This is a genomic window from Pseudomonas sp., from assembly GCF_030683065.1.
Taxonomy (GTDB): Bacteria; Pseudomonadota; Gammaproteobacteria; order Pseudomonadales; family Pseudomonadaceae; genus Aquipseudomonas.
On record NZ_JAUXMX010000034.1, the window covers coordinates 1 to 56,229 of the forward strand.

At 59.7% G+C, this 56,229-nt stretch carries 53 protein-coding genes, 1 other RNA gene and 1 pseudogene (1 of these 55 only partly in view); 22 read left to right on the plus strand and 33 right to left on the minus strand.

Going from position 1 to position 56,229, the window contains the following annotated elements; genetic code table 11:
* Positions 1-221: 221 nt before the first annotated feature.
* Positions 222-1,415, minus strand: a complete 1,194-nt coding sequence (locus Q8K09_RS11295; protein ID WP_305255071.1) for a diguanylate cyclase — start codon at positions 1,413-1,415, stop codon at positions 222-224.
* 360 nt (positions 1,416-1,775) lie between these two features.
* On the opposite strand from Q8K09_RS11295, the gene Q8K09_RS11300 reads away from it, so the two are divergent.
* From Q8K09_RS11300 to Q8K09_RS11310, 3 genes are read left to right on the plus strand one after another with little or no spacing between them, the layout of a single operon-like run.
* Positions 1,776-2,135 carry a response regulator gene (locus tag Q8K09_RS11300; protein ID WP_305255072.1) on the plus strand — a complete coding sequence of 120 codons (360 nt, stop codon included), beginning with the start codon at positions 1,776-1,778 and terminating at the stop codon, positions 2,133-2,135.
* Positions 2,135-2,731, plus strand: coding sequence for a chemotaxis protein CheC (locus Q8K09_RS11305; protein WP_305255073.1), 597 nt, complete (start codon positions 2,135-2,137; stop codon positions 2,729-2,731). Before Q8K09_RS11300 ends, Q8K09_RS11305 begins: the two co-directional genes overlap by 1 nt.
* Positions 2,732-2,738: 7 nt before the next feature.
* Complete coding sequence (locus Q8K09_RS11310; RefSeq protein ID WP_305255074.1) at positions 2,739-4,037, plus strand: ATP-binding protein; 1,299 nt, start codon at positions 2,739-2,741, stop codon at positions 4,035-4,037.
* Between the two features lie 336 nt (positions 4,038-4,373).
* On the opposite strand, the gene Q8K09_RS11315 is transcribed toward Q8K09_RS11310, so the two are convergent.
* The 3 genes from Q8K09_RS11315 to Q8K09_RS11325 form a co-directional block, all read right to left on the minus strand.
* A complete protein-coding gene (locus Q8K09_RS11315; RefSeq protein ID WP_305255075.1) occupies positions 4,374-5,228 on the minus strand; it encodes a PhzF family phenazine biosynthesis protein in 855 nt (284 codons plus the stop codon).
* 132 nt (positions 5,229-5,360) lie between these two features.
* Entirely contained in the window at positions 5,361-5,576 is a 216-nt protein-coding gene (locus tag Q8K09_RS11320) for a hypothetical protein (RefSeq protein WP_305255076.1), read from the minus strand.
* Between the two features lie 200 nt (positions 5,577-5,776).
* A complete protein-coding gene (locus Q8K09_RS11325; protein WP_305255077.1) occupies positions 5,777-6,385 on the minus strand; it encodes a short chain dehydrogenase in 609 nt (202 codons plus the stop codon).
* A gap of 92 nt (positions 6,386-6,477) precedes the next feature.
* Here Q8K09_RS11325 and Q8K09_RS11330 point away from each other — a divergent pair, with 92 nt between their 5' ends.
* Complete coding sequence (locus Q8K09_RS11330; RefSeq protein WP_305255078.1) at positions 6,478-7,368, plus strand: LysR family transcriptional regulator; 891 nt, start codon at positions 6,478-6,480, stop codon at positions 7,366-7,368.
* A 209-nt stretch (positions 7,369-7,577) separates the two neighbouring features.
* Here Q8K09_RS11330 and Q8K09_RS11335 read toward each other — a convergent pair whose 3' ends face one another.
* Both Q8K09_RS11335 and Q8K09_RS11340 read right to left on the minus strand, forming a co-directional pair.
* The gene (locus Q8K09_RS11335; RefSeq protein ID WP_305255079.1) at positions 7,578-8,075 is read right to left on the minus strand and encodes a hypothetical protein; all 498 of its coding nucleotides are present in this window, start codon (positions 8,073-8,075) and stop codon (positions 7,578-7,580) included.
* A gap of 200 nt (positions 8,076-8,275) precedes the next feature.
* On the minus strand, positions 8,276-8,938 hold the full coding sequence (locus Q8K09_RS11340) for a glutathione S-transferase family protein (RefSeq protein WP_305255080.1): 663 nt from the start codon (positions 8,936-8,938) through the stop codon (positions 8,276-8,278).
* Positions 8,939-9,536: 598 nt separating this feature from the next.
* On the opposite strand from Q8K09_RS11340, the gene Q8K09_RS11345 reads away from it, so the two are divergent.
* Positions 9,537-10,439: a DMT family transporter gene (locus Q8K09_RS11345; protein ID WP_305255081.1), complete on the plus strand. Its 903-nt coding sequence runs from the start codon at positions 9,537-9,539 to the stop codon at positions 10,437-10,439.
* Between the two features lie 83 nt (positions 10,440-10,522).
* Here Q8K09_RS11345 and Q8K09_RS11350 read toward each other — a convergent pair whose 3' ends face one another.
* From Q8K09_RS11350 to yaaA, 16 genes are all read right to left on the minus strand, one after another.
* Positions 10,523-10,927 (minus strand): hypothetical protein, encoded by a 405-nt coding sequence (locus Q8K09_RS11350; protein ID WP_305255082.1) that lies wholly within the window; start codon positions 10,925-10,927, stop codon positions 10,523-10,525.
* The gene (locus tag Q8K09_RS11355; RefSeq protein WP_305255083.1) at positions 10,928-11,758 is read right to left on the minus strand and encodes an SDR family oxidoreductase; all 831 of its coding nucleotides are present in this window, start codon (positions 11,756-11,758) and stop codon (positions 10,928-10,930) included.
* A 112-nt stretch (positions 11,759-11,870) separates the two neighbouring features.
* The gene (locus Q8K09_RS11360; RefSeq protein ID WP_305255084.1) at positions 11,871-12,335 is read right to left on the minus strand and encodes a multidrug transporter; all 465 of its coding nucleotides are present in this window, start codon (positions 12,333-12,335) and stop codon (positions 11,871-11,873) included.
* Positions 12,336-12,480: 145 nt separating this feature from the next.
* Positions 12,481-13,920, minus strand: a complete 1,440-nt coding sequence (locus Q8K09_RS11365) for a mannose-1-phosphate guanylyltransferase/mannose-6-phosphate isomerase (RefSeq protein WP_305255085.1) — start codon at positions 13,918-13,920, stop codon at positions 12,481-12,483.
* Between the two features lie 316 nt (positions 13,921-14,236).
* Positions 14,237-14,884, minus strand: a complete 648-nt coding sequence (locus Q8K09_RS11370) for an alginate O-acetyltransferase AlgF (RefSeq protein ID WP_305255086.1) — start codon at positions 14,882-14,884, stop codon at positions 14,237-14,239.
* Between the two features lie 76 nt (positions 14,885-14,960).
* Positions 14,961-16,103 carry an alginate O-acetyltransferase gene (locus tag Q8K09_RS11375; RefSeq protein WP_305255087.1) on the minus strand — a complete coding sequence of 381 codons (1,143 nt, stop codon included), beginning with the start codon at positions 16,101-16,103 and terminating at the stop codon, positions 14,961-14,963.
* A gap of 12 nt (positions 16,104-16,115) precedes the next feature.
* On the minus strand, positions 16,116-17,660 hold the full coding sequence (locus tag Q8K09_RS11380; protein WP_305255088.1) for an MBOAT family protein: 1,545 nt from the start codon (positions 17,658-17,660) through the stop codon (positions 16,116-16,118).
* Between the two features lie 188 nt (positions 17,661-17,848).
* Entirely contained in the window at positions 17,849-18,952 is a 1,104-nt protein-coding gene (locus tag Q8K09_RS11385) for a mannuronate-specific alginate lyase (RefSeq protein WP_305255089.1), read from the minus strand.
* A gap of 17 nt (positions 18,953-18,969) precedes the next feature.
* A complete protein-coding gene (locus Q8K09_RS11390) occupies positions 18,970-20,397 on the minus strand; it encodes an alginate O-acetyltransferase (RefSeq protein ID WP_370869512.1) in 1,428 nt (475 codons plus the stop codon).
* An 11-nt stretch (positions 20,398-20,408) separates the two neighbouring features.
* Positions 20,409-22,013, minus strand: coding sequence for a mannuronan 5-epimerase AlgG (gene algG, locus Q8K09_RS11395; RefSeq protein WP_305255090.1), 1,605 nt, complete (start codon positions 22,011-22,013; stop codon positions 20,409-20,411).
* A gap of 125 nt (positions 22,014-22,138) precedes the next feature.
* On the minus strand, positions 22,139-23,659 hold the full coding sequence (locus Q8K09_RS11400; protein WP_370869513.1) for an alginate export family protein: 1,521 nt from the start codon (positions 23,657-23,659) through the stop codon (positions 22,139-22,141).
* Positions 23,656-25,044 carry an alginate biosynthesis TPR repeat lipoprotein AlgK gene (gene algK / locus Q8K09_RS11405; RefSeq protein ID WP_305255091.1) on the minus strand — a complete coding sequence of 463 codons (1,389 nt, stop codon included), beginning with the start codon at positions 25,042-25,044 and terminating at the stop codon, positions 23,656-23,658. Before algK ends, Q8K09_RS11400 begins: the two co-directional genes overlap by 4 nt.
* A 13-nt stretch (positions 25,045-25,057) precedes the next feature.
* Complete coding sequence (locus Q8K09_RS11410; RefSeq protein ID WP_305255092.1) at positions 25,058-26,224, minus strand: alginate biosynthesis protein Alg44; 1,167 nt, start codon at positions 26,222-26,224, stop codon at positions 25,058-25,060.
* A gap of 43 nt (positions 26,225-26,267) precedes the next feature.
* Positions 26,268-27,755, minus strand: a complete 1,488-nt coding sequence (gene alg8, locus Q8K09_RS11415) for a mannuronan synthase (protein ID WP_305255093.1) — start codon at positions 27,753-27,755, stop codon at positions 26,268-26,270.
* A 131-nt stretch (positions 27,756-27,886) separates the two neighbouring features.
* The gene (locus Q8K09_RS11420) at positions 27,887-29,197 is read right to left on the minus strand and encodes a nucleotide sugar dehydrogenase (RefSeq protein ID WP_305255094.1); all 1,311 of its coding nucleotides are present in this window, start codon (positions 29,195-29,197) and stop codon (positions 27,887-27,889) included.
* Between the two features lie 620 nt (positions 29,198-29,817).
* Entirely contained in the window at positions 29,818-30,597 is a 780-nt protein-coding gene (gene yaaA, locus Q8K09_RS11425) for a peroxide stress protein YaaA (protein WP_305255095.1), read from the minus strand.
* A gap of 322 nt (positions 30,598-30,919) precedes the next feature.
* Between yaaA and dmeF the strand changes: the two genes are divergently transcribed.
* From dmeF to moaE, 6 genes are all read left to right on the plus strand, one after another.
* Entirely contained in the window at positions 30,920-31,891 is a 972-nt protein-coding gene (dmeF, locus tag Q8K09_RS11430; RefSeq protein ID WP_305255096.1) for a CDF family Co(II)/Ni(II) efflux transporter DmeF, read from the plus strand.
* A gap of 306 nt (positions 31,892-32,197) precedes the next feature.
* Complete coding sequence (locus Q8K09_RS11435) at positions 32,198-33,589, plus strand: PhoH family protein (protein WP_305255097.1); 1,392 nt, start codon at positions 32,198-32,200, stop codon at positions 33,587-33,589.
* 123 nt (positions 33,590-33,712) lie between these two features.
* Positions 33,713-34,189 (plus strand): cyclic pyranopterin monophosphate synthase MoaC, encoded by a 477-nt coding sequence (gene moaC, locus Q8K09_RS11440; RefSeq protein ID WP_305255098.1) that lies wholly within the window; start codon positions 33,713-33,715, stop codon positions 34,187-34,189.
* Entirely contained in the window at positions 34,186-34,434 is a 249-nt protein-coding gene (locus Q8K09_RS11445) for a MoaD/ThiS family protein (protein WP_305255099.1), read from the plus strand. The genes moaC and Q8K09_RS11445 overlap by 4 nt, the downstream gene beginning before the upstream one ends.
* Before the next feature lie 62 nt (positions 34,435-34,496).
* Positions 34,497-34,571: non-coding RNA, sX9 sRNA (locus tag Q8K09_RS11450), on the plus strand.
* Positions 34,572-34,578: 7 nt separating this feature from the next.
* Positions 34,579-35,034, plus strand: a complete 456-nt coding sequence (gene moaE, locus Q8K09_RS11455) for a molybdopterin synthase catalytic subunit MoaE (RefSeq protein ID WP_305255100.1) — start codon at positions 34,579-34,581, stop codon at positions 35,032-35,034.
* 21 nt (positions 35,035-35,055) lie between these two features.
* On the opposite strand, the gene Q8K09_RS11460 is transcribed toward moaE, so the two are convergent.
* The 4 genes from Q8K09_RS11460 to dapE form a co-directional block, all read right to left on the minus strand.
* Complete coding sequence (locus tag Q8K09_RS11460) at positions 35,056-35,220, minus strand: hypothetical protein (RefSeq protein ID WP_305255101.1); 165 nt, start codon at positions 35,218-35,220, stop codon at positions 35,056-35,058.
* A 201-nt stretch (positions 35,221-35,421) separates the two neighbouring features.
* Complete coding sequence (locus tag Q8K09_RS11465; RefSeq protein WP_305255102.1) at positions 35,422-35,793, minus strand: hypothetical protein; 372 nt, start codon at positions 35,791-35,793, stop codon at positions 35,422-35,424.
* 73 nt (positions 35,794-35,866) lie between these two features.
* Complete coding sequence (locus Q8K09_RS11470; protein ID WP_305255103.1) at positions 35,867-36,676, minus strand: putative RNA methyltransferase; 810 nt, start codon at positions 36,674-36,676, stop codon at positions 35,867-35,869.
* Positions 36,676-37,830: a succinyl-diaminopimelate desuccinylase gene (gene dapE, locus Q8K09_RS11475; protein WP_305255104.1), complete on the minus strand. Its 1,155-nt coding sequence runs from the start codon at positions 37,828-37,830 to the stop codon at positions 36,676-36,678. The genes Q8K09_RS11470 and dapE overlap by 1 nt, the downstream gene beginning before the upstream one ends.
* Before the next feature lie 254 nt (positions 37,831-38,084).
* Between dapE and tcdA the strand changes: the two genes are divergently transcribed.
* Positions 38,085-38,888, plus strand: a complete 804-nt coding sequence (gene tcdA / locus Q8K09_RS11480; RefSeq protein WP_305255105.1) for a tRNA cyclic N6-threonylcarbamoyladenosine(37) synthase TcdA — start codon at positions 38,085-38,087, stop codon at positions 38,886-38,888.
* 129 nt (positions 38,889-39,017) lie between these two features.
* Here the strand turns inward: tcdA and Q8K09_RS11485 are convergent, their stop codons facing one another.
* From Q8K09_RS11485 to map, 7 genes and pseudogenes are all read right to left on the minus strand, one after another.
* Positions 39,018-39,428, minus strand: a complete 411-nt coding sequence (locus tag Q8K09_RS11485) for a SufE family protein (RefSeq protein ID WP_305255106.1) — start codon at positions 39,426-39,428, stop codon at positions 39,018-39,020.
* A gap of 26 nt (positions 39,429-39,454) precedes the next feature.
* Positions 39,455-39,574: pseudogene (locus Q8K09_RS11490) on the minus strand (hypothetical protein); the annotation flags it as partial.
* Positions 39,575-39,713: 139 nt separating this feature from the next.
* The gene (gene dapD / locus Q8K09_RS11495; protein ID WP_305255107.1) at positions 39,714-40,748 is read right to left on the minus strand and encodes a 2,3,4,5-tetrahydropyridine-2,6-dicarboxylate N-succinyltransferase; all 1,035 of its coding nucleotides are present in this window, start codon (positions 40,746-40,748) and stop codon (positions 39,714-39,716) included.
* A 34-nt stretch (positions 40,749-40,782) separates the two neighbouring features.
* A complete protein-coding gene (locus tag Q8K09_RS11500) occupies positions 40,783-41,130 on the minus strand; it encodes an ArsC family reductase (protein ID WP_305255108.1) in 348 nt (115 codons plus the stop codon).
* Positions 41,130-42,326: a succinyldiaminopimelate transaminase gene (gene dapC / locus Q8K09_RS11505; protein WP_305255109.1), complete on the minus strand. Its 1,197-nt coding sequence runs from the start codon at positions 42,324-42,326 to the stop codon at positions 41,130-41,132. The genes Q8K09_RS11500 and dapC overlap by 1 nt, the downstream gene beginning before the upstream one ends.
* Before the next feature lie 57 nt (positions 42,327-42,383).
* Positions 42,384-45,086 carry a [protein-PII] uridylyltransferase gene (locus tag Q8K09_RS11510; protein ID WP_305255110.1) on the minus strand — a complete coding sequence of 901 codons (2,703 nt, stop codon included), beginning with the start codon at positions 45,084-45,086 and terminating at the stop codon, positions 42,384-42,386.
* A gap of 48 nt (positions 45,087-45,134) precedes the next feature.
* Entirely contained in the window at positions 45,135-45,917 is a 783-nt protein-coding gene (map, locus tag Q8K09_RS11515) for a type I methionyl aminopeptidase (RefSeq protein ID WP_305255111.1), read from the minus strand.
* Positions 45,918-46,190: 273 nt separating this feature from the next.
* On the opposite strand from map, the gene rpsB reads away from it, so the two are divergent.
* From rpsB to Q8K09_RS11565, 10 genes are all read left to right on the plus strand, one after another.
* Positions 46,191-46,934 carry a 30S ribosomal protein S2 gene (rpsB, locus tag Q8K09_RS11520; protein ID WP_305255112.1) on the plus strand — a complete coding sequence of 248 codons (744 nt, stop codon included), beginning with the start codon at positions 46,191-46,193 and terminating at the stop codon, positions 46,932-46,934.
* Positions 46,935-47,111: 177 nt separating this feature from the next.
* A complete protein-coding gene (gene tsf, locus Q8K09_RS11525) occupies positions 47,112-47,981 on the plus strand; it encodes a translation elongation factor Ts (protein WP_305255113.1) in 870 nt (289 codons plus the stop codon).
* A gap of 182 nt (positions 47,982-48,163) precedes the next feature.
* Positions 48,164-48,907 (plus strand): UMP kinase, encoded by a 744-nt coding sequence (gene pyrH, locus Q8K09_RS11530; RefSeq protein ID WP_305255114.1) that lies wholly within the window; start codon positions 48,164-48,166, stop codon positions 48,905-48,907.
* Complete coding sequence (gene frr / locus Q8K09_RS11535; protein WP_305255115.1) at positions 48,904-49,461, plus strand: ribosome recycling factor; 558 nt, start codon at positions 48,904-48,906, stop codon at positions 49,459-49,461. Before pyrH ends, frr begins: the two co-directional genes overlap by 4 nt.
* Positions 49,462-49,477: 16 nt before the next feature.
* Complete coding sequence (uppS, locus tag Q8K09_RS11540) at positions 49,478-50,233, plus strand: polyprenyl diphosphate synthase (protein ID WP_305255116.1); 756 nt, start codon at positions 49,478-49,480, stop codon at positions 50,231-50,233.
* Positions 50,233-51,048, plus strand: coding sequence for a phosphatidate cytidylyltransferase (locus Q8K09_RS11545; protein WP_305255117.1), 816 nt, complete (start codon positions 50,233-50,235; stop codon positions 51,046-51,048). Before uppS ends, Q8K09_RS11545 begins: the two co-directional genes overlap by 1 nt.
* Complete coding sequence (ispC, locus tag Q8K09_RS11550) at positions 51,045-52,232, plus strand: 1-deoxy-D-xylulose-5-phosphate reductoisomerase (RefSeq protein ID WP_305255118.1); 1,188 nt, start codon at positions 51,045-51,047, stop codon at positions 52,230-52,232. Before Q8K09_RS11545 ends, ispC begins: the two co-directional genes overlap by 4 nt.
* A gap of 57 nt (positions 52,233-52,289) precedes the next feature.
* Positions 52,290-53,642, plus strand: coding sequence for an RIP metalloprotease RseP (gene rseP, locus Q8K09_RS11555; protein WP_305255119.1), 1,353 nt, complete (start codon positions 52,290-52,292; stop codon positions 53,640-53,642).
* Positions 53,643-53,732: 90 nt separating this feature from the next.
* Entirely contained in the window at positions 53,733-56,096 is a 2,364-nt protein-coding gene (gene bamA / locus Q8K09_RS11560; RefSeq protein ID WP_305255120.1) for an outer membrane protein assembly factor BamA, read from the plus strand.
* A gap of 47 nt (positions 56,097-56,143) precedes the next feature.
* On the plus strand, positions 56,144-56,229 hold the start of the coding sequence (locus Q8K09_RS11565) for an OmpH family outer membrane protein (protein ID WP_305255121.1). It continues 418 nt past the right edge of the window; 86 of the gene's 504 nt are visible here — the first part of the coding sequence; it begins with the start codon at positions 56,144-56,146; the stop codon falls past the right edge of the window.

A 56,229-nucleotide genomic window follows, 5' to 3' on the forward strand; every position in this document is an offset into this window, starting at 1 on the left:
GCCAATAATTCCGTGTGAGCGTGGTTGTTAGCTTTTTCGATTATTGGCGCATGGGCTCAAGGCCGCTCACAACCGCAATGCTGTTCACTGAAGCGGCCAGCTCTGGGCGCCTGTCGTAGCCATGCCCCTACCCGTAGCCCGGATGCAATCCGGGAGCGATTTTCAAGCGCCAGACTTCCCCCGGATTTCATCCGGGCTACAAAAAATGCTGCTCACTTGGCTTAAGTGAACAGCATTGCGCTCACAACCGGCGTCTTCATCACCACCCGATTACGGCCCTGCTCCTTGGCCAGATACAGCGCCACATCGGCCAGGCGCAGGGCATCCTCCAGGCTTTGCTGGGGCTGCGGCGTCAGATAAGCCAAGCCGAGGCTGAGCGTCACCACTGGTGCGGCGTCCGAATAGGCATGGGCCAACCCCAGGCCTTCAATGCCACTGCGCACCTTTTCCAGAATGCCCAGCATTTGCTCCTCGTTCAGGTCGTACCAGATCCCGACAAACTCCTCCCCTCCGTAACGGGCCGCGCAGTCCAGAGGGCGTCGGGCACACTCGCCAATAACCCGCGCCACTTGCCGCAATGCCTCATCACCAGCGGCGTGGCCGTAGTGATCGTTGTAACGCTTGAAGAAATCCACATCCATCATCACCACGCCCAAGGCATGTCGCTCACGCTGGGCCTGACGCCAGCTAAGCTCGGCCCGCGCGGTGAAGGCGCGGCGGTTGAGCAGCCCGGTGAGGAAGTCCTTCTCGGCCAGATCCTGGAGCAGGCCATGGGCGAGGAAATTCTGCCGCGTGGCGTACTCCAGGGAATAACAGCCCACCGAACCGATCACATTGGCCAGGCCCAGGAAGATTGCGTTACTCGCCAGGGCCTCACCCGCAAGACCCAGGCTCACCTCCATCGCGACATACGCCACAAAGGTCAACCAGCCGCAAAGTACCGCCGTGGTGAAGCGTAATCCGGTCAAAAAGTAGAAGAACACCGTGACCAGGATGATGCCCTCGTAGGGCAGGGGGAAGGCGTGATGGCGGGCGAGGCCGATGATGCCCACCACTGCCAGCCCGCAGAACAGCGCCACAACACCACCGATCAGCTGCAGATGGTCACGCAAAGCTGGTCGATAGGTGGCCAGCCAGACCACAAGTAGCATCGGCTGGATTACCCCCAGACGCAGGGTCAATACCTGACCGCGCAACGGGTCCGGCATATTGAGCGCATCCAGCAGCACAAACAGCAGCGCCAGCACCGTGGCCACCAGCAACGCCCAGCGCATACGGCGCAAAAAAACGTTGGCGTGATAGCGCTTGAACGCTTGCTCCAGCTCATCGTCAAAACTGAGCGCGCGAAAGCCCTGCTGATGCTGACGCAGGTAGGGTGAATCCTGACTGACCCACTCCAGGTGCGGTAACTTCACAATGGCGCTCACTTTTATTGTTATTCGTTGAGAAGCTGCTGGGCGCGGCAGACGATCGCCCGTTATCTACATCTACATCTACATCTACATCTACAGCCTAGCCGGACTGGCCGGGGGCCTACATATACGCAGCGGAGCGATGTGCAGGCCGCCGTGATCAAGAAAGGGCCTTGGAGATCAATTCATCTACCTTGGCATATATGGCGGTGAGGCTGTGCGCTGTTCCGGGTGACCGATTACGAGGTGTACTTTCTGCAAAGGCCACACTGGCATTTGGTCAGATGAATTTTTTTGACGCCATTAAACTGATATCACTGAGCTAAGCTCAAGCATAGTCTCCTTACTCGCGGAGGAATGTGTATGAAAGTCCTTATCACTGATGACTCAAGCCTTGCTCGAAAACTGCTACTTAAAGCACTCCCTGAGAGCCTGACCGATGAGGTGAGTCAGGCAGCAAATGGCGAGGAGGCGCTGGCGGCTTATGCGGCGGGCCAGGCAGAATTGATTTTTCTGGATCTGACCATGCCGGTGATGGATGGCTTCCTGACGTTGGAGCATCTGCACAAAATTGAGGCAAACGTCGTTGTCATTGTCGTGAGCGCTGATATTCAGCCTCAGGCCCGTGAGCGTGTCATGGCGCTTGGCGCGGCTGCTTTCATCAAAAAGCCGATCTCCAGTGAAGCAATGCTGGCCACTCTCCATGCAATAGGGGTGCTGTGATGGACATGCTCAGTGAAGACCAGCGCGATGCACTGCAAGAACTCATGAATGTCGCCATGGGGCAGGCGGCCGATCAACTGGCGCGCCTGACCGATACGTTTGTGGTGCTCTCTGTGCCGCGCATTCACAGTGCCGCCAATATCAGTGAGGCGCAGTTACCCGCGATTATGGGGGCTGAGCAGTTGGTGGACATCACACGCCAGTCATTCCTCGGCCAGGTTCGCGGCGAAGCCTTTGTGTGTTTTGGCCCCCACGGGGCTGATCAGCTTGCAGAGCTGATGGGCTACGACGAGGAGAACATTCAACAGCGTGAGGAGTTGATGCTGGATGTCACCAACATTCTCAGTGGCGCCTGCATCAACAGCCTGGCTGAGCAGTTCGAGATTCCGGTCAGCTTCGGTGCCCCGTCAGTGTTCTCACGGCAAGCCCCATTCAAGCAAGCGATGAATAACAAGGCGCTGCAGAGCCATCAAACCTTGATCATGGAGATTCGTTTTGAAGTTAAGGCGTGCCAATTCACCTGCGATCTGCTGCTGTGTATCGCGCAGGAGACGGTTGAGCATGTGATGGCGGTAATTGATCGGCTATTGAGTTAACGCTGAGATGACTTCATATCAGTTGCCCTCTTCAGGCCTGGAAGCGGTACTGGAAAACATCAACTTGGGCGTGGTGGTAGTCGACGCTGAGTGCCGCGTGTTGTTCTGGAATCGCTTTATGGTCATCCATGGCGGGCGGTTGCCTGACGAGGCCGTCGGTCGCTCACTGTTTGAGTTGTTCCCGGATTTACCGGAGCGCTGGTTACGCCAACGGGTACGCGGCGTGCTGACACTGGGAAATTTGGCATTCACCACGTGGCAACAGCGACCACATTTGTTCCCGTTCAGCGGCACGCGTCCGATTACCAGCCAGCTGTCGAGCATGTACCAAAATTGCACATTCTTTCCTTTGCATAATGGCCAAGGGGAGCCACTTGCCGCCTGTATCGCGGTGACTGACGCAACCGATACAGCCGCGCGCCAGCTGGAGCTTGAACGTCTCAATGCCCTGCTGGAGGTCGAGAAAGAACAACAGGCCAAACTGATTCACCGGCTTGAAGAGGCGCAGGCTCAGTTGCTGCAATCGGAGAAAATGGCAGCAATCGGTCAGCTGGCGGCAGGGGTTGCCCATGAGATCAACAATCCGGTGGGCTTCGTCTACTCGAACCTGAACAGCCTGCGTGGCTACATTGACCAGTTGACGGCCTTAGTGGACGGTTTACAAGCTCAGGTGCAGGCTTGCGGGAATGCACAGTTGATCGAGGCCTGTGAGGCACTGGGGCGAACCTCGGACTACGCTTTTTTGCGTGAAGACACACCTGTATTGCTCGCTGAGTCGCGTGATGGGCTGGACCGGGTTAAACGGATTGTCAAAGATCTGCGTGACTTTTCCCACGTTGATAATGGCGAGTGGCAACTCGCCGATTTGCATCAAGGGCTGGACAGTACGCTGAATGTGATCTGGAGCGAGGTCAAATTCAAGGCCAAGGTCATTAAGCAATATGGTGAGTTGCCTCCGGTGCAGTGCATTGGCGCTCAGATCAATCAGGTTTTCCTGAATCTGATTGTCAATGCCGCTCAGGCCATCGTTGAACATGGAACCATCACCTTGCGCACCGGAACATTGGACGACCGTGTGTTTGTTGAAATTCAGGATGACGGCCCCGGCGTTGCTGAAGATTTGGCGCGACGAATCTTTGAACCTTTCTTCACAACCAAGCCCGTTGGCAAAGGGACTGGCCTTGGTTTATCCGTTTCCTACAGCATCATCGAGCGACACAACGGCGTGTTGAGCGTAAGTTCTCCGCCGGAGGGTGGGGCATGCTTTCGCATTGTGATGCCCTGCCGTCAGCCAGCACCAAGCTGAGCACGGTGGCGCTGGTAACGGGCTGAACGCTGCGCGATGCCTTGGTGCCCTCTGCGCTTAGAGGTCAGGAATATATCCGGGGACAGACCACCATTTCTCGGGGCTATATCCGCGCAAATCGTGAGCCGCCCCTTGATGACATGGAGTAAGGCGGTGGAAGAAATGAGCCGACAGCGAACCATGGCTTTTGTATGCCACGTAGCGGCATGCCTGCTATTTACGCTAGCGGCCACTAGCAGCCAGTCGCGTCAGGCAGAAAACGATCCATTGCGGACGCTTAACTGTCTCGATGACGTCGGGGAGATTCAGGATATGACACGAGTTAGCCCACCCGAGTCATGGGGTAAGTGAAATTGAACCTTGCACCCGAATTGCAGATACTCCACCGATCAATATCGTACCGTCAGAACTAAACTCAACTTCAATCCTGCCATCGCGCCCGACTTTATTTCCTTGCGATGCACTATATCGCGATGGTGCTATGCCGCTGCGCTGAAGCATCGCGGCGACGCAGCCATTACCACTGCCGCATACCGGATCTTCTGGGACGGCGTCGCCTGGCACAAATGAGCGCACCTCAACCAATGCAGAATCACCATCTGCATACAGGCCGAAGACAGTAAGTCCCGTGCAGTTTGTAGTTGCTTGCGCGAGGCAATTAATGTTCGGCTTTAGATCTAGAACATCTTGCGCAGAGCGAAGTTGCAAAGTGATCCAGACAGCACCGACATCGATAATTGCAGCATTGCATACGGACTCACGATGGATGCCAATGGCCGCTAGAATGTCCAGTAGCCTGTGCTCACCTAGCGGCGCAAAACTAGGCGCTGGCAATTCAAAGAAGATCCTGTTGCCGAGTAAGTGAAGCGGTACCAGTCCCTGATCACACTCCTGAACAAGCATTCCAGCTGTCTTAGGAGTCTGCCCATAAGCTAGCAATGCTGCGGCGCTCCCGATGGTTGGGTGTCCTGCAAATGGTAATTCACCTCGCGTGGTAAAGATCCTCAGTCGATAATCAGCGTTGCTGATCGTTGGTGCACATACAAAAGTCGTTTCGGATAAATTTGTCCAGTTAGCTATTTCAAGCATCTGCGAACTCGAAATATTATCCGCCTCCAGAATGACGGCAACTGGATTTCCTTTAAATGGAGCCCCTCCAAAAACATCAACCTGGAAAAATGGAAGATTCATTTGGCCACTACTCCCTGCCATGAACACCTTTAGTCATAATTTTGAGCGCCAGGCAACGCCTGGCTAACACTTACGCTGCTCTCTTCAAAGGATATTTAAAAATCTCAGATGAGTGCACCCCCAGAGCTGATACTAGCTTGCGCTAGATCTTTTGCAATTGGCTTTATCATGGCTGACAGCCTCAGACTTCAACTTCTTCTTTTCGACTTCATTTGCGTGAATAATTTTTTGTTTAGCTCTAAATTGTTCATGCCTCTTCATAGAGCGATCATGACCGTCTTCGGCATGTACCTGTGTGTAGCCAGCGACAAGCAAAAGACCGACAATAAAACCATTTATAATCTTCATGATATATATCTCGCTAGTTTAATTGATGATTTACTGGGCGCGCATGAAAACAGCGCAAGCTCATAAAGGCTGAGCCTTTTAATTAAATTAATAACGTAATGTAGATGCCTGTAACTTGAGAGGCATCCGACCTGATTAACTTTCAAATCGGCGCCTTCTTAAATTTCAGTGACTTACTTTCAGTGCAGATTGGCTCTTCTTCAGGCGTCGACGAATATAACCTTTCCGGTGATGAAGCCATCAACCGAGCGCTCAAAGGCTTTGCCTACCAGCGCGCCAGGGACAGGCTGGAAGCCTGGCATCATTTCCCCATATACGTCCCATGCCTCTTCCAGAACTGTAGGGTTGACCACGTTGATGCGAATCTGACGTGGAAGCTCGTGCGCTACGCACTGTACGAAGGTGTCGATGGCGCCGCTGGTGGTGGCGTCAGCAATTGCCATAGGAATAGGTTTGACATTGAGAATGCCCGAAATCAACGTAAACGAACCGCCATCGTTGATGTAGTTCAGGCCCACATTTACCAGATTGATCTGGCCGACCATCTTGCTTTGGATAGTTGTGTCCCATTGCTCATCGGTCATTTCGCTGAAGTTAGCGTATTCGCAGTAGCCAACTGTATTAACGACAGCATCGAACGGCCCAACCTTTTCGAATAGAGCCTTGATCGACGCCTTGCTGGTGATATCCACCGTGTGGTCGCAGCCTGTGCCAGAGCGGCTGGCGGTGATGACGTTGTGTTTCTTGAGGCCGGTCATAGCGGCTTGGCCCATGTGCCCTTGGGCACCAATCAAAATTACGGTTTTCATAGCAATGCCTCGTTAAATCTTAAGGAGGCGATACTCTAGGTGCTCACTGATACAATGAAAATCACCGCAGATTTGTATGAGATACAACCAAAATGATTGAGAAAATCGATATCAGGCACATGCGGGTTTTACTGCATCTCGTGCGCGAGAAAAACGTTTCTCGCGTTGCCGAGCGGCTTGAGATATCACAACAGGCGGTTAGCAACTACCTCAAGCGCATGCGTGAAGTGTTTCCCAATGAGCTGTTCCTGCGCCAGAGCGCAGGCCTACAGCCGACCGACTATGCGTACGACCTCGCAGCTAAATTCGAGAAAATAGTCGAAGAGATCGACGGCATCTTCAATTCATTCCCATTCGATCCAGCAACGAGTGAGTACGCATTCAGGGTGATCGCAAATGAATATGCGCAACTGTCTATCATCCCATCGCTTTCGCTGCTCATGCGCGAACGCGCACCCGGGGTGAAGCTTGAAGTCATTGACTTCAATCCCGATCAGCATGTCAAGACGTTGGCGCAAGGAGAGGCTGACCTAGTGATTGGTTTTTCTGACTACGTTGATCCTGGATTAGTGCGGAATAGACTGAGAAGCGACCACTACTGCTGCGTCGCTCGGCAAGGTTCGCTGCTGCCTCGGCAGATACAGGTGCTTGCAGATGTGTCCTTACATCCTCATGTGGATTTCGCCAGTGGAGTAGGCAATCTGGGGAGTCGAGTTGATGATTTCCTTAGTGCCCGGGATGTCAGCCGCACAGTGATTGCGACTTTGCCCTGCTACACGTCTCTGCAAGCGTTTATGCACGTGAATGATACGGTGGCTTTTGTACCCTCGGCCATTGCTGCCACCGGTGGCTTCCAAGTGATTGACTTAGACATGTCTTCCCTAAATTTCAATGTGGTTGTGGGATGGCATAGAAGAGCTTCGGGCAGTGCATCCAGAGATTGGCTTGTTCAGGTTATTGCAGGATTGCACACGTCGAGTTAGCTCAAAATGAATACGCCCTGATTTTGTAGACGCTCTATGACCGCTTCTGGCCGATAACGGCCAGTCACCAGCGACCGCTTCCGGCCAATAACCTTAGAACAATCAGGGCCGGAGTCGACTTCCACGTAATTCGACCCTGATTGTGCTGCCTGTATGAGAGGCCGTAATTTGTGCCCGGCTAATAAATCCGTGCTCACGTCCAGGCTCGTTTAAGCGCTGGCGCCAGGGGTGTTGCGAGCGTTTTTCTTCTGCAGGATCATCGACGCTTCGTTGTAGGCGTGTTGGAAGGCGGCGCCGCCGATCCACTCCACTGCCGCGTCTTCGTCTTCATCGTGGAAGATCCCGCGATAGGTGATCAGCAGGCCCATCATGAAGTCGGTCGCCGGGTCTTCTGCTTCCTCGGCTACCACCAGTTCCAACACCGGGTATTGCAGGAACACCACGCACATTGCGAGCAGGCTGATGCCTTCGCCGACTTTCATTGCCTGGAACAGGTCGTCGAAGTGCGCCGGGTCGAAGCCGTTCTCTTCGATGTCTTTGAAGTCGAAGGTGCTCAGGTCGATTTCGACATCATCGAATGGCTCGTTGATCAGTGGATTGGCCAGCACCGGATGTACGACAGTGGCTTTGGGCTTGCCCGAACGGTTCTGCTTGGCCTTGGCTTTGGCCCGTTGGGCGCGTTTTTGCTGTTTATCTGGGGAGGCCATGGAGGCGAGTTCCTTGTCCGGTGCAGCCATACACATGGCGCGGGATAATCGGGCACACATTGTATGCAGTCTTGGCCGGGCCTGGCGGCCAAAGGTGGGCGATTTATTTTTTCCTGCTCTAGGGGTGCGCTTTTGGCCCTGGCTGAGCGCCGAGTGCGCGAGCGCATGAGCCCGATGGATCCGGGCTCATGCTGAGCAGGTCAGGCTTTGCCAGCCATCTTAGCGAGCATTTTTTGCTCACTCGGCAAGACACCCTGCACGGATGCGCGTGCCTTGATCCGCGCATAGTGGGCGCTTAGGTTTGGCCAGCGCTGGGCGTCGAGTTGCTCGTCGCCATATTCCATGTTGATCAGTTGGCAGGCCAGCGCCAGATCGGCCAGGGTCAACTGATCACCGACCAGGTATTGAGCTGATCCCAGTATCCCTTCCAGGTAGTCGAAGTGCGGCGGGAGCAGTTCGTTCAAGGCTTTTTGAACGGCTGCCTCGTCGCAGCTCTGGCCCATGCTTGGCTTGAGTTTACGGTTGCGGAAAACAGTGAAGGTGCACAGTTGCGCCAGTTCGTAATCCGCATACTTTTCCAGCCAGTTGACGCTGGCCCGTTGTTCGGTGGTCTGACCCATCAGTTGGGTTGGGTTCGGGTATTTCTCGTCGAGGTAGTGGCAGATCACACTGGAGTCGGCGATGCAGGTTTCACCATCCTTGAGTGCCGGAATACGGCCGAGTGGGCTGATGTCTTTGAACCAGGCTGGCTGGGCAAACGGCAGGATGATTTGCAGTTGATAATCCAGGGATTTCTCAGCCAGAAACAGGCGAACTTTACGCACGAAGGGTGATAGTGGGGCACCGTAAACAGTCAGGCTCATGGACGCTTCTCGTGGCTAGGTGGTGGTGGGCAAGCAGGAAGCTTGCGGGGCAGTCGTAGATGTTGTTCGTGTTCAATTTGCTGTTGCAGCTTCTGGACTCAAGGCTTGCGTCGAGTTCTTTTGGCTTGTCTCGGCTCGAGCGTATTAGTGTGGCTGAGCTGTTTGTCGAGTCGCTTGGGCGCAGTTCTTATGGCGTGCCGGTTCAGCCTTTCAAGGCACGTACTCTACGCCCCGTTAGCGGAAAAGGGCGCGGATTTTTTACAGGGGAGACCCGCCGCATTGGCCGGTTGGAGCCGATCAAGACCGGCCGCATTTCCTGCTCAGACACCCGCACGAACCCCTGGGATTTGGCTATAAACCCGTGAACTGTTGCGAGGAGATAGGCCCAGGTTGGGCGGCGCTGCCCCGCGTCAGCCTAGCTGTTGCATGCAGACATCTGATCGCCAGGGTGGGCGTACCAGGCATAGGCGAAGATGATGCCCAGAAGCGGCAGGGCAAGGCTTCGTCAATCAGCTGGCCCCAGACAAACCCGCAACTTTATGCAAGCGCTGGCGTCAGGCGCGGCGCAGACTTCTGGGCATCTACCGGGAGTCGTCTGATGAATCTGTCGTTGTACCTGTTGACCGTGCTGATCTGGGGCACCACCTGGATCGCCATCAAGCTGCAGATGGGCGAGGTGGCGATTGCCGCCTCGATTGCCTATCGCTTCGCCCTGGCGGCGGCGGTGTTGTTTGCGGTGTTGCTGCTCAGTGGCCGGCTGCAGACGCTCGATAAACGCGGCCAGGTGATCTGCCTGATTCAGGGGCTTTGCCTGTTCTGCATCAACTTCCTGTGTTTTTACACGGCCAGCCAGTGGATACCCAGTGGGCTGGTGGCGGTGATTTTCTCCACGGCGACTTTGTGGAATGCGCTGAATGCGCGGGTGTTTTTCAAGCAGAAGATCGCCGCCAATGTGCTGGCCGGCGGGGCCTTGGGGTTGGCTGGCCTGGGGCTGCTGTTCTGGCCTGAACTGGCCGGCCATGCGGCCAGTCGCGAGACGCTGCTGGGGATCGGTTTGTCGCTGATCGGCACCCTGTGTTTTTCGGCGGGCAACATGCTCTCGAGCATGCAGCAAAAAGCCGGTCTCAAACCGATGACTACCAACGCTTGGGGCATGTTCTACGGCGCCCTGATGCTGGTGGCGATTTGTCTGGTCAACGGCACGCCGTTCGGTTTCGAGTGGAATACGCGTTATGTCGGTTCGCTGCTGTACCTGGCGATTCCCGGTTCGGTGATCGGCTTCACCGCCTACCTGACCCTGGTCGGGCGCATGGGGCCGGAGCGGGCGGCCTACTGCACGGTGCTGTTCCCGGTGGTGGCGCTGAATATCTCGGTGTTTGCCGAGGGCTACCAATGGACCGCGCCGGCGTTGTTCGGCCTGCTGCTGGTGATGCTCGGTAACGTGCTGGTGTTTCGCAAGCCCAAGGCGCTGCAGGTGCCTGAACCCCGCCCGGCGATGTGAGCGTTCGACAGGCAGGCGTCTGTCGCTGGGTGCGCGCAGGTCGGCCCGCTGGCTGTGAGCTGTGCTTCTCGGTGTAGCCCGTACTAGTAAAAGCGTCTGGAAAAGCGCTCGGAGAACAGCAGTTGGGCGAACAGCGGGTAGCACAGGTAATGCACGACAAAGATCAGCAGGCCCATGGGGCTGGGGTCGTCCTTGAGCACCATCATGGTTAGCAGGCCGAGATAGAGTAGCGCCAGGACGCCGCCATAGAGCCAGACCAGGCGCCGTCGCTCACTGGGCAAAGGCGCGCGGCGCTGGCGTGCGGCAAACCAGAGGGTCATTGCGGCGGCGACTGAGCCGGCAATCAGCAGGGTGGTCAGCAGGCCGCCGAGTTTGACGAACGTGCGCAGCAGCAGATTGAGTGCGATCACCGCCGCGACACCACTCAGGGCCAGGCGCGCGATAGCCACCTCAGCAGGGCGCGGGGTCAGGTTTCTTGAGGGCGGCATTCAGAGGCTCCGGTCTAAGCCGAAACGTTTTTTCAGCAGCGCCTCGAGCAAGTTCTTCGGCAACATTGCCGCCATCAACGGCAGGATGCGGCTGCCCTTGCCCAGGCGCAACAGGCGCGGCCGCCTGCTGCGCTGCACGGCAGCCAGCAGATTGCGGGCGAGGTGGATGGCCGGTGTGGGGTTGTCTTGCGAGGCATTGGCGCGGGCACGAATACCCTCGCGGATTGGCCACCAGGGTGAGGCCTCATCAATCAACTGTTCGGCTTGCTGGCTGGCACTGGCGCCGAAGCTGGAGGCAATCGCCCCGGGCTGCACTTCCATCACCTCGATGGCGAAGGGCGCCAGCTCCAGGCGCAATACATCGGTGAGGGCATGCACCGCCGCTTTCGAGGCGCAGTAGGCGCCCGCGAAGGGGGTGACCAGTACGCCGGAAACACTGCCGATATTCACCACCAGGCCTTTGTTCTGGCGCAGCAGCGGGAACAGCGCGCGGGTTACCCCGACCAGCGAGAACACATTGGTTTCGAACTGCTTGCGCATGGCTTCGACGCCGCCATCGAGCAGCGGGCCCATGGCCCCGTAGCCGGCGTTGTTGATCAGCACATCAAGGCCGCCTATTTCAGCTTTCAGGCGTTCGGCCAGTTGGCCCAGCCCCAGGCCATCGTTGACGTCCAGTTGCACGGCGTTGAAGCCCGCATCGCTCAGCGCGGCCAAATCGTCGGCTTTGCGCGCAGTGGCCCATACCTGATAACCGGCCTGTTTGAATTCGCCGGCCAGGGCGCGGCCGATGCCGCTGGAGCATCCGGTAATCAGGACGGTGGGCTGGGTCATGCGGGCATCCTTGTGGGGGAGGGCTGAGCGGCTCTCTGTTGCCGCCCCGCCGCGGGGGTCAATTCAGTAGGCTGACGTGGGTCGCCACCCGGGCCACTTTACGCGATGATTTTCAGCGACTGAAGCTGCCTTGCAGGCGTTCGGCACGGAACTCCAGGGTGCTGGCGCGGTAGCCGCTGCGCAAGGTTGGCAGGGGCAGGCACGTTTGCCAGGTGGCGTCCGGCAGCAGTTCGCCCGGGCCGCTGTAACGTGGGGATTCGTAGAGGCGCTCGGCGAGGTTGACGCTGTCACCGGGGCGATAAGCAGCGATTTGCCAGTGCAGTTCGAGCAGGGCGGCGTCGCTGCCGTTTTTCAATTCCAGGGCCAGGGGGCGATTGGCAGGGCAATTTTGCGGGTCGTAGCTCAGGCGCAGTTGCAAGTGCGCCAGGTGGCGCATCTCGCGGCTTTCCTGCCAGAGCACCCAGCTGGTCACCATGCCCAGGCCGATCAGCGCGGCGAGGGAGATGGGCAGGGCTTTGCTCGGGTAGCGGATCAACAGGACCAGCCAGCTCAGAACCAATATTGCTCCGAATAACATAGTGATGGGCCTCGTTGGACAATATAGGACCCTATCCTACACAAGCCTTGAGGCATGCGTGGTGCTTGAGTATGTCGGGAAAAGTAACGCCGGCCCTTGCTGTGGCAAGGGCCGGCGTCTGTTTGCCGCTAGGGTCGACGTTGACTCAGCGAGTGACGACGCTCAGCGGGGTTGCCTGGCTGCGGCCGTAGACGTCTTCCAGGCGTTCGATGTCGTCCTCACCGAGGTAGCTGCCTGATTGCACCTCGATGATTTCCAGGGGGATCTTGCCGGGGTTGCTCAGGCGATGCACCGAGGTCATGGGGATGTAGGTGGACTGATTTTCGGTAAGCAGGAACACCTTGTCGTCACAGGTTACCTCGGCAGTGCCGGAGACCACGATCCAGTGTTCGGCGCGGTGATGGTGCATCTGCAAGGACAGGGTGGCGCCCGGTTTGACCGAGATGTGTTTGACCTGGAAACGTCCGCCCATGTCCACCGAGTCGTAGGAACCCCACGGTCGGTAGACCTCGCAATGGTTCTGGGTTTCGCTACGGCCTTGATCGTTGAGCTGGTTGACCACGGTCTTCACGTCCTGCACGTGGTCACGGTGGGCGATCATCATGGCGTCCTTGGTTTCCACCACCACGATATCGTCCAGGCCGATCACCGAGACCAGTTTGCCATTGCCGTGTACCAGGCAATTGCGGCTGTTGTGCACCATGACATCGCCTTTGGTGACGTTGCCGTGGCGGTCCTTGTCGTGCACATCCCAGATCGACGACCAGCTACCGACGTCGTTCCAGCCGGCATTGAGTGGCACTACGCAGGCGCGGGTGGTTTTTTCCATCACCGAGTAGTCGATGGAATTGTCCGGGCAGCACTCGAAGGTGGCGGCGTCGATGTTAATGACATCCCCCTCGATTTCGCTGCGTTCCAGCGCCAGCAGGCAGGTGTCATAAATGTCGGAGTCGTGCTTCTTCAGCTCCTCCAGGTAGCGACTGGCGCGGAACAGGAACATGCCGCTGTTCCAGAAGTAGTCACCCGAGGCGACGAATTCGCGGGCGCGCGCTTCATCGGGTTTCTCGACGAAGGACTGCACGCGAATCACGCCTTCAGGCAGCGCGGCGTCGGCCACCGATTTGATGTAGCCATAGCCGGTTTCCGGCCGCACAGCGGGGATGCCAAACAGCACCATTTCGCCACGTTCTGCGGCGGTACTGGCCAGGGTAAGGGCGTCCTCGAAGGCTTGCTGGTCTTCGAGTACATGGTCGGCGGGGAGGATCAGCAGCAGTTCGTCACGGCCCTCGGCGAGCAGTTTCATGGCGGCAATCGCCACCGCTGGCGCGGTGTTGCGGCCGAAGGGTTCGAGCAGGATCGCCTGGGTGGCCAACTGCTGGCTGTGCAGTTGTTCCTGGACGATAAAGCGGTGTTCCTTGTTGCACACCAGCACCGGCGGCTGCATGCCGTCAACGGTCAGGCGCTTGATGGTTTGCTGGAACAGGGTGTCTTCGCCAGTGAGGGCGAGGAACTGCTTGGGGAACTGCTTGCGCGAGAGGGGCCATAGGCGCGAACCGCTGCCACCGGAAAGAATTACTGGAATCATGTTAGTACTCCTAAAGCGTTTATGCGTTCGGTTGGGTCGCCCCGCGCGTTGGCGGGGCTGCCCAGTTGCCCAGGCCGAGTAATCGGCGTTGGGGACCACTCCAGAACGCCTCCTCATGAAGGCGCTGTTCGCATGCCGGTCTAGCAGGCCGTTGAAAAACTACCTGCGTTGCCATCGCTGCGTTAAAAACAGGCTTAAAATGCTCATTTACAGCACGTAAACTCCGCTTTTTCGCCTGTTTTTGCCTTGCGCTGGCTGCCTCGCCTACGTTTTTTCAACGGCTTGCTAGTGCCGATCTTTGCTTTTGTACGGGTGCTCAGTCGGTCTTGGCCGGGCGCTTGACCCAGACCGGCGAGAGCTGGCTGCCCTTGCCGGTGATGTACAGGCTGACCACCTCGCCACGGGCCAGGGTGACGGGCTTGAGGTCGCTGATTTTCTGCTCGCCATCGAACAGCGCCAGGCTGATTTTTACCGGGTTGACCTCGCGCTCGCCGTTGCCATCGGGGGCGACTTTCTCGACCACCGCGGCTTTGCCGTCGGCGGTCTTCAGGCTCAGGGTGCTGTCGGACAGGTTCTGCACCCGCAGCAGGGCTTTCTGCTTGTTCTCGAAGGTGCCTTCTTCCACCAGCTTGGGCGCTACGCCCGGCTGGTTGACCAGGGTGTAGTAGCGGTCGGCATCGAGTTTCACCGGCAGGCTGCTGCTGCCGACCTGGGCGCTGTAGCTGCCGGCTGGCAGATAGCTGAATGCGCTTGCGCCCAGCGGGGCGATGTCGTTGAGGTCGGTGTTGCCGACGCTGACGCTGAGCTCGCTGTTGCCGGCGTTGTAGGCGCGCACGAAAGTCGAGCCCTTGGGCGCGTTGGGCGCGTAGAGGCCACCTTCACCAGCGTGGGCGTGCAGGGCGCCGATGCTCAGGGCGATGGCGCAGGCGTAAGACGTCCAGTTGCATTTGGTTTGTCTGTTCATGGGTAAGTCTCCATGTGATTTAACAAAATGATCTGCCGATCATGTTCGGATGAAGCCTCTCCAGCGCAGGGCCGATTCAATGGCTGTTGCTGCTGGCCAGGCGTTGCTTGCTGCGGTTGCTTTTAAGTTCGGCGAGCCAGTCCGGATCGAAGTCGCCGAGGTCGTTGGCCATCGGCAGGTAGCGTTCGGGGAATTCCCAGATCAGCAACTGCGGCGCGGCGTTCTTGAATTCGTCGCTCTGCAGGTACTTGAGCATCGGTACGATCGGCCCCTGGCCGTCTTCGGCGTGGTTGCTCAGGTCGCGTTGCAGGTGTTGGCGCAGGGCGCCGGCAAAGTTCCAGTTGGGGTTGGCGCTGTAACTGGTGCCGACCAGCGTCACCGGAATGTCGCTGTCGGCGAACAGCGCATCGGCACCGCCAGCCGCGTCCGCCAAACGGGTTTGGTACTGCTGCAACTGATCGGGTTTGGGCATCAGGTGCTCGAACAGCGGCGCCAGTGGCAGGAAGCTGGTCAGGTCACCCAGCAGTGGTTTCTGTTTGGTCGCTTCGGTGACGAACGCCTGCGGTTCGCCGTCCAGGGCGAGCGAGCGCTTTACGGCTTCACTCAGTTGGCGCGCGACCAGATCCGCGCCCCGTGGAGTCCAGTGGGTGTCGGTGCGCAGGAACAGCGGACCGCTGTCCTTCTCGGCCTGCAGGGTGGCGAGCAAGTCCGGCGCGGCGATGTCGGCACTGCGCACCTCGCGGTGGAAGCGCTGATAGAGATCCTCGCGCTGGCTGCTGATGCGGTTGTCGCCGACGTGCTCCGGGTACAGGCGCGACTTGGCCGGCACTATCGCCAGCAGCAACAGCACATTGTGTTGCGCCAGTTGCTCACTCACGCCGCGAATCAGCGCCAGGTTGTCGCGCTGGTGCTGTTGACCACCGGCCACCGGGTTGAACTCTTCATCCGAATACAGCCAGTCGTGCTTGCCGATCACCACGCCGGGGCGGCCTTCGTTGAACAGCACATAATCCAGCGCGGCCCAGACGTTGGTGCCGATCTGCTTGATCGGGAATTGCTTGTCGTAATGGCTCTCGAAGGTCTTCGCCAGGTTGCCGTCGAGCACGCTGAACTGGTTGGGAGCCTGGTAACTCAGGACTCCGCGCATGGACCAGAGCAGCAGCACGGTCAGCACGCTGAGGAACAGGGCGACGTAGAGTTTGCGTAAGGGACGCGTCATGCTCGGCCTCATTCAGAATTGGAAATAAAGAAAGGGGGAGTAGCTCTGCGCCGAGAGCTTCAACAGCGAGGCGCAGAACAACAGCAGCAACGCGCCGCGTACCAGGTAGCGCGGCATGGCGGCGCCCCAGGTGGCGTGTTGCACCTGCACGCCGCCGCTGCCAACGACCAGCCCCGGGCCATCGCCAGGCACGGCTTTGACCATGCGCGACAGCTCGGTCGCCGGGCCATCGGCGCGGGCATTTGGCGCCCTGTGGCGGTAGAACTGGCGCAAGCCGCAAAAGGCCATGACCGCATAGGCCAGGATCAGGGTGGCGACCTGCAGGTCGCTGATGCTGGCGCTGTTCAGTTCGCTGAGCTGCCAGCCCTGGCTGCTGAAGATCGCCGGGCTGAACATGGCGCTGTACATGCGCCAGGCGATGTCGAGGTTCTCGGCACGGAAGATCACCCAGCCGAGCATCACCAGGAAGAAGGTCAGCAGCCACTTCAGTGGATTGATCACCTTGGGCGCAGCGTTCACCCCGAATAGGCGTTCGATGGTCAGCCACATGCCGTGCCAGGCGCCCCAGATCAGGAAGGTCCAGTTGGCGCCGTGCCACAGACCGCCGAGCAGCATGGTCAGAAACAGGTTGCGGTAGGTGTTGAAGGTGCCCTTGCGGTTGCCGCCCAGTGGCACGTACAGGTAGTCGCGCAGCCAGGTCGACAGGCTGATGTGCCAGCGCCGCCAGAACTCGGTGATCGACTGACTGATGTAGGGCTGGTTGAAGTTTTCCATAAAGCGGAAACCCATCATCAGGCCCAAGCCGATGGCCATGTCGCTGTAGCCGGAGAAGTCGAAATACAGCTGCGCGGTGTAGGCGATCATGCCCAGCCAGGCGTCGCCGGTACTGGGGTCTTGCAGGGCGAAAATATGGTCGACCAGCGGTGCCAGGCTGTCGGCGATGAACACCTTCTTGACGAAGCCCTGCATGAAACGCGTCGCGCCTTCGCTGAACTTGTCGAGGCTGTGGGTGCGGTCGGTGAACTGGTCGGCGAGATCCTTGTAGCGCAGCACCGGCCCGGCAATCAGCTGCGGGAACAGGGCGATAAAGGCGGCGAAGTTGATCAGGTTTTCCGTGGGCTTGGTGTCGCCGCGGTACACGTCGATCAGGTAGCTGAGCGACTGGAAGATATAGAAGGAGATGCCAATCGGCAGGATCACATGGGTCAGCAGGAACGGCTCGAAGCCGGCACCTTCCAGGACCCTGTTGATGTTCGCCACGCCGAAGTTGGCGTACTTGAAGTAACCCAGGGTCGCCAGGTTGCCGACCACGCCCCAGATCACCCAGCGCTGCGCCGCCTTGCTGCGCACGCCGGCGCGATAAATGCGCAGGCCGAAACCGTAGTTCCACAGGGTGACGGCGACGAACAGCAGGAGGAAATCCACCCGCCACCAGGCGTAGAAGGCGTAGCTGCCGATCAGGATCAGCAGGTTGCGATAGCGATTACTGCTCAAGTAATACAAGCCGAGAAAGATCGGCAGGAACAGGAACAGGAATACGTTGGATGAAAAGACCATCCGTAGATCTCCGTTGAGTAGCAACTCTTCCGAGGCTCGCAAGCCCCCCTTTCCCCCCGCGAGCGAGAGGGTGTTTCATGGTTCGTATACGGACTTGCAGGTTGCCGTTATTGGTAGGATGGGTTGAGCGAAGCGATACCCATCGAAGTGCTCCTAAGTAAGCAAGCAGACGCGCCGAGCAACCATCCTCAGCTGTCGCCGTTCGGCTTCTGCGGGTCGAACAGCTGGCTCACGTCGCCGCCGAGGCGGAAGGTGTTGAACGGGCCCATTTTCCGTTTGAGTTCCTCGGTATCCGCCGAGCAGGTATAGAGCGTGCAATAGGGCGCCAGCCAGGCGAACTTGGTGTGTTTCTTCAGTTCCGCCATGTCCTGTTGTTCGCCGGTTTTACGGGCGAAGGCGTCCTGCTCGTTGACCCCGTCCAGCACCTTTTGCCCCAGGCGTTGCAGCGCGCCTTGGTTTTCCGGGCGCAGGTCGACGCCGTTGGCTTGGGCGAAGGCGGCAATCATCGCCAGGGGCGGCAGGCTGTAGTTGTGGTAGGCCAGGGCGCGTTGGCTGCGTTTCAGTTCGTTGGGCAGGAAACCGTCGGCGTCGACCTGATTGGCGCCCACGCGGAACTGCGTCACGGCCCAGTCGAACAGGTCGCGGCGATCGGTGGCGATGGCCGTGGCCATCACCGACCAGGCGGACCAGTAGCTGTGGTTGTTGATTTTTTTCAGCGGCAGATCGCTCCAGTCGTGCACCGTGTGATCGGCGAGTTTCTCGAACCAGGATTCGATCAGCTGCGCTTGCCGTGGGTAGGCCGCCAGCGGCTGCGATTCAGAGAACTTCAGGCGCAGGTAGGAGGAGGACAGACTGCCCAGGGCCCATTTACGGATCGACTTGCCGGTGTGGTTGTATTCCTCGCTGAGCAGGGCATTGGCCTGGGCCCAGGTGCCCATCCAGCTCAGCGCGCATTCCAGTTGCTGAGGGTCGCCCTCGCGCATGTAGCGCATCACCTGCCGGTTCACGCCGCGCTCCAGTTCGGTGATGTCCGCGGTGGCATCGCGAAAGGCTTTTTCGGAGGCTTTATTGAGGGTGGCGCGGGCCTTGCCCGAGCCTTCGTACTTGCTGCGAAATTCCAGCTTGGCGGTGTAGGGCTTGGGTGGCGCCGCGCAACTGCGCGGCTTCTTGTCGGCATCGACCACCGCTGCGAAGTAGCCAGCCGGCGGCACCAGGCTGGCAGCGAATGCTGGCTGGGCGAGCAACGCCGCGCCGAGCAGGCAGGGTGCGAGTATCCACGTGGGGCGTTTCATCGTGCCTCCTATGACCTTCACTGGGCTTGCGCCGTGAGGGCTTTGTCGTCAGCGCCGGGGCGTTTGCACAGGGTTGCTTCGACGCTGAGATTTGCCGGCATGTCTTCCGGGCTATGGATGTCCAGGGCGAGCAAATTGAGGTCGGTCCAATCGGCTTCGTTGCGCAGTTCGAAGACATAGCGTCCACCGGTAGCTGCACGGTCGCTCTGTTCGATTTTGAAGTTCTCGCGGCGCCCGGTGAGGTACCAGAGGGTGGCTTGGGACTTGTGTACGCCGGGGTCGCTGAAGGTCAGGTCGACCTGGTAGTCGCCACCGCGAAGATCCAGCAGTGGCTGGTTCTCACCGTTGACCAGAACCTGGTTGGAGCCTGGCTTGAGGGTGACTGTGTTGTTCATCACCGCCGGCCGGCCCTCGCAGCCGTTGTTCACCAGCGGCACGGCCTGACGGTAGAAGCTGGCTTGCGCCAGGTCGTAATGGGTGGCGAACTCCCAAATGAGAATCTTCGGCGGGTTTTCGTGGAATTCCCGGCTGGTCATGTATTGCAGCAGGGCGCTGTCGAAGCCACCACCGGTGACCGACCTGTTGAGCACTTCGACGCCACTGTATTGCTGCAGGAAACCGGCAAAGTTGTAGGCTGCGCCGCTGTTGCTGGTGCCGACCAAGGCGATCTTCGGGTCAGCCTCGTCGCCGAACAGGCTGGCGCTATCGGCTTCGCCCACCGGTTCGGTCTCGTAGCGCTCGACATACTGGGTGGCATAGCTGGTGCCGCAGAAGCCCGCCGCGGTTTTGTGCAGGGTGCCGGCCTTGCCTAGCAGGCCAGTCACCGTGCTGGCGAATTCCTTCTTCGGCGCCTCGTCGAAACCGGGCATTTGCTTCAGGGTTTCAGCCACCAGTTCTGCGGTGCGCGCGGCCCCGGCCGGCGTCCAGTGGTGGTCGGCCTTGAAGTAGTAGGCCGTGTCCACGTCGTTCTGTTCGTCGAACAGCGGCGACAGGTCGGTGACCCAGATTCCGGTCTTGCGGAAATCGGCAATGGCTTTCAGGTAATTCTGCTTGGCCAGCGCGAAGTTGAAGTTGGCTTTCTCGTGCGCGGTCAGCTGCTGACGGTTAACCAGGCCGCGGGTCGGCTGATAGACCACCATCAGCTCGATACCTTTGCGCTTGAGGGTGTCGCGCAGGCGTTTGAACTGGCGGTAACCGGCGGGCGTGGTGCCAAAGTCGCTGCGCAGGTCGTTGCCGCTACGGAACAGCCAATCGCCTTGGCCCTGCACCAGCGCGGTGAAGAAGCTCAGGTACTTGGTGTCGTACTGGCTCGGGTCCTGGGCGATCGGACACAGTGGCCCGACTCGCTGCACCTGGTACTGCGGTGCGGCCATGGCGCTACCCGCAGCGCCCAGCAGGGCGCTGGCAAGGGCCAGTTGGCGGAAATTGAAGTGGCGTTTGATCACGTTGTATTTCCTCAATCCTGGAGTTCGGCCTGACTCTCGACCGGGTCGATGAGTACGGCGAGTTTGCGGCGCACCATCAGGTCGAGAATTTCATCCTGGCGCTCACCGAGGATGCCGGCGAAGCTGATGCCGGTGCTCTTGCTCGGCGCGAGCATTTCTACGCGGTACAGCTCGACCGACAGCGGCGAGTCGATGTTCAGGGGGCTGGAGCCGTTGGCGGCAAGCTTGCCTCCAACCACGATCATCGATACTTCGGTGTCGAAGGGGTCGAGTTCGATGTTGCGGTCGGTGTCGGCGAGATCCTTGATGTGGCCGTACACACCCGTCAGGCCGTTGGCCGCCGAGATGTTTTCGTACAGGCGAATGTTGGTGCTGTTGCGCAGGCGAATACCGTGGCGGGCGTTGTTCAACACCCGGTTGCCCCACAGCAGGTTGTCCGAGCTCTCGTAGATGGTGATGCCGTCGCTTTGGTTCTGGTACACCTCGTTGTAGGCCACCAGATTGCGCACGCTGTTACGGTCGAGGACGATGCCCGAGAGCTTGTTGTCGTAGCTCTTGTTGTTGATGATCCAGCTGTCGTCGACCTCGCGGGAAATGATGATGCCGTGCTTCTGCTTGGTCCCGTGCACCGTGTTCTCGGCGATGATCAAGCCGTGGGAACGGTCATGCGGGTCGATGCCGTAGACGATGTTGTCGCGGTAGGTATTGCCCTTGATCACAACGTTCTCGGCTTCGTAGCAGTAGAAGCCGTACCAGTGGTCGACGAACTCCGAGTCGATCAACCAACCGGTAGGTTCCGCACGTTTGAGGCGCTCCTGCATGCCAGGGGTGTATTGGGTGATGCTGACGCCATAGGATTTGCTGTTGCTGTAGCCCAGGCTGGTGAATACGCTGCCTGAGATGTACAGCTCACTGCCGCCCCAGGACACCAGGAACGGGCGGAACTCGCTGCCCTTGCGGAAGCTGGCCGGGCCGTCGTCCGCCTCGCGCCAGGCGGTGAGTTTGGTGTCGGTGAAAAACAGCTGGCCGTCGTTGACCATAAAGCTGCCGCGCTCCTGGGACAGGCGCAGTTCCTTGGTGTCCTTGCCCACGTGCAGGGTGGCACCCTCGGCCACGACGATCGGCAGGCGCGCCAGGTAGACGCCCGGCTCGACCTCGCTGAACTGATTGTCCGGCAGGCTGCGGGCCAGGTCCTTGGGCGTCACATAGCCGCCTTCGATAAAGATCGCATGGGGCATGCCGTTTTGCCGCTTGACCCATTCGCGCAGGCGTTCGTTGCCGCCGACGAAGTCCTTCAGCGCGTCCTGTTGCACCATGCGCCGCACCACGACTTTGCCGCCGGGCGCACGCTGGATCTTGGCCTCGACGGCGGCAGCGGTGTAGCCGCTGAGGTCGGGCAGGGTAGGTTCATCCAGATGCAACAGCTCGGGAGGTACGCTGGTTACTGTGTAGTTGCTGGTTTCCTTGAGTGCCTGCTTAGCCGAAACATCAGGGCTGTCGAGCACTTGCGCCGCGTGCACCCAAGGCGCTGCCAATTGCAGCGCGCCGAGCAGTAGGCCGCTGCACAGCAGGCCTACTGCACAGCCTTGTTTGAGTTTGCCTGGTCGTTGCTTCATGGCGTTGTCCTCAGAGCTTGTGAAAATATCGAGCGCCGTCGCGAGATCGGCTCCAGGCGTTAGCGCAACGTCAGCAGCGGGTGGCTGGAGACGGTCGCAGTAGGCGAGAGGTTTTTCACAAACTCTCAGTACTTCCAGATAACGTCGACGAAGGCGCGATGCATCACCGAGTCGGTGTCGCTGCCGTAGGCATCGCCGGGCATGAACACGCCACCTCGGAAACGCACCAAGGCTGCCGGCTCGTCAATCGCCTCGCTCATCGCGGCAGGCAGCAGGCCCTGCTTGAAGTACTTGGTGACCACCAGATCCAGCTCCTGGCCGAGGTCTTTCTCGCCATCAATCAGGGCAACCTGGGGTGCCGGGACATTGTCCGAGAGCGGGTCATCGATGCGGGCGTTGATCCCGCTTCTGCCGATCTGCTGGCGGTCATCGACCCGCCAGAATTTGTGGTAGACCAGGCTGGCGTCATAGTCCTCGGCCATCTGCCAGGAGCCGAACAGGGTGGCTGACTGCAGGTTGTTCAGTTCGCCGCGGAAGGCCTCGCCATAGCGATGCACGCTGGCGCGGGTGCCGGTGAAGGTGGAACGGTTGCTTTGCAGGCCGGTCTGGCGATAGTTGCCCGTGCCGTTGCCGGCGTCATCGCCGCTAGCGCTGCCCCGTGCGTAGGCGCCGCCGACTTGCCAGTTGGGGTCCAGGCGAAAGCGCACACCCAGGTCGGTGGCCCAGGCGCTGACGTTGTCGCTGTTCTTGCCGGTGGCGATTTCCTGGCCGTTGTCGATGCCGCGCGTCAGGTCTTCGCGGTCACCGGTCAGCGAGGTGAGGCTGGCCCAGTAATTGACCGGCTTCTGGTTACGGAAGTTGTAGGCGTCGCTGTGGGCTTGCACGCCGAGCCAGGTCAGTTTGCCGGTGGCGCGTTTGTCCAGGGCGTCGATTGGCTGGCCGGGATTGGCCAGCTTGCCGTTATCGTCAGAGTGATGGGCGTTGAGGCCAGCCCAATGGCCCGGACGCCACTGGGTCGCGACATCGCCGAACAGATGCAGGCGGTCTTCATCTTCCGCGGCCAGTTCGTCGAGGTCGGTGCGGTACTCGCTGAAGCGCTGGGCTGTACCCAGGCTGGCGCGCAGCAGGGTGGTGTCGAAGGTCCAGTTCAGCGCTTCGATATTGGTATCGCGCCATTGCCCGTCATCGTTGTGCAGGCGTTGGCGGCCCAGGCGCAGGTGCTCGCCGGGGTAGTCGGTGAGGCCGGCGTAGCCGACCCAGAATTCGCGCAGGGCCAGGTAGTTCTTCTTCCGATCGCGGCCGTCGTCTGCCGGCGCATCGCTGGCCAGGTCGACGTCGGACGCCGCCAGGGTGTCGGTCTCGATAATGTCGCTGGCGACCACCGCCTGGCCCATGGCGAAGGCACTCCAGTCACCACGCTGGCCATACAGCCAGGGGCGCAGGTCGACACCGATACCGTTGACGTCGCCACCGTCGCGGGTGCCGAGGTCGCGGTCATCTTCCGATTGCGCGGTAATCTTGATGTCGAGACCGAAGTTGTCGTCGCTCATCTGCACCGCCCAAACCGAGCTGGCGGAGAGTAATGACACACTCAGGCCCAGGCCTGCGGTGATCCTGTTGAGTTTCATCGCGTAGTCCTTGTTCATTGGTTTTGCGCCTGTAGCGAGGCGTGCTCTTGCAAGGCGTTGCCGCGCACCTGACGCTCATCGCGCAGCAGTTGCTCGGCCTGGCTGCGTTGAGCCGGTTGCAGCTGTTGTTCGATCAGGCGGGCCAGCTCGGTGGCCTGCGGGGTTTCCTTCGGCAGCGCCAGTTGGCTGAAGACGAAGGCGTTGACCGGGTCGGGTGTTACGCCCTTGCCTTGCGAGTACATCTGCGCGAGGGCGAAGTCGGCATTGATCTGGCCGTTACGGGCGGCGCTGAGCAGGTGATCCAGGGCTTTCTGCGGGTAGATATCGCCGAGGTAGCCACGGATGTAGAGCTGGCCGAGGAAATAGTTGGCGCTGGGCTCGCTGGGCGCGGCCTTGCGCAGATGTTCTTCGGCTTTCTGCGGATCCTGCGCTACCAGTTTGCCTTCGTAGTAGAGCCGGCCGAGCAACAGTTCGGCGCGTGGCAGGGCTGCGGCGCGGCCGTTGTCGAGGTAGCCCATCATGGTCTCGATGTCGCCCAGCCCCGGGTAGTCATAGAGCAGGCGCGCCAGGCTGACCCAGGCGGCCGGGTAGGACGGGGCGATGACTTCGAGCAGTTCCTGGGCCTTGCCTTCGTCAGGGGTGCCCAGTTCGGCGTCGGCCAGCACCCGGGCAACGGCATCCACCCGTTGCGGGGCCACGGAAGCGCTGCGGTAGCCGCTCATCAGGCGTTGCAGCAGGGCTTTCTGTTTGTCGGCCTGGCCTTGCTTCTGGTACACGGTGGCCAGTTCGATGTAGCAGACATCGGCTTCGGCAATCAGGCCTTGGCAGATCTGCTCGATTTCATCCAGGTGCTGGTCGTAGTTGCCCTGGGTGCGATAGAGGAGGATTTGTGCCAGGTCGGCCTGGGTATGGCCTTGCTGGCGCCAGGTGGCGATGCGTTTTTGCACGTTCATACCGGGGAAATCCTGTGGGTATTGCAGGTAGAGCATGACCAGCGGCAGCAGGCTGCTCGGTTCACCCGCGGTGAAGGCGTCATTCAGCAACTCGCCCGCTTCACGGCGCTCGGCCTGGCTGGCGTCCACTTTGCGCGCGAGCAATTTGCCCAGGCGTGCCTTGGCCCGCGGTGACTCATCGAGAGCCAGGCGGTAGGTCTGCTCGGCCTTTTCCAGGTCTTGCGGCGTGCCACCGGCTACTTGCAGATCGGCCAGGCCGACCTGCGCATTGACGTAGCCCAACTCTGCCAATTGGCGGTAGTTCTGCTCCGCGGTGCTGGTGTCGCCGCGTTTCAATGCTTCGGCGGCCAGGCGCTCGTCCGGCAGCCCGGCGCAACCGGCGAGGCTTACAGCCAGGGCGAGCGCCAGCAGAGGTGCGGTATGCATGCGGCAGGGGGCTTTAGTTGCCATTACTGCGTCCTCCTCAGAGACCTTTCGCCAGGGCTTTGTCGATCAGCCAGTCGAACGACGGGCCACGGTCGAGGATGACTTCGACCGGCTGGCCGGCGAGGCTGCTGTTGAGGCTCTGTTCCGGCTCGATGATCACGCGGATGTCCGCTGACAGGCCGCCTTCATGCAGGCTGCTGCTGACGATCTTGCCGTAGCGCGGCGTGTCTTCGCCGGCCACCCAGAAGCTGGCACGGCTACCCGGGCGCGCCTGGGCGAAGTTGCGATAGGGGAAGCTGGCCAGCACCGTGGCCTTGGTGTTTTGCGGCACCAGTTCGAAGATCACATCGCCTTTGGCGGCGAACTGGCCGTCGGCCACCAACTGGCGGGCCACCTTGCAGTCGCACGGGCTGGTCAGGGTGCCCTTCATTTGTTTGCCGAACAGCGCTTCGACGTTCGCTGGCGACAGTTGCTCGTCGGTCAGGTGACCCTTGAGCATCTCCAGCATGCTGGCGGAGAAGGAGGCGATGGGCGCACCTTTCTCGACCATGGCGTCCGGGCCAAGCAGGCTATTCACCATGCCTTCGCGCGGCATGGTCACCTGCAGGCTGGGTACGTTGACCTGGGCCGATTGGGCATGGGTGACGAAGTAGATGCCGTAGATCGACTTGAAGATAAAGCCGAAGGCGGCCAACCCAACCAGGAAGATCGCCAGGCTGAAGGTCACGGCCTTGAAACGGCCGAATACACCCATGCCGGTGCCGCCCGCACCGTTCTTGCGTGCCTTGGTGAAGTTTTCCCGCTGCAAGGTGCTCAACAGGTCGCCGGCGCTGACCAGTTCGCCGCCGAGGAAGGCACTGATCAGGTAGCGCAGGGTGGCCTGCTCGCGTGGCTTGATGTTATGGAACTGGCAGCCCACGCGTCCGTCATCGGCATTCACCGAACGCACCTGGAACTCGATGTCGACGCCCAGGTCGAGGCTGTCCAACTTGAACTGCAAGCGGCCTTTATGAAAGTCGCCGACCTTTACCTGCTCCTTGCCGGCGCTGAAGCAGAAACCACCGGCCGAGATGTCGCCGATAGGCAGGTCGACGCGTTCGCGGTTTTTCGTCAGGTAGCGCAGCACGGCCGGGATTTTGACCCGCGCGTGTTGCCGCTGGGCTTCCGATTCATGGACCACATTGACGTTGACAGCTGTATTCATGGTTGCAATTTCCTGTTCGAAAAGGGGGCCGGTCGAGTTCCGGTCACAGCAACGCCAGAAGCGTGGCGATAAAGACGCTGGCAGCAGCAAAAGTCATGGAGCGCGAAGACCAGGTGTTGAACCAGCGCTGGAAGCTCAACAGGCCGCGATCGAGTTTGGTCGGCTGGCGGGTCCAGGACTGCTGGTCGAGGCGGAAGAACACGTAGACCTTCACCATCGCGCCGACGATCTGGTTGTAATAGAGAATCACCGGGTAAGCCGGGCCGATGCGGTGGCCGGTCACGCTGAGCAACAGGGTCAGCACCAGGCGGGTCAGGCCGATCCACAGCAGGTAGGCGATGAGGATGCCGGCGCCGTATTTGATGCTGGCGAGAAGCGCCACGCTCAGGCCGAGCAGGCTGGTCCACATCGACACGCGCTGGTCGAACAGCACCACGCTGGTAAACCAGCCGAGGCGGCGCGTGCCCAGACGCAGGGCGCGGGCGTTCTGCCGCAGGTTGTTGCCGTACCAGCGGAACATCAGCTTGCGGCTGGCCTTGATGAAGCTTTTCTCCGGCGGGTGCTCGACCGTATTGATCGACGCATCCGGCACGTAGAAAGTGTCGTAGCCCAGGCTCATCAGGCTGAACCAGCTCGACTTGTCGTCACCGGTAAGGAACTGGAAACGCCCCAGGCGCCAATGGTCGAGGTGATCGCTTTCCACATCGGCGATAAACACCGGGTTGGTGACCACTTCGGCGCGGAACACCGACATGCGTCCGGTCATGGTCAGCACGCGCTTGCTCAGTGCCATCGAGCACATGTTGAGGTGGCGCTGGGCGAAGCGCAGCTGGTGCCACTCGCTCATGATGTAGCCGCCGCGTACTTCGCAGAACTCGTTGGTGGTCAGGCCGCCGACATTCGGGAACAGCTTGAACCAGGGCACTGTCTTGCGCACCACGCCCTCACCGAGCACGGTGTCGCCATCGATCACCGCCACTACCGCGTCTGCATTCGGCATTTGCCGGGAAATGGCGCGAAAGCCGTAAGCCAGGCCGTCGCGCTTGCCGGTACCGGGAATGCGCACGAAGTCCAGCGTGACGTGCTCTGGCGGGTTCATCCGGGTCCAGAGGTTTTTCACCAGCAGCTCATCGGACAGCTCGACGATGGAACACACCACCGTCGTCGGGAAACCGCAGTCAATCGCCTCGCGAATCACCGAGCGGTACACCTGGGCGGTGGTCAACGCGTCGATGCGGAAGCTGGTGACCAGCAGAAACACCTGAGAAGGGTCGGCGTCCTTGCCGATTTTTTTCACCTTGCGGCGGTAATAGGGGTACACCACGTAAAGGAACAGGATGCCGCGCACAAAGTGCACGGCGCCCATGGAATAACGCCAGATGCCCACTGCGCCGATCAACAGGAGGTAGTCGCGCGACTCGGGGTCGAACACACTCCTGGGCAGCAGCAATGCGAGCAACATCAGCAGTGATAGGTAGAACAGCCACCCTGCGGCTTCCAGTAGGACGGTTTTTAGCGTGCTTGCTTGCATATGCATATCCATCGTGTACGCCGGAGGGATCTTGGGCGAGGGGCTGCTCGCGCGCCCGGGGCTCGGCCCAACTGGCCGACAGGCCGTTGAACAACTACCGCGTGTGTTCAGCGGCCTGTCGCAGGCTGGGATTACCAGCAGATACCTTCGGAACCGCTGCGCGAGGCGGTGGGCATGAAACCGACCAGATCGACCACGTGCTTGCCGTCGAGGGCCTGTTGCGCCAGGGGCGCGAAGCGCGCATCGCCATTGCCTAAGACGATGATCTCGGCGTTATCGACTACCGTGTCGAAGTCGTTGTTGAGCAGCGAGGAGACATGCGGGATTTTCGATTCGATGTATTCCTTGTTGGCGCCGTAGACGCGGGCATATTCGACGTTGCTGTCGTAGATGCTCAGCTCGAAGCCCTTGCCGATCAGCATCTCGGCCAGCTCTACCAGCGGGCTTTCGCGCAGGTCGTCGGTGCCGGACTTGAAGCTCAAGCCGAGCAGGGCGACTTTGCGTTTGTTGTAGCTGGCGATGATGTCGAAGGCGTTCTGCACCTGCACCACGTTGCTGCGCATCAACGCACCGATCAGCGGTGCTTCGACGTCCAGGGCGCCGGCACGGTAGGACAGGGCGCGCACGTCTTTCGGCAGGCACGAGCCACCGAAGGCGAAGCCGGGCTTCATGTAGTACTTGGACAGGTTGAGCTTGTGATCCTGGCAGATCACGTCCATCACCTCGCGGCCATCGACCCCCACCGCCTTGGCGATGTTGCCGATTTCGTTGGCGAAGGTCACCTTGGTGGCGTGCCAGACGTTGCAGGTGTACTTGATCATCTCGGCGACATCGATGTCCTTGCGGATCACTGGTGCGTCGAGTTCTCTGTAGATGCTTTCCAGCAGATCGCCCGAGGCGCTGTCGAACTCGCCGATCACGGTCATCGGCGGGAAGTCGTAGTCCTGGATCGCGGTGCTTTCGCGCAGGAACTCGGGGTTCACCGCCACGCCGAAATCGATCCCGGCTTTCTTGCCCGAGCAGTCTTCGAGGATCGGAATCACCACGTTCTTTACGGTGCCTGGCAATACGGTACTGCGCACGACTACGGTGTGGCGTTCAGGCTTGTTGCGCATGGCGAAGCCGATTTCGCGGCACACACCTTCGATGTAATCCAGCGCCAGGTCGCCGTTCTTTTTGCTCGGCGTCCCGACGCAGATAAATGAAACCTCGGTATCACGAATAGCATCGGCAACATCGGTGGTGCCGCGCAGGTGACCAGAGTTCAGGCCCTGTTGCAGTAATACTTCCAAGCCGGGTTCGACTATTGGCGATTTGCCATTATTGATCAGCTCGATCTTGTTGGCTGATATATCAACGCCGACCACATCATGGCCGCGCGCCGATAAACAACCGGCACACACGGCGCCCACATAGCCCAAACCAAAAATACTGATTCGCATCGTATTGCCTCGTCCGTTTATTACGCAATTTAATAGTGGCTTATTGGCCACAGTCGTTCATTTAACTCAGGCCGGCGGGCGGCTGAATTAAGGCAGGTATAAGGAATATCTGGCGTCCGCAGGGGAGGCCTGAGTTGGGTCTGTACTATGAAACGTGCCCTGTGCTGCTGAGCTGCTGGCCCTGGAGGCTCTAGCTAGTGGCTCTCGGCGGGTCATTGAGGGCGCTGAATAATTCTCCGGTAATGGGGCGGGAGTATGTATGTGAGAGAAGTAACGCGGTGCACTTATACCTGGCAATTACTGGCAGGCTTGGTCCATGTGAAGTTATCTGAATTAATATGTTACGTCGGTAAGAGTGTGCGATTTTTCCTATAGTTCCTACCGTTCGTCCTCTTTTCGACGGAGATGATGCTATTGCTGTGGTGGCGGTTAGTTGAACGTTGATAGCAATTTATAATTGCGGATTTGTACTGCCTGCGCGGTGTATTAAGTGCTGGGAAAGTTCAATGTGACAGGTGTAATTAATTAACCTGGCTGTTTATGCCAGTATTTTATTATCGCTGGAGAGGGTGCCGGCGGGCCGTCTGAGCGGCCCGTGGCGGTGCGGCGGGGAGGCAAAATCAGTCGTGCGCAAGGTCGCGTAGAAACACCAATTTGTCGGTTTTCGAGTGCTCCGCCGAATACGCGTAGCCCTGATAATCGAAGGCCTTGAGTTGTTCCGGGTCGCTCACACGCTCCTTGATCACATAGCGTGCCATCAGCCCGCGGGCTTTCTTGGCGTAGAAACTGATGATCTTGTACTGGCCGTTTTTCAGGTCCTTGAACTCGATGTCGATAATTCGTGCGCGCAGTGCCTTGCGTTTCACTGCACTGAAGTATTCGGTGGAGGCCAGGTTGAGAAGCACCTCGTCACCCTGAGCGGCCAGGGCATCATTCAGCCAGCCGCTGATGCGCTCACCCCAGAAGTCGTAGAGGTTATTACCGCGCGGGTTGGCCAGCTTGGTGCCCATTTCCAGGCGGTAGGGTTGCATCAGGTCGAGCGGACGCAGCACGCCGTAGAGGCCGGAGAGCATGCGCAGGTGTGCCTGGGCAAAGTCGAAGTCGGCTTCGCTGAAATCTACGGCGTTGAGGCCGGTGTAGACATCTCCCTTGAACGCCAGCAGCGCCTGCTTGGCGTTTTCTGCAGTGAAGTCTTTCGTCCAGCTGCCAAAGCGTGCGGCATTCAGGCCGGCGAGTTTGTCTGACAGGTGCATCAGTTCGGCAATCTGCATGGGTGTGAAGTCGCGCAGTTGGGCGATCAGGTCCTGGGCGTGATCGAGGTGCTCGGGCTGGGTATAACGCGGGGTCACCGGCGCGGTCTCGTAATCGAGGGTCTTGGCCGGGGAAATTACCATCAGCATAAAGTCTGCTCCTGAAAGTCTGGGGGCGATTCTAGGCCGAGCGGTGGTCGCGGCTCTAGCTATTAAGACGATGGATTGTTTTGTGTGCCGGCCCGGGTAGATCCCGGATTGAGGCGCACGCCTTGCGCAGTTCCGGCAAAGCCCTTTGCAATCGCCGAGGATTGCATCCGGGCTTCGCGCGTGCAAAAGCTTCGCGGGCATGGCCCGCTCCTACGGTTTCTGCGCCCTGCAAGGCTTGTACATAGATACAGAATCTTCGGGCTTGACCTGGTGGAGCCAGGGGTTTGTAGTTTGCCCAGGTCAAATCCTCCAAGGAGCCACCATGACCGCTTGCAATCATTCACGTTGGGAACCTAACCACGACTACCGGCCGCTGGAAACCCGCACCGAGCGTCAAGCCTGGCTGGTGGCGGCGCTGACCGGGGCGACCATGCTGGTGGAGATCACGGCAGGTTATGCCTACAACTCCATGGCCCTGCTCGCCGATGGCTGGCACATGGCCTCGCACATGCTGGCTATCGGCCTGACAGCGCTGGCGTATCTGCTGGCGCGGCGTTATGCCCACGATCCGCGCTTCGCCTTTGGTACCTGGAAGATCGAGGTGCTGGCCGGTTTCGCCAGTGCGCTGCTGTTGCTGGTGGTGGTGGCGATGCTGGCGTTCGAGTCGCTGCGGCGGCTGTGGCAGCCGCAAGTGATTGCCTTCGAGGTGGCGCTGTGGGTGGCGGTGGTCGGTCTGCTGGTCAATCTACTGTCAGCCTGGCTGCTGCGCGACCAGCATGCGCACGGCCATGCTCATGGCGATCACGATCACGATCACGATCACGATCACGATCACGATCACGATACGTCGGCGAAGGGGCGCGACCTCAATCGGCATGCCGCCTTTATCCACGTGCTGGCCGATGCGCTGACCTCGGTGGCGGCGATCATTGCACTGCTTGGCGGCTTGCTATTGGGTTGGAGCTGGCTCGATCCGCTGATGGGCGTGATTGGTGCGGTGATCATCGCGCTATGGGCCAAAGGCCTGTTGCTCGAGACCGCCAAGGTGCTGCTCGATCGGGAGATGGATAACCCGATTGTGGCCCGTGTGCATAGCGCGTTGGCGCAGGAAGCAGACACCGAATTGGCTGATTTGCACCTGTGGCGGGTTGGTCGCGCGCAGTACGCCTGTATTGCCAGTGTGGTGACCCATGGCGACATCTCGGCGGATCGCTACAAGGCCCGGCTGGCAAAGATTGGTGAGTTGGTGCACGTGACGATTGAAGTCAATCGCTGTGCCGAAGGCGAGCGGTGATGGCGCGACTGAGGCGGGAATTTTTTGCTGGGTGCGAGGGGTGTGACTTCTGACTTTAACGGTGCCTTTGCAGCGTGCCAAGCGCTATATGGCGAGGTGAAAAATAAACGTGGGAGAAATAAAAAAAACATTCGCCTGTCATGATTTTTGGAGTATTAAAAAGACAGACCGCCGAACCCTGCAGACAGGTGGCGACCCTTCACCTCGCTTGCAACTGCTCAGCCCCGTCTGAGCAGGCGGTGGTCCCCGCGGCGGAACGCTGCTCAGGCATTCCGTCGCTTGGCTCCTATAAGAAGGTGACCGAGTATGGACGACCACGGAAGCTTCAAGCCCACAGCTCCAACCCTCTACGCCCTCGACACCAATGTGTTGATTCATGACCCGAATGCGCTGCTGAATTTTCAGGAACACCACGTCGCCATCCCGATGACCGTTCTGGAGGAGTTGGACAAGCTGAAAACCGGCAAGCAGGGCGTCGCCGCCGAGTGCCGGCAGGCTATTCGTTTGATCGACAAGATCCTTGGTAGCGCGACACCCGAGGAAGTCGAGCATGGGGTCGCGATCCAGCGCGAGAAGAGCGGGCCTTGTGGTTTCCTCTCGATTCTCATGAGCAAAAGCGCCTCGCCGATTACCTGGCTGCCGGAGGATCTCAACGACAACAAGATCATCAACCAACTGGTCGAGCTGAAAGCCCGTCGGCCGGATATGTCCGTGGTGCTGGTGACCAAGGACATCAACATGCGCCTCAAGGCGCGCGCCTGCGGTATCGACTCGGAGGACTACCACACCGACCAACTGGTCGATGATGTGTCGCTGCTGTCCAAGGGTTATCACAGCATGAGCGGTTCCTTCTGGGATCGGGTGAGCAAGGTCGAGACCCGTCAGGACCACGGCCGCACCTGGCACCGGGTGCAACTGATCGACAACCTGCCGGCGGTGCACATCAACGAGTTCATCATCGACGAGCAGGGTTTCGTCGGCTGGATCAAGAGCATTCAGATCGATGAATTGCTGATCCTCGATCTGCATCAGGAACCCTTGATGCACCAGGAGGCATGGGGCCTGCGGCCACGCGATATTCACCAGGCGCTGGCGCTGTTTGCCCTGCTCGACCCGGATATTCACCTGGTCAACCTGTCCGGCGCCGCCGGTTCGGGCAAGACCATCCTGGCCCTGGCGGCGGCCATCGAGCAGACCATGGTCAGCAAGCGCTACCGCAGGATTATCGCCACCCGCAGCGTGCAGGGTCTGGATCAGGAGATCGGCTTTCTGCCCGGCACCGAGGCGGAGAAGATGGAGCCCTGGCTCGGCGCCATCACCGATAACCTTGAAGCCCTGCACATGGACGACGAGAACACCCACGGCAGCGTCGATTACATCCTGCAAAAGGTGCCGTTGCAGTTCAAATCCCTCAACTACATCCGCGGGCGTAGCTTCCAGCACAGCCTGATCCTGATCGACGAGTGCCAGAACCTCACCCCGCACCAGATGAAGACCATCATCACCCGTGCCGGTACCGGCTCTAAGGTGGTGTGCCTGGGGAACCTGGCGCAGATCGATACACCCTACCTGTCGGCGCCCAGCTCGGGCCTGACCTACCTCACTGAGCGCTTCAAGGACTTCCCCCACGGCGTGCACATCACCTTGCAAGGGGTGCCGCGTTCGATCCTGGCGGAATTCGCCGAAACCCATATGTAGGAGGAGTCACGCTGCAAGCCACAGGCTGCGAGTTGAATGCGCAGTGGGCCGGCTTGCAGCGTGCTGCTGCCATATCTTGACTGCTGGGTTTACAATCGGCTGATCCCTGCCTGGAGTAAACCTGTGCTAACCCATCTCGATTCCCAAGGTCACGCCACCATGGTCGATGTCAGCGATAAAGCGCTGACGGTCCGTGAGGCTGTCGCGCAAGCCCTGGTGCGCATGCGCCCGCAGACCCTGCAAATGATTGTCGACGGCGCGCATCCCAAGGGCGACGTGTTTGCCGTGGCGCGTATCGCCGGTATTCAGGCTGCCAAGAAGACCGCCGATCTGATCCCGCTCTGTCATTCGCTGATGTTGAGCAGCGTCAAGGTCGAGTTGCTCGCCCACGGCGATGATGCCGTCCAAATCACCGCGCGCTGCAAGCTGAGCGGGCAGACCGGGGTCGAAATGGAAGCCCTGACCGCCGCCAGCGTCGCCGCCCTGACCATCTATGACATGTGCAAGGCAGTAGACCGCGGTATGGTCATCGAAAGCGTGCGCCTGCTGGAGAAGCTGGGCGGTAAGAGTGGCCACTACAAGGCCGAGGACGATCAATGATACGCGTGCAGTATTTTGCCCGTTACCGCGAAGCGCTGGGCCTGGATGGCGAGCAACTGGGCGATACCCAGGCGCTCACTACCCTTGATGACCTGCGCCAGCACCTGCTGGCCCGCGGCGGCGTGTGGCACGTGTTGGCCGAGCAGAACCTGATGTGTGCGCGCAATCAGGAGCTGTGCAGCCTCGACGAGCCGCTGGAGGAGGGCGATGAGGTGGCGTTCTTTCCGACTGTGACTGGGGGCTGAAAAATTATCCTCACAGCTACTGCGCGTGGGTTATTTCGGGTTGGGCGGTGCTCGAAATCCTCATGTACAGCTGTACATTCCGGTTTCTGTGCTCCGTCCGCCCCGAACTCACACACGCTCGCTACGCTTTGAGGACAATTTTCTATGACCATTCGAGTGCAGGTCGAACCCTTCGATCCGGGGGTTGAAGTCAATGCGCTGCATGCGGCGAACGCGGGCGTAGGTGCGGTGGTCAGCTTTGTCGGCTATGTGCGCGATTTCAACGAGGGCCGCGCGGTCGGTGGCATGTTTCTCGAGCACTTCCCGGGCATGACCGAGAAGTCCCTGGCCAAGATCGCACTCGAGGCCGGTCAGCGCTGGCCGCTGCTCAACGTGCAGGTTATTCACCGCATCGGTCGCCTGGAACCGGGCGAGCCTATCGTCTTTGTCGGCACCACCAGCGCCCATCGCCAGGCCGCATTCGATGCCTGCGCCTTCGTCATGGATTACCTGAAGACGCGTGCGCCGTTCTGGAAAAAAGAAGACACGGCCGAGGGCTCTTGCTGGGTCGAAGGTCGCTGCAGTGATCAGGACGCAGCAGCCCGCTGGCACCAGTCATAGCGGCTGCTGCCGGTCAGGCATTCAAGCCAGTTCCCAATACACCTTCAGCAGGATGGGGGCGAACATCGACAGCATTCCAAGGCTGATCAGCCACACGCCCCACTCTTGATTTCTGTTGCTGAAGCCAATGACCAGCAGCGTAAAGCCAGTGACTACCAGCGCGATCATGATGTGGACTTCATCCATGGCTCGACTCCTGCGTAAGTTGATGAATGCTACGCGCAGTTTAGGCCGATGCAGCATTTTATGGCTGACTTGGGTCAGCGCTTGTGAGCATTTCGTGCGCTGTCGCGGCGCGGTCCTTTGACCCAGAAACCAGGCGTTGCAGTGCGCAGTTCACGTGGCTTGCGTGAATGGCATTGCGCATGAGCGCGCAGGGTTGCTCACTCAGCCCGTGCGCCAGGTGATTTCCTCGACGCCGTCTGTGCTGATGCGCATCCAGCGGTCTGCCTGTTCGTCGTGTTCTTCTTCCTGCCAGCTACCGGGGGCGCAGCGCACTTCGACGCCAAGGGCGGCAAAAGCAGCGTTGGCGCACTCCAGGTCGTCATTCCAGGGGGTGGTAGCGCTTTCCAGGAAGAGGCTGTGCCATTTGCCGACAGCTTTCGGCAGCCAGGTCACCGACACATCGCCGGCCAGGCACTTGAAAGTCTGGCCTTTTTGCTGCCAAGGCGTACAAGCGCCGAGTGCTTCGCTCAACCAGGCTGCTATGGCATTGTGGTCGGCATCTTTTAGGTAAATCTCGATATCTGGTTGGCGCATGGTAATTCTCTGTTTTCGGGGGCTGGGTAGGCCATTTGCATAAAAACGCGGTGTGGTCGAGCTCAGTCGTTTTTCAATGGCCTGTGCGCTCGATCCAATCGTAGCGTATGGCAACCGTCACCTCTAAAGGTTCGGCGATCACCGCGGCGCGCCGTTCGGCGCTGGCGCGCCAGCCGTGGGGCGTCATGGCCAGCAGGTCGGCGCGGGCCTCGCTGCTGTCCAGCTGCAGCGTGAAGGTCAGGGTTTCGCTGTGGGCCAGGCGCATGCCTTCGGGGATCAGTTCGAGGTGCTTCTGATCATCGTAATCGCGCACTTCGTCATACAATTTTTGCCGCAGTTCCATCAGGTGTTCGCGGGTCGGCCCCATGCGCAGCAGGCCGCCGCCGGGTGCGAGCAGGCGCTTGGCCTCTTGCCAGTCGAGCGGGCTGAAGACGCTGGCGAGCAGTTGGCAACTGGCATCGCTCAGCGGCACCCGGGCCATGCTGGCGACCAGCCAGGTCAGCTGCGGCGAGCGCTTGCAGCCACGCTTGATCGCCTCGCGAGAGATGTCCAGGGCATAGCCGTCCGCAGCGGGCAGGGCGTTGCCAATCTGTGCGGTGTAGTAACCCTCGCCGCAGCCGATATCCAGCCAGCGCGCGGGTGCGTACCCCTTGGCAAGTTCGGCCAGGCGCCTGGCCAGCGGCGCATAGTGGCCACCATCGAGAAAGCGTCGGCGGGCGTCGACCATGGCGGCGTTGTCGCCAGGGTCGCGACTGTTCTTGTGCTGCACCGGGAGCAGGTTCAGGTAGCCCTGGCGTGCGCGGTCGAAGCGATGTCCGGCCGGGCAGATCACGCCGTTATCGGCGGTGCTCAAGGCGCCTTGGCAGAGGGGGCAGGTCAGCATCAGGCGAGCAGCTTGACGAGGGTTTGATAGTAGATCTCGGTCAGTACGTCCAGATCACTGGCCAGTACCCGCTCGTTGATCTGGTGAATGGTGGCATTGACCGGGCCGAGTTCGACGACTTGGGTGCCGAGGGTGGCGATGAAGCGCCCGTCGGAGGTGCCACCGCTGGTCGATGGCTTGGTTTCGCGACCGGTCACGCTCTTGATGCTGGCGGCTACCGCGTCGAGCAGGGCGCCGGGTTCGGTGAGGAACGGCAGGCCGGACAGCGCCCAGTCCAGGTGGTAGTCCAGGCCGTGCTTACCGAGGATCGCCTCGACGCGCTGCTGCAGGCCTTCGACGGTGGATTCGGTGGAGAAGCGGAAGTTGAAGACCGCTTTCAGTTCGCCAGGGATAACGTTGGTCGCCCCGGTGCCGGCGTTAAGGTTGGAAATCTGGAAGCTGGTGGGCGGGAAGAAGGCGTTGCCGTCGTCCCAGTGCTCGACGGTCAGTTCAGCCAGGGCCGGGGCGGCCAGGTGAATCGGGTTGCTGGCCAGGTGCGGATAGGCCACATGGCCCTGCTTGCCGCGCACGGTCAGGGTGCAGCCAAGGGAGCCGCGGCGGCCGTTCTTGACCACGTCGCCCACCAGGGTGGTGCTCGACGGCTCGCCGACGATGCACCAGTCCAGGCGCTCGTTGCGTGCGCGCAGGCGCTCGACCACTGCCCTGGTGCCATGCTGGGCCGGGCCTTCTTCGTCACTGGTGATCAGAAAGGCGATGCGGCCCTTGTGTTTCGGGTACTCGGCGACAAAGCGCTCGACGGCGATAATCATCGACGCCAGGCTGCCTTTCATGTCGGCGGCGCCACGTCCGCAGAGCATGCCCTGTTCGTCGATCAAGGCGTCGAACGGTTGGTGCTGCCAGGCCTGCAGCGGCCCGGTCGGCACCACGTCGGTATGCCCGGCGAAGCACAGTACCGGCCCGTCCTGCTGGCCGTGGCTGGCCCAGAAATTATCCACTTCCTCGATGCGCATGGCTTCAATCTGGAAGCCCAGGGCAGCGAGGCGGCGCATCATCAGTTCCTGACAGCCTTCGTCGACCGGGGTTACGGAGGGGCGGCGAATCAGCTCGCAGGCGAGTTCCAGGGTGGGCGTCAGGGTCAGGGCGGGGGCAGTCATTACGGCTCCAGGGCGGCGTCAAGCGGAAAGGCCGCCATATTAACAGACCACTGAAAAACTACTGCGCTTGGCTATGCGTCGCTGCAGCTCGGCGCAGTCCGCAACGCTGCGTAACCGTTACCGATAAGGCGCAGTGGCAGGTTGAGGATGCCGGGGGCGCCAATTGAGTAGTTGAGCCCAATCGGTGCTTGGGAACGGCCGGCGAGCTTTCTATAATGCGCGCCTGCCCGTGTTCCGGGTGCTGAGGTGATGAGATGACGATCGACGAACAACGCTTTGCTGGAATCGCACGCCTGTACGGTCGCGAGGGTGCCGGGCGCCTGGCTGCGGCGCACGTCGCGGTGGTCGGCATCGGCGGTGTTGGTTCCTGGGCGGCCGAGGCGCTGGCGCGTTCGGGGGTCGGCGAGATCTCGTTGTTCGACCTGGACGATGTCTGCGTGAGTAATACCAATCGGCAGATCCAGGCGCTGGACAATACGGTCGGGCAGGCCAAGGTCGACGTCATGGCTGCGCGCATCCGTGCGATCAACCCCGCCTGCGTGGTCCACGCAGTGGCAGATTTCGTTACCCGCGAGACCATGGCCGAGTACATCACCGAGCAACTCGATGCGGTGATCGATTGCATCGACAGCGTAAACGCCAAGGCGGCGCTGATCTCATGGTGCAAGCGGCGCAAGATCCAGGTGGTCACCACTGGCGGCGCCGGCGGGCAGATCGACCCGACGCAGATCCAGGTCGGTGACCTGAACAAGACCTGGAACGATCCGCTGGCCTCAAAAGTGCGCTCGACCCTGCGCCGCGATTACAACTTCTCGCGCACGCCGGGGCGCAACTACAGCGTGCCCTGCGTGTTTTCCACCGAGCAGCTGCGCTACCCGAAACCGGACGGCAGCGTATGCCAGTACAAGGGTTTCGTCGGCGAAGGGGTCAAGCTCGACTGCGCCGGTGGTTTTGGCGCGGCGATGATGGTCACCGCCAGCTTCGGCATGGTTGCTGTAGCCAAGACCGTGGAAAAGCTGGTGGCCGGTGTCCGCAGGCCAGCCGAGCGAAGCCAATAAGGGTTGGGCGGGGTAGGGTGCGCCGCGCGCAGATGGTTGTTGATGCGTACAGCCAGCGGTCTTGATCCTTACGCGCCCCGGCTGTGCGACAGCGCGGGGTCGTAGGCGAGGCGCTACCTGCTACGGCATCTAAGCGTCGCTGGCCAGCTCATGCATGCGCCGCAGCACGGCATTCAGGCCATTGCTGCGTGATGGCGAGAGCTGGCGCGCCAGACCCAGTTGGTCGAGCCAGTCGGTCAGGTCGACGTCGGCCCGTTGTGCGTTGCTCAGGCCGTTGACCCGTGCCAGTAGCAGTGCCAGCAGGCCGCGCAGCAGGCGTGCATCGCTGCTGGCGCGAAACTGCCAGCACTGCTCGATGTGTTCGGCGACCAGCCAGACCTGACTTTCGCAGCCCGGTACACGATTGGCCGCGCAGCGCTCCTCCTCACTCAGGCCGGGCAGGCGCTCGCCCCACTGCATAAGCAAGCGCGCACGCTGTTCCCAGCCGGTGCATTGGTCGAAGGCGGCGAGGGCTTGCTGGGCAGCAACGGGTAGGCTCATCGCTGCAGCTCCAGGGCCTGATCCTGGGCATCGAGCATGGCCTGGAGTTTTTGTGCGGTGGCGGCGCTGTCCAGATAGGTCTGGTCTTCACCGTCGAGGGCCAGGATGCCGGGAAAGCCGCGACGCCAGGGGGAGGGCAAAGACATTGCAGGATTCCTGCGGGTGACGAGAACCGTAGAATGGGTTGAGCGCAGCGATACCCATAAAGCGGCTGCGCTTCAGTGATGGGTATCGCGGTGCTCAACCTGGCCTACAAAACGTATGGCTTACAGCGTTTAGCTGCTGTTAATTGTGGGCGTGCAGCGCTTCGTTCAACTCAATCGCCGACTTGTGGGTTTTGCATTCCACTGCGCCGGTCTGCGAGTTGCGGCGGAACAGCAGGTCAGGCTGGCCAGCCAGTTCGCGGGCCTTGACTACCTTGACCAACTCGCCTTTGTCGTCGAGCAGGGCCACCTTGGTGCCGGCGGTGATGTACAGGCCGGACTCCACGGTATTGCGGTCGCCCAGGGGGATACCGATGCCGGCGTTGGCGCCGATCAGGCAGCCTTCACCCACGGAAATCACCAGGTTGCCGCCACCGGACAGGGTGCCCATGGTCGAGCAGCCGCCGCCCAGGTCCGAACCCTTGCCGACGAATACCCCGGCGGAGACGCGGCCTTCGATCATGCCCGGGCCTGCGGTGCCGGCATTGAAGTTGACGAAACCTTCGTGCATCACAGTGGTGCCTTCACCTACGTAAGCGCCCAGGCGAATGCGCGCGGTATCGGCGATGCGCACGCCGCTTGGTACCACGTAGTCGGTCATTTTCGGGAACTTGTCTACCGAGAAGACTTCCAGCAGTTCGCTGCGCAGGCGTGCTTCCAGTTGCCGTCCGGGCAGTTCGCTGAGGTCGATGGCGCCCTGGCTGGTCCAGGCTACGTTGGGCAGCAATGGGAAAATACCGGTCAGGTTCAGGCCATGCGGCTTGACCAGGCGATGCGACAGCAGGTGCAGCTTGAGGTAGGCCTCGGGTGTGCTGCTCAGGGGAAGGTCGTCTTGGATGAAGGTGGCGACCAGTGGCTGATGGCTTTCCGCCAGACGCGTGAGCAGGGCGGCCTGGACGGTATCGATAGCTTTCAAGGCTTCGGCCAGATCGCCGGCTTGCTGGGTGGTGAAGCTGATCGCCTGGTTGCCGCCGCTATAACCCAGTTTCTCCGCCGCTTTGGCCACCAGTTCGGCCGCAGGGTTGAGCATTGGCTGGGCATAGAAGACTTCCAACCAGTTACTTTGACGGTTTTGTGTGCCAACGCCGAAGGCCAGGCTGAAGAGGGACATGGTCATGTTGCTTTCCTTAACGCGAATTCAAGTAGGGTGTTCAGGTCAGTTCAGCGGCATAGCGCTCGGGCTTGAAGCCAACCAGGGTCTGGTTGCCGAGATCAAGCACTGGGCGCTTGATCATCGACGGCTGAGCGAGCATCAGCTCGATTGCCTTGTTCTGGTCGAGATCGGCTTTTTGCGCCTCGTCCAGTTTGCGGAAGGTGGTGCCCGCGCGGTTGAGAATTATTTCCCAGCCATGCTCGTTGCACCACTTATCCAGGTTCTCACGGTCGATACCAACGGTTTTGTAATCATGAAATACGTAGCTTACCCCGTGCTCGTCGAGCCAGGCGCGGGCTTTTTTCATGGTGTCGCAGGCTTTTATGCCAAACAGGGTCTTGCTCATCAGAGGCTCTTCACAAAGTCGCGGATACGTTCGGCAGCTGCCACACACTCGGCCAGTGGCGCGACCAGGGCCATGCGTATGCGTCCTGCGCCTGGGTTGTTGCCGTCCACGGCGCGCGACAGGTAGGAGCCGGGCACCACGGTGACATGCTCGCGGGCAAACAGCTCGCGGGTAAATGTTTCATCGTCTATCGGCGTTTTCGCCCACAAGTAAAAGCCACCATCCGGACGCTGCACGTCCAGCACGCCGTCGAGAATAGCCAGCACAGCGTCGAACTTCTCGCGGTACAGCTCGCGGTTGGCTTTAACGTGCTGCTCATCATTCCAGGCGGCAATACTGGCCAGCTGGGTTTGCACCGGCATGGCGCAGCCGTGGTAGGTACGGTACAGCAGGAAAGATTTCAAAATGTCGGCGTCGCCGGCGACAAAGCCCGAGCGCAGGCCCGGCAGGTTGGAGCGCTTGGACAGGCTGTGGAACACCACGCAGCGCGCAAAGTCGCTGCGGCCCAGTTCGGCGCAGGCGGTCAGCAGGCCGGCGGGTGGGTTCAGTTCGTCGAAATACAGCTCGCTGTAGCACTCGTCGGCAGCGATCACGAAGTCGAATTTATCAGCCAGGGCGATCAGCTTCTTCAGGGTTTCGAGCGGGATCAGTGCGCCGGTCGGATTGCCTGGCGAGCAGAGGAAGAGAATCTGGCAGCGCTGCCAGACATCGCTGCTGACGGCGTCGAAGTCCGGATTAAAGCCGTGCTCCTCCAGGCATGCCAGGTAGTGCGGCTGGGCACCCGCGAGCAGGGTCGCGCCTTCGTAGATCTGATAGAACGGATTGGGGCTGACCACCAGGCCGTCAATGTCACGCTGCACCACGGTCTGGGTAAAGGCGAACAGCGCTTCGCGCGTGCCGTTGACCGGCAATACATGGCGCGCGGGGTCGAGCATGCCGGTCGGCAGGTTGAAGCGTCGGCTGCACCAGGCGGCGATCGCTTCACGCAGTTCGGCTATACCCAAGGTGCTGGGGTATACCGCCAGTTTCTCCAGATTGGCGCTGAGCGCCTCGGCAACGAACACTGGTGAGCGATGCTTGGGTTCGCCGATCGACAGGGCAATAGCCGGCATGTCGTTGGGTGGTTGAACGCCTGCGAGCAAAACGCGGAGCTTTTCGAAGGGGTAGGGCTGCAGCTGGTTCAATGCATCGTTCATGTGTCTGTCCTGGGGGCTACTCGCGGCAGCCGCACGAGGGGCTTGCCGCTGTCTTGATCAAATAGTTATCCGACTTGGCTCTGTGGTTTGCCCGTTGGCGTCCGAGAGTTGTTCGATGATGGTTTCCTGCAACCGCTGGCACAGTTCGGGGTCGGACAGCGGCTGATTATTGGCGTCGGTGACGAAGAACACGTCTTCCACCCGTTCGCCGAGGGTGGCGATCTTGGCATTTTGCAGTGACAGGTCGAAGTCGAGAAAGATCCGTCCGACTCTCGCCAGCAGGCCCGGGCGGTCGGGGGCGGTCAATTCGAGAATGGTCACCGGCCGCTGCGCGTCGTTGTGGATGGTCACCCGCGGCGCGAAGGCAAAATGTTTGAGCTGACGTGGTACCCGGCGCTGGATGATGTTCGGGTACTCGTCGGGGTTCTTCAGTGCGTCGATCAGGTCCTGGCGAATTTGTTTGATCCGCGCGGGGTTTTCGCCAATCGAGCCGCCTTCTGCCTCCAGCACGATATAGGTGTCGAGGGTGAACTTGCTGGTCGAGGTGAGGATTCGTGCGTCATGGATGTTCAGGTTGAGCTGGGCCATGGTGGCCACGGTCACTGCGAAGAAGTCGTGCTGGTCGGCGGCGTAGATAAAGATCTGCGTACCACCCTCGAATTCGCGCTGGGTGGTCTCCTTGATCAGTACCAGTGGATTGCCATCGTTGGGGTGCTGCAGGATGGCTTCGGCATGCCAGGCCACATCGCCAGCGGTGTGACGCAGGAAATAGTCATCGCCAAGCTGCGACCACAGTTGTTCGGCCTCGTCCGGGTCGGTACCGCCGCGCACCAGAATGTCCAGTGCGGCGCCCTGGGTCAGGCGAATCTGTTCTTCGCGGTCCAGCGGGTTTTCCAGGCCGCGGTTGAGGGCGCGCTTGGTTTCGGTGTAGAGCTGGCGCAGCAGGCTGGCGCGCCAGGAGTTCCACAGGCTGGGGTTGGTGGCGTTGATATCGGCCACTGTCAGCACGTAGAGGTAGTCCAGGCGCGTCTGGTCGCCGACCAGGCGAGCAAAATCGAAGATCACCTGCGGGTCGGACAAGTCCTTGCGTTGGGCGGTGGTCGACATCATCAGATGGTTCTGCACCAGCCAGACAATCAGTTTGCTGTCCCAGTTGGGCAGCTGATGGCGCACGCAGAAGGCTTCTGCGTCTACCGCGCCCAGCGCTGAGTGGTCGCCGCCGCGGCCCTTGCCAATGTCATGGTAAAGCCCGGCGAGGTAGATCAGTTCAGGCTTGGGCAGCTTGTCGATCAGCTTGCTGGCCAGGGGGAACTTCTCGGCCAATTCCGTCCATTTGAATTTGCGCAGGTACTTGATCAGGTTGAGGGTGTGCGCATCGACCGTATAGATGTGGAAAAGGTCGTGTTGCATCTGCCCGACAATATGCCCGAACTCGGGCAGGTAGCGGCCGAGAATACCGTAACGGTTCATTCGCCGCAGGTTACGGTGGATCCCCTGCGGTGTTTTGAACAACTCGATGAACAGGCTGGTATTGCGAATATCCTTGCGGAAATCATCGTCGATCAGGTGGCGGTGATCGCGCAGCAGGCGAATGCTGTCGGCGCATACACCTTTGATTTCGGGGTGCTGGGCCATCAGCACAAAGACTTCCAGAATGGCGAAAGGCGTGCGCTTGAATACGTTGGGGTGGGTGACTTCGATATAGCCATCACGCAGTTGGAAGCGGCTGTTCAGCGCCTGCGCCTGGCCACTTTGGCCGGCGCGAAGGATCTCTTCCTCGAAGTGCTGGTTGATCAGGTCGCTCAACTCGGCGATGCCCATCACCACACGGTAGTACTTCTGCATGAAGCGTTCGATCGCCAGTTTGGCGTCGCTGTCCTCATAGCCCAGCAGGCTGGCGATCTCGCGCTGGTGATCGAACAGCAGGCGGTCTTCGGCGCGACCGGCGAGCATGTGCAGGGCGTAACGGACCTTCCACAGAAATTCCTGGCTGGACACCAGGAGGGCGTATTCGCTTTCGAGGAGAAAGCCCTGGCCAACCATGGCGTGCAAATTCAAGGTGCCGAAATGCCGGCGGGCGACCCAGAGAATGGTCTGGATGTCGCGCAGGCCGCCTGGCGAGCCTTTGACGTTGGGTTCGAGGTTGTATTCAGTGTCGTTGTACTTGGCGTGACGAGCGCGCTGTTCTTTGCGCTTAGCCAGGTAGAAGTGCTTGCTCGGCCACATCTGCGCAGTGCTGGTGACATCCTGCATGCGCTGACGCAGGCGCTCGGGGCCGGCAATGGTACGGCTTTCCATCAGGTTAGTGACCACCGTCAGGTCGGCGCGTGCCTCTTCGGCGCATTCGTCGACCGAGCGCACGCTTTGCCCGACTTCCAGGCCGATGTCCCAAAGCAGGGTGAGGAAGCGTTCGATCGGTTCGCGGAAGGTTTCGTGGTCGGCGCTATCGAGCAGAACGAGCAAGTCGATATCCGAGTAAGGGTGCAGCTCGCCCCGGCCATAGCCGCCCACTGCAAGCAGGGCGATGTCCGCGTCGTCGCTCCACTCCAGGCGATCCCAGGCTTCACGCAGGATCTGGTCGGTGAACCAGGCGCGATCCTCGACCATTCGGCGTACCTCGCGGCCCTCTTTGAAGCGCGCGTCGAGCACCTCATGAGCGCGGCGGATAGCTTTCTTGAAGGCCGCGATAGGGCTGGCTTTCAGCGCCAGCTCGGCCTGGAATTGCCCGCGGTCGAACAGCTCGGGGTCTACCTGCGGCATGCGGCTGTCTTCCTTTATGTGGGCGTCGGTATGTACGCGCGTCGTTAATCAGGCCGAGGTGCGGGGGATGGTGTCGTCGCTGCGCAAGGTGAATATCTCGTAACCATCGCTGGTAACCAGGATGGTGTGCTCCCACTGTGCCGAGAGCTTGCGGTCCTTGGTGATTGCGGTCCAGCCGTCACCCAAGGTGCGGGTTTCCGCTCGGCCCTGGTTGATCATTGGCTCAATGGTGAAGGTCATGCCTTCCTTGAGCTCCATGCCGGTGCCAGCGCGACCGTAATGCAGCACCTGCGGCTCTTCGTGGAACACTGCGCCGATGCCATGGCCGCAGTACTCACGCACCACCGAGAAGCCATTTTTTTCTGCGTGCTTCTGGATCACTTCACCGATGTCGCCAAGGCGGGCGCCGGGGCGCACCAGTTCGATACCTTTATACATGCACTCTTGGGTGATCTTGGCCAGGCGCTCGGCCCACTCTGGGACTTTGCCGACCATGAACATCTTGCTCGTGTCACCGTGGTAGCCGTCCTTGATCACAGTGATGTCGATGTTCAGCACGTCGCCTTCTTTGAGTGGCTTCTCGTTAGGGATGCCGTGGCAGACCACGTGGTTGATCGAGGTGCAGATCGACTTGGGGAAGCCTTTGTAGTTAAGCGGGGCAGGGATGGCCTGCTGCACATTGACGATGTAGTCATGGCAGATACGGTCAAGCTCTTCAGTGGTGACGCCGGGCTTGACGTGCTCGCCGATCATTTCCAGTACGTCGGCAGCCAGGCGGCCGGCTACGCGCATTTTCTCGATTTCATCGGGCGTCTTGATAGTGACGGTCATATAAGCTCTCGGGCACAGACTGAAAAGATGCCCATGTTAGCAGCTTCAGGCTGCAAGCCATAAGCCGCCTGCGGTGTGGCATTGGCTTTCAGTTTGATGCGTGTAGCTTACCGCCAACTTTTATGGTATAAAACGCGCCGCTTTGCGGGCTGTATGCCTGAAAGCTTTAATCCACACACGCATCGACACGATTTCCTGGGTGCCTTACGCCACGTGCGAATGGTTGGAGATTGGGATGCGTGGAGGCCTAACCCGACTTATCAAGGAACTATCATGTCCCAAGTCAATATGCGCGATATGCTGAAGGCCGGTGTGCACTTCGGTCACCAGACCCGTTACTGGAACCCGAAAATGGGTAAGTACATTTTCGGTGCGCGTAACAAGATTCACATCATCAACCTTGAAAAAACCCTGCCAATGTTCAACGAAGCGCTGTCGTTCGTTGAGAAGCTGGCTACTGGCAAGAACAAGATCCTGTTCGTCGGTACCAAGCGTTCCGCTGGCAAGATCGTTGCTCAAGAAGCCGCTCGTTGCGGTTCGCCGTTCGTCGACCATCGCTGGTTGGGCGGCATGCTGACCAACTACAAGACCATCCGCGCCTCGATCAAGCGTCTGCGTGATCTGGAAGTTCAGTCCCAGGACGGCACTTTCACCAAGCTGACCAAGAAAGAAGCCCTGATGCGTACCCGTGATCTGGAAAAACTGGATCGCAGTCTGGGTGGTATCAAGGACATGGGCGGTCTGCCGGACGCTCTGTTCGTTATCGACGTTGACCACGAGCGCATTGCTATCACCGAAGCCAACAAGCTGGGTATCCCGGTTATTGGCATCGTCGATACCAACAGCAGCCCGGAAGGCGTTGACTACATCATCCCAGGTAACGACGACGCCATCCGCGCCATCCAGCTGTACATGGGTGCCATGGCTGACGCGGTAGTTCGCGGCCGTACCAACACTGGCGGCGGCACCGACGAATTCGTCGAGCAGGCTCCTGCAGTTGAAGCGGCTCAGGGCTAAGCGGTAAGCGTCAAGCGTTACTCGCTGCGCAAAAAGGGGGCTAGGCCCCCTTTTTGCCACGTTGAAAACCATTGTTGGCTGAGTAGTTGTTCATCGGGCCCAGGCAATGTGTTCCCAGAATTGATCGCCCGTTCAGGCGGGTGGAATGGTTAACAACCTATCCAAGAGGAATTTGAAATGGCAGAGATTACTGCGGCATTAGTCAAGGAGCTGCGCGAGCGCACTGGCGAAGGCATGATGGATTGCAAAAAGGCCTTGACCAAGGCCGGCGGCGACATCGAAAAAGCCATTGATGACATGCGTGCTTCCGGCGCAATCAAAGCGGCCAAGAAGGCAGGCAACATTGCCGCCGAAGGCGCTATCGCAGTCAAGGTTGCCGAAGACGGCAAGTCGGCTGTGATTCTCGAAGTCAACTCGCAGACTGACTTCCTGGCTCTGCAGGACGATTTCAAGAACTTCGTTAACGAAAGCCTGGAAAAAGCCTTTGCTGACCAGTTGGCCGAAGCCGCGCCGCTGATTGCAGTGCGTGAAGAAGCGCGTCTGGCGCTGGTAGCTAAAGTAGGCGAGAACGTCAATATTCGCCGTTTGGCTCGTGCAGAAGGCGATGTAGTTGGTGCTTACCTGCACGGTAACAAGATTGGTGTGCTGGTTGTCCTGAAAGGCGGTGACGCTGATCTGGCTAGAGATATCGCCATGCACGTGGCTGCCAGCAACCCTGAGTTCCTGCTGCCTACGGAAGTTTCTGCTGAAGCGATCGAGCGCGAGAAAGCCGTGTTCATGAGCCTCAACGAAGACAAAATCAAGGGCAAGCCAGCTGAAATCGTCGAGAAGATGGTTGGCGGCCGTATCCAGAAGTTCCTCGCTGAAGCCAGTCTGGTTGAGCAAGCCTTCGTTAAGGATCCGGAAATCAAGGTCGGCGCTTTGGCCAAGAAAGGCGGCGCTGAAATCGTTTCCTTCACGCGTTTCCAGGTTGGTGAAGGCATCGAGAAGCCAGTGGATAACTTCGCTGAAGAAGTTGCCGCACAGCTGGCTGCCAGCAAGCAATAAGACGCTTTGTTGCCCCGAAGAGGCTGCCCGCTTATGCGCGCGGCCTCTTTGTCAAAAAGGGCTATTGAGCTGTTTGGCACGCTGCGGTAGGCCTTGTGTAAAGGACTCCGGGTGATGTCAGTGGCTCGGCAAATACGTGCCGTGAGGCGCAAAGAATTCAAACGCCGCAGGAGAGACTGGTAATGGCTCAGCAGGTGAGTGGTCGTCAACCGCGCTATAAGCGCATTCTGCTCAAACTCAGCGGCGAGGCCCTGATGGGGGCGGAAGATTTCGGCATCGACCCCAAGGTGCTTGATCGCATGGCCCTGGAAGTCGGGCAGTTGGTAGGGATCGGCGTACAAGTCGGCCTGGTCATTGGTGGTGGCAACCTGTTCCGTGGTGCTGCTCTCAGTGCGGCGGGCATGGATCGGGTGACCGGCGACCACATGGGCATGCTGGCGACCGTGATGAACGCCCTGGCCATGCGCGATGCCTTGGAGCGTTCGAATATCCCGGCAATCGTGATGTCAGCAATCTCCATGGTTGGCGTTACCGATCACTACGACCGCCGCAAAGCGCTGCGTCATCTGAAGACGGGTGAGGTGGTGATCTTTGCAGCAGGCACCGGCAACCCATTCTTTACCACCGATTCGGCCGCCTGCCTGCGGGCCATCGAGACCGACGCCGACGTGGTGTTGAAAGCGACCAAGGTGGATGGGGTGTACACCGCTGATCCGTTCAAAGATCCGCATGCGGAGAAATTTGACCGCCTGACTTACGATGAAGTACTGGATCGCAAGCTCGGTGTGATGGATCTCACGGCCATTTGCTTGTGCCGCGATCACAAGATGCCGCTGCGCGTCTTCAATATGAATAAACCCGGTGCCCTGCTGAATATCGTGTTGGGCGGTGCCGAAGGTACTCTGATCGAGGAAGATGAAAAATGATCAACGAGATCAAGAAAGATACCCAGGAACGCATGCAGAAGAGCCTGGAGTCGCTGATCCATGCCTTCAGTCGTATTCGCACTGGTCAGGCCCATCCAAGTATTCTGGGTGGCGTGATGGTGCCTTACTACGGCTCGGACACCCCGCTGAATCAGGTGGCCAATGTGACCGTTAAGGATTCGCGGACCCTGCAGGTTGTGGCGTTCGAGCGCAACATGCTGGGTGCGGTCGATAAGGCGATCCAGAGTTCCGGTTTGGGCTTCAATCCAACCAACCTGGGTGAGTTGCTGCTGATTTCCATGCCGGCGCTGACCGAAGAAACCCGCAAGGGCTTCACCAAGCAGGCACGCGACGCCGCTGAAGATGGCCGTATTGCGGTGCGCAATATTCGCCGTGACGCCCTTAGCCAGTTGAAAGACCTGGTCAAAGAGAAAGAAATCAGCGAAGACGAAGAGCGTCGCGGCGCCGATGATATCCAGAAGCTGACTGACAAGTTCGTCGCGGAAATCGAAGTGGCTGTGAAGCAGAAAGAAGCGGATCTGATGGCCGTTTAGCGGTCAGGAGATCTTCATGCACAAGTCTATAGACGGCCCTAAAGTGGCCGTGCCGCGTCACGTGGCGATCATCATGGACGGCAATAACCGCTGGGCGCGCAAGCGCCTGTTGCCGGGGGTTGCCGGGCACAAGGCCGGCGTCGACGCGGTGCGCGCGGTCATTGAAGTGTGTGCCGAAACCGGGGTCGAGGTGTTGACCCTGTTTGCCTTCTCTAGCGAGAACTGGCAGCGCCCGGCTGATGAGGTGAGCGCGCTGATGGAGCTGTTCCTTGGCGCGCTACGTCGTGAGGCGAAGAAGCTCAACGAGAATGGCATCAGCTTGCGCATCATTGGCGATCGCTCGCGCTTCCATCCGGAACTGCAAGCCGCCATGCGTGAGGCAGAAGCGCTGACCTCTGGCGATAAGCGTTTTATCCTGCAGATTGCTGCCAACTATGGCGGGCAGTGGGATATTGCGCAGGCAGCTCAGCGCCTGGCGCGTGAGGTTCAGGGTGGGCACTTGCGGCCTGAAGATATTACTCCCGGCCTGCTCCAGGGTTGTCTGGCGACGGGCGATTTGCCGCTGCCTGATTTGTGTATTCGTACCGGTGGCGAACACCGCATCAGTAATTTCCTGCTGTGGCAGTTGGCTTACAGCGAGCTGTATTTCTCTGATCTGTTCTGGCCGGATTTCAAGCACGACGCCATGCGCAAGGCCTTGGCGGACTTCGCCAGGCGTCAGCGGCGTTTTGGTCGGTCCGCTGAACAGATCGATGCCGAGGCGCGTGCCTGATGCTTAAGCAACGGATCATTACTGCGTTGGTGCTACTGCCCATCGCCTTGGCTGGGTTTTTCCTGCTGGATGGGGCGGCCTTTGCGCTGTTCATCGGCGCGGTGGTCAGTCTTGGCGCCTGGGAGTGGGCACGCCTGGCGGGCCTGACTAATCAACCGCAGCGCGTTGCCTACGCCGCAGGGGTTGTTGCTCTGTTGTTCGGGCTCTATCACCTGCCGCTATTGGCGCCTTGGTTGCTGTTGCTTGCGGTCTTCTGGTGGCTGCTGGCGACTGTGCTGGTCATCAGTTATCCGGCCAGTAGCCGTCTTTGGGCCAAGCTGCCGGCCAGGCTGTTGATTGGTTTGTTGATCCTGCTACCTGCTTGGCAGGGCTTGGTGATGTTCAAGCAGTGGCCGTTGGCCAATGGCTTGATCCTGGCGGTGATGGTGCTGGTGTGGGGCGCCGATATCGGGGCTTACTTCACTGGCAAGGCCTTCGGCAAGCGCAAGCTGGCGCCACGAGTCAGTCCGGGGAAAAGCTGGGAGGGTGCGATGGGTGGGCTGCTGACTAGCTTGCTGATCACTCTGGCAGTCGGGCTCTTTAAGGGCTGGATGGCCAGTGACCTGCTCCTGGCGCTCGCCGGCGCGGCGCTGGTGGTGTCGATTTCCGTGGTCGGTGATCTGACCGAGAGCATGTTCAAGCGTCAGGCTGGGCTCAAGGACAGCAGTAATCTGCTGCCGGGGCATGGTGGTGTGCTTGATCGCATCGACAGCCTGACTGCTGCCATCCCGATGTTTGCAGCGCTGCTGTGGCTCGCCAATTGGGGTGCCCTGTGAGCCCGCTGCAGCAGATTACAGTGCTGGGTGCGACAGGCTCGATTGGCCTGAGTACCTTGGACGTGATCGCCAGGCACCCTGCGCGCTACCAGGTATTTGCCCTGTCCGGCTACAGTCGCCTGGCTGAGCTGCAAGCGCTGTGTGTGCTGTATCGGCCACGCTACGCCGTGGTGCCTGATGAGCGCTCAGCGCGTCATTTGCAGGGCGATTTGCATGCGGCGGGCCTGGCAACGCGGGTGCTGTTCGGTGAGCGGGGCCTGTGCGAGGTGGCTGCGCATCCCGAGGTGGATGCGGTGATGGCGGCTATCGTCGGTGCGGCAGGGCTCAAGCCAACGCTGGCGGCAGTCGAAGCGGGCAAGAAGGTTTTGCTGGCCAACAAGGAAGCGCTGGTGATGTCCGGCGCATTATTTATCGATGCTGTGCGACGCAGCGGCGCGGTTTTGCTGCCCATCGACAGTGAACACAATGCGATCTTTCAGTGCTTGCCTGGTGATTATGCGCGTGGCTTGGCGCAGGTGGGTGTGCGGCGGATCTTACTGACTGCGTCCGGTGGGCCGTTCCGCGAGACACCGCTGGAACAGTTGCATGAGGTAACTCCCGAGCAGGCCTGCGCTCATCCCAACTGGTCGATGGGGCGCAAGATCTCGGTGGATTCGGCGAGCATGATGAACAAAGGCCTCGAGTTGATCGAGGTTTGCTGGCTATTCGACGCCAAGCCCGCGCAGGTCGAGGTGGTGATCCATCCGCAGAGCGTGATCCATTCGCTGGTCGATTATGTCGACGGTTCGGTGTTGGCGCAGCTGGGTAACCCTGACATGCGCACGCCGATCAGTCATGCATTGGCCTGGCCGCAGCGCATTGACTCGGGTGTGGCGCCGCTGGATCTGTTTGCTATCGCTCGCCTGGACTTCCAAGCGCCAGACGAACAGCGTTTCCCTTGCCTGCGTCTGGCTCGTCAGGCGGCAGAGGCGGGTGGTAGTGTGCCGGCCATTCTCAATGCTGCCAATGAAGTCGCCGTTGCGGCCTTTCTTGATCGGCGGATTCGCTTTCCTGAAATCGCGAGTATCATTGACGCCGTGCTGAACGCCGAGCCAGGCGTTGCGGTCGATAGTGTAGAAGCAGTCCTGGCGGCAGATCGGCGGGCGCGTGAGCTAGCCGGGCAATGGTTGAGTCGTCGTGGTTAGAGCACTGACGCGGTTGTTTATTTGCTGCGAGTACACCCCCCGTCTCGGAGACGCTAGATGAGTGCGCTGTATATGATTGTCGGTACCCTGATTGCACTGGGGGTGCTGGTTACCTTTCACGAGTTTGGTCACTTCTGGGTCGCGCGTCGCTGTGGGGTCAAGGTTCTGCGTTTCTCGGTGGGCTTCGGAACACCACTGGTGCGTTGGCATGATCGTCAGGGCACTGAGTTTGTCATCGCCGCGATTCCCTTGGGCGGCTACGTCAAGATGCTCGACGAGCGCGAAGGTGATGTGCCACCCGAGCAGTTTGATCAGTCGTTCAATCGAAAGAGCGTGCGTCAGCGTATTGCCATCGTGGCTGCGGGGCCGATTGCGAATTTCCTGCTAGCGCTGGTTTTTTTCTGGGCGGTGGCGATGCTCGGCAGTCAGCAGGTGCGTCCGGTCATCGGAGCGGTACAGGTCGGTAGCTTGGCTGCGGAAGCTGGCTTGCAGGCTGGCCAGGAAATTGTCGCGGTCAATGGCGCGCCGACCACAGGCTGGGCGGCGGTTAATCTGCAGTTGGTGCGACGCCTGGGTGAAACGGGCACTTTGAATATCAATGTTCGCGACGAGGGCTCTACTGCCGACAGTCCGCGACAAATCGTGTTGAAAGATTGGCTCAGGGGCGCCGATGAGCCCAACCCGATCGATGCGCTTGGCATTCGCCCCTGGCGCCCGGCGCTGTTGCCCGTACTTGCACAGCTCGATCCGAAAGGCCCGGCGCAAGCCGCCGGACTGCAAGTGGGTGATCGCTTGCTGATGCTCGACAACGAGCCGCTAAGCGAATGGCAGCAGCTGGTTGATCGCGTACAGGCCATGCCGGCGCAATCAATAACCCTGCTGGTCGAGCGTGACGGGCGGGATGTGCAGGTAGCGGTTAACCTCGCCGCCCGCGGCGAAGGCGAGGCCCGCAGTGGTTATCTGGGTGCTGGTGTCGAAGGTGTCGAGTGGCCAGCAGAGATGCTTCGCGAAGTCAGTTTTGGGCCGTTAGAGGCCGTGGTTGAGGGTTTCCGGCGCACCTGGTCGATGAGCTTGCTGACCCTTGATTCGCTAAAGAAAATGCTGTTTGGCGAGCTCTCGGTAAAAAACTTGAGCGGGCCGATAACCATTGCTAAAGTGGCGGGCGCTTCGGCCGAGTCGGGTTTAGGGGATTTTCTCAATTTCCTTGCCTACTTGAGCATAAGTCTGGGGGTTCTCAATTTGCTGCCAATCCCGGTTTTGGATGGTGGGCATCTGCTTTATTACCTGGTCGAGTGGGTGCGTGGTCGCCCACTGTCGGAACGGGTGCAAGGTTGGGGGATGCAGATTGGCATCAGTTTGGTGATCGGGGTGATGTTACTGGCCTTGATCAACGACTTGGGTCGTCTGTAAGCCGTTACTGAATTACAACGCTACTGAATTGCAAGGCTACCGCCTCAGGCGGCAGATCTTTTATCGTCAGTTGGAATAAGAAAGGACTTCATGAAACGTCTGCTGCTACCTGCGGTGCTTGCCGCATTGATGATCGCCGAAGTTCACGCCGAGTCCTTCACCATCTCCGATATCCGCGTCAATGGCCTGCAGCGTGTGTCTGCGGGCAGCGTGTTCGGTGCCCTGCCGCTCAATGTTGGTGAAGAGGCTGATGACCGCTCGCTGGTGGAAGCCACTCGTGGTCTGTTTAAAACCGGCTTCTTCCAGGATATCCAGCTCGGTCGCGATGGTGACGTGTTGGTTATTACCGTGGTTGAGCGGCCGTCGATTTCCGGCATAGAGATTGACGGTAACAAAGCCATCAGCAGCGAAGACCTGCTCAAAGGGCTGAACCAGTCCGGGTTGGCGGATGGCGAGATATTCCAGCGTGCGACCCTCGAGGGCGTGCGCAACGAACTGCAGCGTCAGTATGTGGCCCAGGGGCGCTATTCGGCTGAAATCGAAACCGAAGTGATTCCCCAGCCGCGCAACCGCGTAGCACTGAAGATCAATATCAACGAAGGCACGGTCGCGGCCATCCAGCACATCAACGTGGTGGGTAACAGCGTCTTTGCTGACGAAGACCTGATCGATCTGTTCGAACTGAAGACCAGCAATTGGCTGTCGTTCTTCCGCAACGACGACAAGTACGCCCGCGAAAAGCTCTCCGGTGACTTGGAGCGCTTGCGTTCCTACTACCTGGATCGCGGCTACATCAATATGGATATTTCCTCTACTCAGGTGTCGATTACACCCGACAAGAAGCATGTCTATATCACCGTCAACGTCGACGAAGGCCAGAAGTACAGCGTGCGTGAGGTCAAACTATCCGGCGATTTGAAAGTGGCGGAAGATGACATTCGGTCATTGCTGCTGGTCAAAGAAGGCCAGGTGTTCTCGCGCAAGGTGATGACTACAACCTCCGAGCTGATTACCCGTCGTTTGGGTAACGAGGGCTACACCTTCGCCAACGTCAATGGTGTGCCGCAAGCCCATGATGAAGACAATACGGTGTCCATCACCTTTGTTGTCGATCCGGGCAAGCGGGCCTACGTCAATCGCGTCAATTTCCGTGGCAACACCAAGTCCGAAGACGAAGTGCTGCGCCGTGAAATGCGCCAGATTGAAGGCGGCTGGGCTTCGACTTACTTGATCGATCAGTCGAAAACTCGTCTGGAACGTTTGGGCTTCTTCAAGGAGGTCAACGTCGAGACTCCGCAGGTGCCGGGGACCGACGACCAGATCGATGTCAATTACAGCGTTGAAGAGCAGGCGTCTGGCTCGATCACGGCCAGCGTCGGTTTTGCCCAGAACGCCGGCTTGATCCTCGGCGGCTCGATCACCCAGAACAACTTCCTTGGTACAGGCAACAAGGTCAGCGTCGGTTTGACTCGCAGTGAATACCAGGAACGCTACAACTTCGGTTTCGTTGACCCCTACTGGACCGCCGATGGCGTCAGCCTGGGTTACAACGCGTTCTATCGCACCACCGACTACGACGAGCTAGACACTGATGTTTCCAGCTATGCGGTAGACAGCTATGGGGTTGGCGCCAGCATCGGCTACCCGATCAGCGATACATCGCGCCTGACTTACGGGCTGACCGTGCAGCAGGATGACATCAGCACCGGGGTTTATACGGTCGACGAGATCTTTGACTTCCTTGAGCAGGAAGGCGACAGCTACCTGAACCTTAAAGCCTCAGTTGGCTGGTCGGAGTCAACCCTCAATCGCGGCGTAATGGCCACCCGTGGTCACTCGCAGAGCCTGGTGCTCGAGACTACCGTGCCAGGTAGCGACCTGTCATTCTACAAGCTTGACTACCGTGGTCAGGTGTTCAAGCCGCTGAGCGACAGTTACAGCCTGCGCTTTCACACGCAGCTGGGTTATGGCGATAGTTATGGCTCGACTGAAGAGTTGCCGTTCTACGAGCACTACTATGCTGGCGGATTTGGTTCGGTACGCGGTTTTGAAGACAGCAGTCTGGGTCCTCGCAGCACGCCAAGCCGCGGCGCGGCAGTGACTGGTAATCAAGGAACCTTTGCTGACCCTGATCAAGATGCTCTTCCGTTCGGTGGTAACGTGCTGATTCAAGGCGGCGTGGAGCTGTTGTTCCCGATGCCGTTTGTGAAAGATCAGCGATCGCTGCGTACCGCGCTGTTCTGGGATGTGGGTAACGTATTCGATACCAGTTGCTCGTCCTCGTCGCCAAGTTGCAGTGGTATCGATGCCGGCGAGCTGGCAAGCTCCGTTGGTGTTGGCCTGACCTGGATCACCGCTCTGGGTCCATTGAGCTTCAGTCTGGCCATGCCGATCGTCAAGCCTGACGATGCCGACACCCAGGTATTCCAGTTTTCCCTCGGGCAGACGTTCTAAGCGTCTGATGACCGAACAACGACAACAGTTTTTGCAGGAGTTGTACCGTGCGTAAGTTGACTCATCTGGTTCTGTTAAGTGTGGCTCTGCTGGCGACACCAGCGTTTGCCGAAATGAAAGTAGCGGTTCTTAA

What these genes read in the sequence shown, in the direction of transcription:
- Q8K09_RS11300 (WP_305255072.1), top strand. Translation starts at nt 1,776, where the DNA reads ATGAAAGTCCTTATCACTGATGACTCAAGCCTTGCTCGAAAACTGCTA.
- Q8K09_RS11305 (WP_305255073.1), top strand. Translation starts at nt 2,135, where the DNA reads ATGGACATGCTCAGTGAAGACCAGCGCGATGCACTGCAAGAACTCATG.
- Q8K09_RS11310 (WP_305255074.1), top strand. Translation starts at nt 2,739, where the DNA reads ATGACTTCATATCAGTTGCCCTCTTCAGGCCTGGAAGCGGTACTGGAA.
- Q8K09_RS11315 (WP_305255075.1), bottom strand. Translation starts at nt 5,228, where the DNA reads ATGAATCTTCCATTTTTCCAGGTTGATGTTTTTGGAGGGGCTCCATTT.
- Q8K09_RS11320 (WP_305255076.1), bottom strand. Translation starts at nt 5,576, where the DNA reads ATGAAGATTATAAATGGTTTTATTGTCGGTCTTTTGCTTGTCGCTGGC.
- Q8K09_RS11325 (WP_305255077.1), bottom strand. Translation starts at nt 6,385, where the DNA reads ATGAAAACCGTAATTTTGATTGGTGCCCAAGGGCACATGGGCCAAGCC.
- Q8K09_RS11330 (WP_305255078.1), top strand. Translation starts at nt 6,478, where the DNA reads ATGATTGAGAAAATCGATATCAGGCACATGCGGGTTTTACTGCATCTC.
- Q8K09_RS11335 (WP_305255079.1), bottom strand. Translation starts at nt 8,075, where the DNA reads ATGGCCTCCCCAGATAAACAGCAAAAACGCGCCCAACGGGCCAAAGCC.
- Q8K09_RS11340 (WP_305255080.1), bottom strand. Translation starts at nt 8,938, where the DNA reads ATGAGCCTGACTGTTTACGGTGCCCCACTATCACCCTTCGTGCGTAAA.
- Q8K09_RS11345 (WP_305255081.1), top strand. Translation starts at nt 9,537, where the DNA reads ATGAATCTGTCGTTGTACCTGTTGACCGTGCTGATCTGGGGCACCACC.
- Q8K09_RS11350 (WP_305255082.1), bottom strand. Translation starts at nt 10,927, where the DNA reads ATGCCGCCCTCAAGAAACCTGACCCCGCGCCCTGCTGAGGTGGCTATC.
- Q8K09_RS11355 (WP_305255083.1), bottom strand. Translation starts at nt 11,758, where the DNA reads ATGACCCAGCCCACCGTCCTGATTACCGGATGCTCCAGCGGCATCGGC.
- Q8K09_RS11360 (WP_305255084.1), bottom strand. Translation starts at nt 12,335, where the DNA reads ATGTTATTCGGAGCAATATTGGTTCTGAGCTGGCTGGTCCTGTTGATC.
- Q8K09_RS11365 (WP_305255085.1), bottom strand. Translation starts at nt 13,920, where the DNA reads ATGATTCCAGTAATTCTTTCCGGTGGCAGCGGTTCGCGCCTATGGCCC.
- Q8K09_RS11370 (WP_305255086.1), bottom strand. Translation starts at nt 14,884, where the DNA reads ATGAACAGACAAACCAAATGCAACTGGACGTCTTACGCCTGCGCCATC.
- Q8K09_RS11375 (WP_305255087.1), bottom strand. Translation starts at nt 16,103, where the DNA reads ATGACGCGTCCCTTACGCAAACTCTACGTCGCCCTGTTCCTCAGCGTG.
- Q8K09_RS11380 (WP_305255088.1), bottom strand. Translation starts at nt 17,660, where the DNA reads ATGGTCTTTTCATCCAACGTATTCCTGTTCCTGTTCCTGCCGATCTTT.
- Q8K09_RS11385 (WP_305255089.1), bottom strand. Translation starts at nt 18,952, where the DNA reads ATGAAACGCCCCACGTGGATACTCGCACCCTGCCTGCTCGGCGCGGCG.
- algG (WP_305255090.1), bottom strand. Translation starts at nt 22,013, where the DNA reads ATGAAGCAACGACCAGGCAAACTCAAACAAGGCTGTGCAGTAGGCCTG.
- Q8K09_RS11400 (WP_370869513.1), bottom strand. Translation starts at nt 23,659, where the DNA reads ATGAACAAGGACTACGCGATGAAACTCAACAGGATCACCGCAGGCCTG.
- algK (WP_305255091.1), bottom strand. Translation starts at nt 25,044, where the DNA reads ATGGCAACTAAAGCCCCCTGCCGCATGCATACCGCACCTCTGCTGGCG.
- Q8K09_RS11410 (WP_305255092.1), bottom strand. Translation starts at nt 26,224, where the DNA reads ATGAATACAGCTGTCAACGTCAATGTGGTCCATGAATCGGAAGCCCAG.
- alg8 (WP_305255093.1), bottom strand. Translation starts at nt 27,755, where the DNA reads ATGCAAGCAAGCACGCTAAAAACCGTCCTACTGGAAGCCGCAGGGTGG.
- Q8K09_RS11420 (WP_305255094.1), bottom strand. Translation starts at nt 29,197, where the DNA reads ATGCGAATCAGTATTTTTGGTTTGGGCTATGTGGGCGCCGTGTGTGCC.
- yaaA (WP_305255095.1), bottom strand. Translation starts at nt 30,597, where the DNA reads ATGCTGATGGTAATTTCCCCGGCCAAGACCCTCGATTACGAGACCGCG.
- dmeF (WP_305255096.1), top strand. Translation starts at nt 30,920, where the DNA reads ATGACCGCTTGCAATCATTCACGTTGGGAACCTAACCACGACTACCGG.
- Q8K09_RS11435 (WP_305255097.1), top strand. Translation starts at nt 32,198, where the DNA reads ATGGACGACCACGGAAGCTTCAAGCCCACAGCTCCAACCCTCTACGCC.
- Q8K09_RS11445 (WP_305255099.1), top strand. Translation starts at nt 34,186, where the DNA reads ATGATACGCGTGCAGTATTTTGCCCGTTACCGCGAAGCGCTGGGCCTG.
- moaE (WP_305255100.1), top strand. Translation starts at nt 34,579, where the DNA reads ATGACCATTCGAGTGCAGGTCGAACCCTTCGATCCGGGGGTTGAAGTC.
- Q8K09_RS11460 (WP_305255101.1), bottom strand. Translation starts at nt 35,220, where the DNA reads ATGGATGAAGTCCACATCATGATCGCGCTGGTAGTCACTGGCTTTACG.
- Q8K09_RS11465 (WP_305255102.1), bottom strand. Translation starts at nt 35,793, where the DNA reads ATGCGCCAACCAGATATCGAGATTTACCTAAAAGATGCCGACCACAAT.
- Q8K09_RS11470 (WP_305255103.1), bottom strand. Translation starts at nt 36,676, where the DNA reads ATGCTGACCTGCCCCCTCTGCCAAGGCGCCTTGAGCACCGCCGATAAC.
- dapE (WP_305255104.1), bottom strand. Translation starts at nt 37,830, where the DNA reads ATGACTGCCCCCGCCCTGACCCTGACGCCCACCCTGGAACTCGCCTGC.
- tcdA (WP_305255105.1), top strand. Translation starts at nt 38,085, where the DNA reads ATGACGATCGACGAACAACGCTTTGCTGGAATCGCACGCCTGTACGGT.
- Q8K09_RS11485 (WP_305255106.1), bottom strand. Translation starts at nt 39,428, where the DNA reads ATGAGCCTACCCGTTGCTGCCCAGCAAGCCCTCGCCGCCTTCGACCAA.
- dapD (WP_305255107.1), bottom strand. Translation starts at nt 40,748, where the DNA reads ATGACCATGTCCCTCTTCAGCCTGGCCTTCGGCGTTGGCACACAAAAC.
- Q8K09_RS11500 (WP_305255108.1), bottom strand. Translation starts at nt 41,130, where the DNA reads ATGAGCAAGACCCTGTTTGGCATAAAAGCCTGCGACACCATGAAAAAA.
- dapC (WP_305255109.1), bottom strand. Translation starts at nt 42,326, where the DNA reads ATGAACGATGCATTGAACCAGCTGCAGCCCTACCCCTTCGAAAAGCTC.
- Q8K09_RS11510 (WP_305255110.1), bottom strand. Translation starts at nt 45,086, where the DNA reads ATGCCGCAGGTAGACCCCGAGCTGTTCGACCGCGGGCAATTCCAGGCC.
- map (WP_305255111.1), bottom strand. Translation starts at nt 45,917, where the DNA reads ATGACCGTCACTATCAAGACGCCCGATGAAATCGAGAAAATGCGCGTA.
- rpsB (WP_305255112.1), top strand. Translation starts at nt 46,191, where the DNA reads ATGTCCCAAGTCAATATGCGCGATATGCTGAAGGCCGGTGTGCACTTC.
- tsf (WP_305255113.1), top strand. Translation starts at nt 47,112, where the DNA reads ATGGCAGAGATTACTGCGGCATTAGTCAAGGAGCTGCGCGAGCGCACT.
- pyrH (WP_305255114.1), top strand. Translation starts at nt 48,164, where the DNA reads ATGGCTCAGCAGGTGAGTGGTCGTCAACCGCGCTATAAGCGCATTCTG.
- frr (WP_305255115.1), top strand. Translation starts at nt 48,904, where the DNA reads ATGATCAACGAGATCAAGAAAGATACCCAGGAACGCATGCAGAAGAGC.
- uppS (WP_305255116.1), top strand. Translation starts at nt 49,478, where the DNA reads ATGCACAAGTCTATAGACGGCCCTAAAGTGGCCGTGCCGCGTCACGTG.
- Q8K09_RS11545 (WP_305255117.1), top strand. Translation starts at nt 50,233, where the DNA reads ATGCTTAAGCAACGGATCATTACTGCGTTGGTGCTACTGCCCATCGCC.
- rseP (WP_305255119.1), top strand. Translation starts at nt 52,290, where the DNA reads ATGAGTGCGCTGTATATGATTGTCGGTACCCTGATTGCACTGGGGGTG.
- bamA (WP_305255120.1), top strand. Translation starts at nt 53,733, where the DNA reads ATGAAACGTCTGCTGCTACCTGCGGTGCTTGCCGCATTGATGATCGCC.